At 33.6% G+C, this 57,671-nt stretch carries 54 protein-coding genes, 1 other RNA gene and 1 pseudogene (1 of these 56 cut by a window edge); 47 read left to right on the forward strand and 9 right to left on the reverse strand.

From position 1 onward, the window contains the following. From BG262_RS05820 to recU, 3 genes are all read right to left on the reverse strand, one after another. Nucleotides 1-1,488: the 5' portion of an ABC transporter substrate-binding protein/permease gene (locus tag BG262_RS05820; RefSeq protein WP_070787934.1), read on the reverse strand. It extends 669 nt beyond the left edge of the window; the window shows 1,488 of its 2,157 coding nt (coding positions 1-1,488); its start codon is at nt 1,486-1,488; its stop codon lies beyond the left edge, outside the window. 126 nt (nt 1,489-1,614) lie between these two features. Beyond that, entirely contained in the window at nt 1,615-3,609 is a 1,995-nt protein-coding gene (locus BG262_RS05825; protein ID WP_083312917.1) for a PBP1A family penicillin-binding protein, read from the reverse strand. Continuing rightward, nucleotides 3,596-4,204 carry a Holliday junction resolvase RecU gene (recU, locus tag BG262_RS05830; protein ID WP_233278825.1) on the reverse strand — a complete coding sequence of 203 codons (609 nt, stop codon included), beginning with the start codon at nt 4,202-4,204 and terminating at the stop codon, nt 3,596-3,598. The genes BG262_RS05825 and recU overlap by 14 nt, the downstream gene beginning before the upstream one ends. A gap of 102 nt (nt 4,205-4,306) precedes the next feature. On the opposite strand from recU, the gene BG262_RS05835 reads away from it, so the two are divergent. The 22 genes from BG262_RS05835 (at nt 4,307) to BG262_RS05940 (ending at nt 24,032) form a co-directional block, all read left to right on the forward strand. Continuing rightward, on the forward strand, nt 4,307-4,843 hold the full coding sequence (locus tag BG262_RS05835; RefSeq protein ID WP_070787935.1) for an SLOG family protein: 537 nt from the start codon (nt 4,307-4,309) through the stop codon (nt 4,841-4,843). Nucleotides 4,844-4,907: 64 nt separating this feature from the next. Beyond that, the gene (gpsB, locus tag BG262_RS05840; protein ID WP_070787936.1) at nt 4,908-5,309 is read left to right on the forward strand and encodes a cell division regulator GpsB; all 402 of its coding nucleotides are present in this window, start codon (nt 4,908-4,910) and stop codon (nt 5,307-5,309) included. 56 nt (nt 5,310-5,365) lie between these two features. Continuing rightward, nucleotides 5,366-5,715: RNase P RNA component class B (gene rnpB / locus BG262_RS05845), an RNA gene on the forward strand. 63 nt (nt 5,716-5,778) lie between these two features. Further along, on the forward strand, nt 5,779-6,927 hold the full coding sequence (locus tag BG262_RS05850) for a THUMP domain-containing class I SAM-dependent RNA methyltransferase (protein ID WP_070787937.1): 1,149 nt from the start codon (nt 5,779-5,781) through the stop codon (nt 6,925-6,927). Further along, nucleotides 6,924-8,495, forward strand: coding sequence for a cell division site-positioning protein MapZ family protein (locus tag BG262_RS05855; RefSeq protein ID WP_070787938.1), 1,572 nt, complete (start codon nt 6,924-6,926; stop codon nt 8,493-8,495). Before BG262_RS05850 ends, BG262_RS05855 begins: the two co-directional genes overlap by 4 nt. A gap of 148 nt (nt 8,496-8,643) precedes the next feature. Beyond that, entirely contained in the window at nt 8,644-9,936 is a 1,293-nt protein-coding gene (gene purB / locus BG262_RS05860; RefSeq protein WP_070787939.1) for an adenylosuccinate lyase, read from the forward strand. 90 nt (nt 9,937-10,026) lie between these two features. Further along, nucleotides 10,027-11,307 carry a homoserine dehydrogenase gene (locus BG262_RS05865; RefSeq protein WP_070787940.1) on the forward strand — a complete coding sequence of 427 codons (1,281 nt, stop codon included), beginning with the start codon at nt 10,027-10,029 and terminating at the stop codon, nt 11,305-11,307. Nucleotide 11,308: 1 nt separating this feature from the next. Then, nucleotides 11,309-12,172 (forward strand): homoserine kinase, encoded by an 864-nt coding sequence (gene thrB, locus BG262_RS05870; protein ID WP_070787941.1) that lies wholly within the window; start codon nt 11,309-11,311, stop codon nt 12,170-12,172. Further along, on the forward strand, nt 12,165-13,097 hold the full coding sequence (rarD, locus tag BG262_RS05875) for an EamA family transporter RarD (RefSeq protein WP_070787942.1): 933 nt from the start codon (nt 12,165-12,167) through the stop codon (nt 13,095-13,097). Before thrB ends, rarD begins: the two co-directional genes overlap by 8 nt. Next, on the forward strand, nt 13,090-14,547 hold the full coding sequence (locus BG262_RS05880; protein WP_070787943.1) for an amidase family protein: 1,458 nt from the start codon (nt 13,090-13,092) through the stop codon (nt 14,545-14,547). Before rarD ends, BG262_RS05880 begins: the two co-directional genes overlap by 8 nt. Nucleotides 14,548-14,666: 119 nt before the next feature. Beyond that, entirely contained in the window at nt 14,667-15,575 is a 909-nt protein-coding gene (gene murB, locus BG262_RS05885; protein WP_173861961.1) for a UDP-N-acetylmuramate dehydrogenase, read from the forward strand. Nucleotides 15,576-15,618: 43 nt separating this feature from the next. Beyond that, complete coding sequence (locus BG262_RS05890; protein ID WP_070787945.1) at nt 15,619-16,776, forward strand: ABC transporter ATP-binding protein; 1,158 nt, start codon at nt 15,619-15,621, stop codon at nt 16,774-16,776. Further along, nucleotides 16,760-17,560, forward strand: a complete 801-nt coding sequence (locus tag BG262_RS05895; protein ID WP_070787946.1) for an ABC transporter permease — start codon at nt 16,760-16,762, stop codon at nt 17,558-17,560. The genes BG262_RS05890 and BG262_RS05895 overlap by 17 nt, the downstream gene beginning before the upstream one ends. 1 nt (nt 17,561) lies before the next feature. Further along, a complete protein-coding gene (locus tag BG262_RS05900) occupies nt 17,562-18,332 on the forward strand; it encodes an ABC transporter permease (protein WP_070787947.1) in 771 nt (256 codons plus the stop codon). Further along, the gene (locus BG262_RS05905) at nt 18,325-19,215 is read left to right on the forward strand and encodes a TPM domain-containing protein (RefSeq protein ID WP_083312918.1); all 891 of its coding nucleotides are present in this window, start codon (nt 18,325-18,327) and stop codon (nt 19,213-19,215) included. The genes BG262_RS05900 and BG262_RS05905 overlap by 8 nt, the downstream gene beginning before the upstream one ends. A 52-nt stretch (nt 19,216-19,267) precedes the next feature. Beyond that, the gene (locus tag BG262_RS05910; protein ID WP_070787948.1) at nt 19,268-19,867 is read left to right on the forward strand and encodes a LemA family protein; all 600 of its coding nucleotides are present in this window, start codon (nt 19,268-19,270) and stop codon (nt 19,865-19,867) included. Nucleotides 19,868-19,869: 2 nt separating this feature from the next. After that, nucleotides 19,870-20,943 carry an ABC transporter substrate-binding protein gene (locus BG262_RS05915; protein ID WP_070787949.1) on the forward strand — a complete coding sequence of 358 codons (1,074 nt, stop codon included), beginning with the start codon at nt 19,870-19,872 and terminating at the stop codon, nt 20,941-20,943. 125 nt (nt 20,944-21,068) lie between these two features. Beyond that, a complete protein-coding gene (truA, locus tag BG262_RS05920; protein WP_070787950.1) occupies nt 21,069-21,839 on the forward strand; it encodes a tRNA pseudouridine(38-40) synthase TruA in 771 nt (256 codons plus the stop codon). Further along, on the forward strand, nt 21,829-22,593 hold the full coding sequence (locus BG262_RS05925; protein WP_070787951.1) for a bifunctional hydroxymethylpyrimidine kinase/phosphomethylpyrimidine kinase: 765 nt from the start codon (nt 21,829-21,831) through the stop codon (nt 22,591-22,593). Before truA ends, BG262_RS05925 begins: the two co-directional genes overlap by 11 nt. Next, on the forward strand, nt 22,583-23,044 hold the full coding sequence (locus BG262_RS05930) for an ECF transporter S component (RefSeq protein WP_070787952.1): 462 nt from the start codon (nt 22,583-22,585) through the stop codon (nt 23,042-23,044). The genes BG262_RS05925 and BG262_RS05930 overlap by 11 nt, the downstream gene beginning before the upstream one ends. Further along, complete coding sequence (locus BG262_RS05935; RefSeq protein ID WP_070787953.1) at nt 23,035-23,574, forward strand: TIGR01440 family protein; 540 nt, start codon at nt 23,035-23,037, stop codon at nt 23,572-23,574. The genes BG262_RS05930 and BG262_RS05935 overlap by 10 nt, the downstream gene beginning before the upstream one ends. Nucleotides 23,575-23,579: 5 nt before the next feature. Next, the gene (locus BG262_RS05940) at nt 23,580-24,032 is read left to right on the forward strand and encodes a GNAT family N-acetyltransferase (protein ID WP_070787954.1); all 453 of its coding nucleotides are present in this window, start codon (nt 23,580-23,582) and stop codon (nt 24,030-24,032) included. 57 nt (nt 24,033-24,089) lie between these two features. Here the strand turns inward: BG262_RS05940 and BG262_RS05945 are convergent, their stop codons facing one another. Further along, on the reverse strand, nt 24,090-24,335 hold the full coding sequence (locus BG262_RS05945; RefSeq protein WP_070787955.1) for a GlsB/YeaQ/YmgE family stress response membrane protein: 246 nt from the start codon (nt 24,333-24,335) through the stop codon (nt 24,090-24,092). 314 nt (nt 24,336-24,649) lie between these two features. Here BG262_RS05945 and pyrG point away from each other — a divergent pair, with 314 nt between their 5' ends. After that, nucleotides 24,650-26,260: a CTP synthase gene (gene pyrG, locus BG262_RS05950; RefSeq protein ID WP_070787956.1), complete on the forward strand. Its 1,611-nt coding sequence runs from the start codon at nt 24,650-24,652 to the stop codon at nt 26,258-26,260. A gap of 230 nt (nt 26,261-26,490) precedes the next feature. Continuing rightward, a complete protein-coding gene (locus tag BG262_RS05955) occupies nt 26,491-27,768 on the forward strand; it encodes an extracellular solute-binding protein (protein ID WP_070787957.1) in 1,278 nt (425 codons plus the stop codon). A 148-nt stretch (nt 27,769-27,916) separates the two neighbouring features. Here the strand turns inward: BG262_RS05955 and arr are convergent, their stop codons facing one another. Further along, entirely contained in the window at nt 27,917-28,357 is a 441-nt protein-coding gene (gene arr / locus BG262_RS05960; protein ID WP_070788088.1) for an NAD(+)--rifampin ADP-ribosyltransferase, read from the reverse strand. Between the two features lie 8 nt (nt 28,358-28,365). Continuing rightward, nucleotides 28,366-28,545, reverse strand: coding sequence for a YjzD family protein (locus BG262_RS05965; RefSeq protein WP_070787958.1), 180 nt, complete (start codon nt 28,543-28,545; stop codon nt 28,366-28,368). Nucleotides 28,546-29,020: 475 nt separating this feature from the next. Between BG262_RS05965 and BG262_RS05970 the strand changes: the two genes are divergently transcribed. The 6 genes from BG262_RS05970 (at nt 29,021) to BG262_RS05990 (ending at nt 36,616) form a co-directional block, all read left to right on the forward strand. After that, nucleotides 29,021-32,143, forward strand: a complete 3,123-nt coding sequence (locus BG262_RS05970) for a DNA polymerase III subunit alpha (protein WP_070787959.1) — start codon at nt 29,021-29,023, stop codon at nt 32,141-32,143. Nucleotides 32,144-32,224: 81 nt separating this feature from the next. Beyond that, nucleotides 32,225-33,187 (forward strand): 6-phosphofructokinase, encoded by a 963-nt coding sequence (gene pfkA / locus BG262_RS05975; RefSeq protein ID WP_070787960.1) that lies wholly within the window; start codon nt 32,225-32,227, stop codon nt 33,185-33,187. Nucleotides 33,188-33,253: 66 nt separating this feature from the next. Continuing rightward, nucleotides 33,254-34,756 (forward strand): pyruvate kinase, encoded by a 1,503-nt coding sequence (gene pyk, locus BG262_RS05980; protein ID WP_070787961.1) that lies wholly within the window; start codon nt 33,254-33,256, stop codon nt 34,754-34,756. 139 nt (nt 34,757-34,895) lie between these two features. Beyond that, nucleotides 34,896-36,146, forward strand: a complete 1,251-nt coding sequence (locus BG262_RS05985; protein WP_070787962.1) for a TPM domain-containing protein — start codon at nt 34,896-34,898, stop codon at nt 36,144-36,146. A 5-nt stretch (nt 36,147-36,151) separates the two neighbouring features. Further along, nucleotides 36,152-36,286 (forward strand): hypothetical protein, encoded by a 135-nt coding sequence (locus BG262_RS10960; RefSeq protein WP_267886991.1) that lies wholly within the window; start codon nt 36,152-36,154, stop codon nt 36,284-36,286. A 6-nt stretch (nt 36,287-36,292) separates the two neighbouring features. Further along, on the forward strand, nt 36,293-36,616 hold the full coding sequence (locus BG262_RS05990; RefSeq protein ID WP_233278827.1) for a DUF1801 domain-containing protein: 324 nt from the start codon (nt 36,293-36,295) through the stop codon (nt 36,614-36,616). A 26-nt stretch (nt 36,617-36,642) separates the two neighbouring features. On the opposite strand, the gene gatD is transcribed toward BG262_RS05990, so the two are convergent. Both gatD and murT read right to left on the reverse strand, forming a co-directional pair. Then, nucleotides 36,643-37,428 (reverse strand): lipid II isoglutaminyl synthase subunit GatD, encoded by a 786-nt coding sequence (gatD, locus tag BG262_RS05995; RefSeq protein ID WP_070787963.1) that lies wholly within the window; start codon nt 37,426-37,428, stop codon nt 36,643-36,645. Nucleotides 37,429-37,440: 12 nt separating this feature from the next. Continuing rightward, nucleotides 37,441-38,793 carry a lipid II isoglutaminyl synthase subunit MurT gene (gene murT, locus BG262_RS06000; protein ID WP_070787964.1) on the reverse strand — a complete coding sequence of 451 codons (1,353 nt, stop codon included), beginning with the start codon at nt 38,791-38,793 and terminating at the stop codon, nt 37,441-37,443. Between the two features lie 235 nt (nt 38,794-39,028). Between murT and BG262_RS06005 the strand changes: the two genes are divergently transcribed. The 5 genes from BG262_RS06005 (at nt 39,029) to BG262_RS06025 (ending at nt 47,525) form a co-directional block, all read left to right on the forward strand. Then, nucleotides 39,029-44,248 carry a S8 family serine peptidase gene (locus BG262_RS06005; protein WP_070787965.1) on the forward strand — a complete coding sequence of 1,740 codons (5,220 nt, stop codon included), beginning with the start codon at nt 39,029-39,031 and terminating at the stop codon, nt 44,246-44,248. Nucleotides 44,249-44,349: 101 nt separating this feature from the next. Beyond that, nucleotides 44,350-44,706 (forward strand): hypothetical protein, encoded by a 357-nt coding sequence (locus BG262_RS06010; RefSeq protein ID WP_070787966.1) that lies wholly within the window; start codon nt 44,350-44,352, stop codon nt 44,704-44,706. Further along, entirely contained in the window at nt 44,703-45,239 is a 537-nt protein-coding gene (locus BG262_RS06015; RefSeq protein ID WP_070787967.1) for a GNAT family N-acetyltransferase, read from the forward strand. The genes BG262_RS06010 and BG262_RS06015 overlap by 4 nt, the downstream gene beginning before the upstream one ends. A 93-nt stretch (nt 45,240-45,332) precedes the next feature. After that, complete coding sequence (lepA, locus tag BG262_RS06020; protein ID WP_070788089.1) at nt 45,333-47,156, forward strand: translation elongation factor 4; 1,824 nt, start codon at nt 45,333-45,335, stop codon at nt 47,154-47,156. 66 nt (nt 47,157-47,222) lie between these two features. Continuing rightward, a complete protein-coding gene (locus BG262_RS06025; RefSeq protein ID WP_070787968.1) occupies nt 47,223-47,525 on the forward strand; it encodes a hypothetical protein in 303 nt (100 codons plus the stop codon). Nucleotides 47,526-47,594: 69 nt separating this feature from the next. Here BG262_RS06025 and fabI read toward each other — a convergent pair whose 3' ends face one another. Then, nucleotides 47,595-48,350 (reverse strand): enoyl-ACP reductase FabI, encoded by a 756-nt coding sequence (gene fabI, locus BG262_RS06030; protein WP_070787969.1) that lies wholly within the window; start codon nt 48,348-48,350, stop codon nt 47,595-47,597. A 139-nt stretch (nt 48,351-48,489) separates the two neighbouring features. Between fabI and fabZ (BG262_RS06035) the strand changes: the two genes are divergently transcribed. From fabZ (BG262_RS06035) to BG262_RS06090, 12 genes and pseudogenes are all read left to right on the forward strand, one after another. After that, the gene (gene fabZ, locus BG262_RS06035) at nt 48,490-48,924 is read left to right on the forward strand and encodes a 3-hydroxyacyl-ACP dehydratase FabZ (RefSeq protein ID WP_070787970.1); all 435 of its coding nucleotides are present in this window, start codon (nt 48,490-48,492) and stop codon (nt 48,922-48,924) included. A gap of 81 nt (nt 48,925-49,005) precedes the next feature. After that, a complete protein-coding gene (locus tag BG262_RS06040; RefSeq protein ID WP_070787971.1) occupies nt 49,006-49,443 on the forward strand; it encodes a MarR family winged helix-turn-helix transcriptional regulator in 438 nt (145 codons plus the stop codon). Between the two features lie 3 nt (nt 49,444-49,446). Continuing rightward, on the forward strand, nt 49,447-50,415 hold the full coding sequence (locus BG262_RS06045) for a beta-ketoacyl-ACP synthase III (RefSeq protein ID WP_070787972.1): 969 nt from the start codon (nt 49,447-49,449) through the stop codon (nt 50,413-50,415). 21 nt (nt 50,416-50,436) lie between these two features. After that, entirely contained in the window at nt 50,437-50,661 is a 225-nt protein-coding gene (locus BG262_RS06050; protein WP_070787973.1) for an acyl carrier protein, read from the forward strand. A 5-nt stretch (nt 50,662-50,666) separates the two neighbouring features. After that, nucleotides 50,667-51,587 (forward strand): ACP S-malonyltransferase, encoded by a 921-nt coding sequence (gene fabD / locus BG262_RS06055; protein WP_070787974.1) that lies wholly within the window; start codon nt 50,667-50,669, stop codon nt 51,585-51,587. Nucleotides 51,588-51,594: 7 nt separating this feature from the next. Continuing rightward, entirely contained in the window at nt 51,595-52,332 is a 738-nt protein-coding gene (gene fabG / locus BG262_RS06060; RefSeq protein ID WP_070787975.1) for a 3-oxoacyl-[acyl-carrier-protein] reductase, read from the forward strand. An 11-nt stretch (nt 52,333-52,343) separates the two neighbouring features. Continuing rightward, on the forward strand, nt 52,344-53,582 hold the full coding sequence (gene fabF / locus BG262_RS06065; RefSeq protein WP_070787976.1) for a beta-ketoacyl-ACP synthase II: 1,239 nt from the start codon (nt 52,344-52,346) through the stop codon (nt 53,580-53,582). After that, nucleotides 53,579-54,082: an acetyl-CoA carboxylase biotin carboxyl carrier protein gene (accB, locus tag BG262_RS06070; protein ID WP_070787977.1), complete on the forward strand. Its 504-nt coding sequence runs from the start codon at nt 53,579-53,581 to the stop codon at nt 54,080-54,082. Before fabF ends, accB begins: the two co-directional genes overlap by 4 nt. A 2-nt stretch (nt 54,083-54,084) precedes the next feature. Then, nucleotides 54,085-54,513, forward strand: coding sequence for a 3-hydroxyacyl-ACP dehydratase FabZ (gene fabZ, locus BG262_RS06075; RefSeq protein ID WP_070787978.1), 429 nt, complete (start codon nt 54,085-54,087; stop codon nt 54,511-54,513). An 11-nt stretch (nt 54,514-54,524) separates the two neighbouring features. After that, nucleotides 54,525-55,883: pseudogene (locus BG262_RS06080) on the forward strand (acetyl-CoA carboxylase biotin carboxylase subunit). A gap of 18 nt (nt 55,884-55,901) precedes the next feature. Further along, on the forward strand, nt 55,902-56,777 hold the full coding sequence (gene accD / locus BG262_RS06085) for an acetyl-CoA carboxylase, carboxyltransferase subunit beta (RefSeq protein WP_070787979.1): 876 nt from the start codon (nt 55,902-55,904) through the stop codon (nt 56,775-56,777). Then, nucleotides 56,770-57,555, forward strand: coding sequence for an acetyl-CoA carboxylase carboxyl transferase subunit alpha (locus tag BG262_RS06090; RefSeq protein WP_070787980.1), 786 nt, complete (start codon nt 56,770-56,772; stop codon nt 57,553-57,555). The genes accD and BG262_RS06090 overlap by 8 nt, the downstream gene beginning before the upstream one ends. Nucleotides 57,556-57,671 lie beyond the last annotated feature (116 nt).

Below are 57,671 nucleotides of genomic sequence, written 5' to 3' on the forward strand. Positions count from 1 at the left end.
ATCTGCTTCATTATTAGAAGATTTATTATCTCCAACATATTTATCTACAATTTTATCATATTGACCATTATCTTTGAGTTCAGCTAAACCGTTATTGAACATTTCAATAAGTTCAGGATTAGATCCTTTTTTAACAGCAAAACCGTACTCACCAATTTTTTCAGGTTTAATAGGTGTTGAGAATTTTCTACCTTGTTTAATAGCGTATTTAACAACTGGCTCGTCATCCATGAATGCATCAATACTTGAAGTATTCAAACTTTCATACATAGTATCAGCAGTATCAAATACTTTTATTTTGTAACCATATTTATCTTTATTTTTTTCAAGAAAATCTTGAGAGGCAGTACCATTTTTTACTCCGACTGTTAGTCCTTTAAGATCCTCATATGATTTTACTTTATCATTTCCTTCTTTAACTACAATTGTTGAATTAGCAGTAAAGTAAGGTTCAGAGAAATCAAATACTTTTTTACGTTCATCAGTTATTGACATACCAGCAATCATTCCATCCGCCTGATTTGCAAGGGTTTGGTCAACTGCAGTTTGGAAACCAACAAAATTCATTTTAATATTGAAGCCTTGATCTTGAGAAATTGCATTCATCAAATCTACATCAATACCGACATATTTTTTACTAGAATCTTGGAATTCAAATGGTGCAAATAAACTATCGCTCGAAATGTTATATTGACTTTTCACAGGTGTAGCTTTTTGGCTTTCCTTTTTAGAATCCTTATTATCAGACTTACCAATATATTTTCCAACTATTTTATCATATTCACCATTTGATTTTAATTCAGCAAGTGAGTCGTTAAATTGTTTGATAAGTTCTGGATGAGTTCCTTTTTTAACAGCAAAACCGTATCCACCAATTGGCTCAGCAGGCATATTAATAGCGATATCTTTACCTTGAGTGGCAGTGTAGGCTAAAACTGGTTTTTCATCCATTACGGCATCAACATCACCTATTTTTAAACTATCTAACATTTGTGATGCTTCGTTGAATGTTTTGACTTTATAGCCATACTCTTTTTCATGTTTTAATATGAATTCTTGAGATATAGTACTGTTTTTTACACCAACAGTTTTACCTTTAAGTTCTTCATAAGATTTAATAGGTTTTTCCTTGGTAGTAGCGATTACAATCTCAGATTTATAGTATTGATCTGAAAAATCGAAAATCTTTTTACGTTCGTCGGTGATAGACATACCAGCAATCACTCCGTCAACTTGACCTGACAGAAGAGAATTAACTGCTGCATCAAAACCTGGATTAGTAAGATCTAGGTCCCAATTATTCATTTCAGCGACTTTATTAATTAAGTCGATGTCGATACCAACATACTTCTTATTTGAATCTTGAAATTCAAATGGTGCGTTGGTTGAGTCACTAGCGATTTTAACTTTTTTCTCATCAGCATTTGCTGTAAAAACTGAGAAAAATGAAAATAAAAACGTTAGAATAACTAAAAATTTTTTATTCATTTTTTCCTCCAAAAATTTTTATACTCTAAATTATACCAAAAAAAATTAAACGTGTCAGAAATTATCACATATAAAGACATATAAAAAGAATGATAACGTTTTAATTATCACTCTTTTGTTTAATATTTAATTAGAAACCGTAAGTTCACTACCGTTTCGATAGACACCTTCGGGCATTACCCAGTCCTCATTAGGAACATTTTGAGAAAGATAAGTCATCATTTCTCTATATACATCTAAAGATACAGCGAGTTTTGGACCATATAAAGGATTTAGTTTGTTTTTATAACCTGTCCATACAGCCATTGAATAGTGTGGAGTATAACCGACAAAGTTTTCATCAGGAGCCATCAAATTATCAAGCATTCCATATTCAGCAACTACTTGTTCGAACTGTTCATCAGTATAGTTACTTGTACCAGTTTTACCTGCTTGAATAAGTCCCGGAATATAACCATTCGTCATTGTACCTTGAGTAATGACATCTTTGAGCATATCAGTCATCATATATGCAGTTGTTTCTTTCATTGCACGGATTTTTTCGGGTTTTAAGTTTGTTTCTTTACCCTCATCATCAATAATTTTAGTTACATAATAAGGTTTTGTATATATACCACCACTTGCAAAAGCAGCATAAGCAGAAGCCATTTTTTCCGAACTTGCTCCCCATTCTCTTCCGCTCTCGTTTGTATTACTTGAAATACCATTCGGATAACCCATTGTCTGATACTTAATATTTAATTTATTTAAGAATTCTGCTGAATTATCAAGTCCAACACTTTCCAGAGTTTTCACTGCAGGTACATTTCTTGATTGAGTAATGGCACGTCTAACAGTGATCTGTCCCTGGTATTTATGATCCCAGTTATATAGAGGTATATCTGTACCTGGATAATTGTATGGATTATCTGATAAGTATTTTCCAGTTGAATCATATACTCCATATTCATATGCTGGAGCATAATCAGTAATTGGTTTCATTGTTGAACCCCAGTCGCGGTCTGTATTGACAGCTTGGTTATTACCAAAAATTGTTCCAGGATCTTGTTTCCTTGCTCCAATTTGTGCTGCAACGGCACCAGTGCTAACATCAACAACTGTTGAGGCAACTTGCATATCGTTATCTGGATAAGAAACATATTCATCGCTATTTACAATATCATATAAGTATTTTTGAGCATTTGTATCTAAAGTAGTATATACTTTTAATCCACCGGTAGTAACATCTTGTCCAGTATCATTTTTGACTTGTTCAATTACTTGTTTGAGAAAATTATCTGCGTATGCAGGAATAGTGATAGAAGGTGATAGTTTTTGAAGCCCTTCATCAATCGGGGCTGCAACTGCTTTATCATAATCATCTTTAGAAATTTTTTCATATTGTAACATAGATGAAAGTACTGTGTTACGTCTTGTCTTAGCAGCCTCTGGATTTGTATATGGATTATATCCATTAGGAGATTGTGGCATACCTGCTAGTAGTGCTAGTTGAGAAAGCGATAAATCTTTTAATTCTTTACCATAGTAGGCTTTTGCAGCAGTACGCATTCCATAATATCCATTTGCCATATATACCTTATTTATATAGAAGGTAAGTATTTCTTCTTTTGATGCTTTACGTTCTAACTGAACTGATAGCCATGCTTCTTGGGCTTTACGTTTGACATTTTGGTCACTCTTATTAGTAGAGAAATATGAAAGCTTGATAAGTTGCTGAGTTAAAGTTGAACCACCCTGTGTAGTGTCGCTTTTTGCGTTGTGAAGAACACTACCCATTATACGTACAGGATCGACACCGCGGTGATTGAAAAATCTATGATCTTCTATTGATGTAATTGCATCAACAAGAGTTAAAGGAATCTCATTTGTTGCAACCATTTCTCTTTTTTCTTGACCTAAATCTGCAATTATATTTCCATCTTTGTCATAAACAATAGACGAAGGCTTGCTTTCAAGCTTTGAAACATCGAGCTTTGGAGCAGTTGTAGCGTAATGAATAAATAATCCACTCCCTATTAAAAATGCTAAGATGAAAAGAGATAAAAATATTATTAATGAATACTTTATAATTTTACGCATAAGTTTATTCTGATTTTTTGATTTCCTATCAGAACTTGTCATTTTGGTGTCCCCCTAAATACAATTTATTAATTATTTCTAAATATGGAATTCTTGGAATTTGACTCATTTCGATGCTATATCCATTCTCTCTAATGTAGGATAGTGGAATGGACTTTTTTCCATCTCTTAAATCATAGTAACTGGTTAAGAATTTTGAGTCTAAATAATATGTTTCCTTAAGTTTTGAAAAATGGAATAGCACAAAGGATATACCACCTTGCTTTCTTACTTTTTCCATATGTCTAATTTGATGCTCATGGAAGTTTTTCAAAGGAAAGGTTGTCGTTTGATTGGTTTCTTTGGCTTCGAAATCTATATATTTTCCTTTGTATACACCTGAGTAATCGGTTGTAGATGCCTGTTTGAAGTATGCTTCAACAATTTTTGCACGACTTCTCCTAGGGTAATCTACTTTAACTATCTGAATTGGTGTAGGTTTTTTATGAATGACAGCAATATCATGAACTAAATAATATTCATTAGTTGCATTTATTTCTGTTTCAAAACTCATTCCGCGATTAGCAAAATTAACTTTATTGTTATTATTATCCTTATTTGAAGGAGTAGTTTTTTTAATACCATTTGGATATTTCACCTTAGTACTCCTTTGATAGTGATTGTTTACTATTGCCAAAATGCATTCGACATAGCTATAATGATTATAACATAAAAAAAATAATTGAGGCAGAGTATTTAAATGAAAAGTTTACTTATATGTGGTTATAAAGATTATGAATTAGCTATATTTAAGAGTAGTGATCCTAGAATTACAGTTATAAAAAAAGATATAAAAAAACATTTATTAAAATTTATTGATGAAGGATTAGAATGGTTAATATTTTCTGGAAATAAAGGTTTTGAGTTTTGGGCATATGAAGTAGCAAATGAATTAAAGGGTGATTATAATTTGCAGCTAGCAGTTATATTCAATTTCAAGACCCATGGAGAAAACTGGAATGAAGAAGGGAAAATGATTATTTCAGAATATCTTAAGGCAGATTTTGTACAGTATGCATATGATAAATATGAAAATCCTGGTCAATTTAAAGAATATAATAGATTCCTGTTAAATCATACTGATGGATGTTTTTATTTTTATGATCAAGAACATGAGACAAATTTTAAATATTTATTGAAGATGGTTCAAGAAAAAGAAGATTATGAAAGTTTTGGAATTGATTTTGAAGAACTTGAAGAATTTTCTAGAGAGCTAAATGATGACTATTCATCTTGAAAGCTAATAGTCTTTCTGATAGAATTGTTTTAGAAAAAGTATAACGAATATCAAGGAGATATTAATGGCGAATTTTAATTTTACCCCAAAAGATATATATGAGAAGCATTTTGATAAAAAAATGAGAGGATATGATCCAGAACAAGTTGATGTAGTACTTGATGAAATTATTAGAGACTATGAAACTTATGAAGACGAGATTCTTAGTTTAAGAGAAGAAAATGAATTTCTGCGTTCAAAAATATCAAAAATGCAGGAAAAACCTAATAATGCTGAAGATGGTGATACAAAGCGTATTGAACCTGCTCAAATTATTGCTGCGACTGAAAAAGCTAAACAAGTTTCACCAAGAAAGCAATATCAAGAAGGCTCAAACTTTGATGTTTTGAAAAGATTGTCACGTTTGGAATTGGCAGTATTTGGTGCACAAGACAAAAAACTTGAAGACACAAATGAAATTGTTTAAATATTAATTGAATTAGCTTTGATTTATATATAAATATTTGATATAATGGGAGAGCAATTTTCGGATAATCGCGCTATTTTATGGTGAGGAAAGTCCATGCTCGCACAGGCTGCGATGCCTGTAGTGATTGTGCTAGGTGAAACAATAAGCCTAGGGACGTAAGTTACGGCTGAAAAATTCGCTAAGTAGTTTTATATGCGGAGAGTATCTGTAAAAGTGCCAAAGAGACGAGTTTAGCTGGAAACGGTTAAAGTGGAACGTGGTAAACCCCTCAAGCGAGCAACCCAAACTTTGGTAGGGGCACTTGTCAAGCGGAATTGAACGTGAGACGAGGTCGATATGACAGACAGATGATTATCGAAGGTGTAAGGCCTGGTTACACTGGAACAAAACATGGCTTATAGAAAATTGTTTTACAGGATATGGCTGGGTTTTTGCTCAGCCGTTTTTTTAAAGAATAAGGATAAATATGACTGAAAATTATAAATTAGTAGCTACAAGTGCTGCAGGTATTGAATCATTGGTATCAAGAGAGTTAAAAGAATTAGGAATTGAAAATAAAATTGATGATAATTCACGTGTTTTATTTTCAGGTAACAATGAAACTATAGCATTAGCCAATCTTTGGCTTAGGACAGCAGATCGTGTAAAAATTATTGTGGGTGAATTTGAGGCAAATACTTTTGAAGAACTTTTTCAAGGTGTTTTAGCATTAAATTGGCAAGATTACTTACCACTTGGATATGCTTTCCCAGTTACAAAAGCAAAATCTGTGAAATCAACATTGCATAATGAACCAAGTATTCAAGCAATTACAAAGAAAGCAATTGTAAAAAAATTACAAACTCATTTTCACCGTCCAGATGGAGTTCCACTTATTGAAAACGGTCCTGTAGTACCTATTGAAGTAAGCATTCATAAAAATAAAGCAACGATATTGATTGATACAAGTGGTGAAAGTCTTTTCAAAAGAGGGTATCGTATTGATAAAGGCGGAGCACCTATTAAAGAAAATATGGCTGCATCTATCATTATGCTTACAAATTGGCGTGTGAATATGAAGCGACCATTCGTTGATCCTACATGTGGTAGTGGAACATTTCCAATTGAAGCAGCTATGATTGCAAGAAATATTGCACCAGGATTAAGACGTAATTTCATTTGTGAAGAATGGAACTGGTTTGGAAAAGATACATTCAATAAACTTAGAGCTGAAGCTAAAGGTAAAATAAATAAAGATATTGAATTAGATATTTCTGGATTTGATATTGATGGACGTATGGTTGAAATCGCTAAAGAGAATGCAAAAGTTGCGGGTGTTTATGATGATATCAACTTTAAACAAATGCGTTTACAAGATTTTCATACAGATAAAGAAGATGGTGTTATAGTATCAAACCCACCTTATGGAGAACGACTTCTTAAATTTGAAGACGTAAAAGTTCTATATAAGGAAATGGGAGAGGTCTTTAGACCACTTACAACATGGAGTAAATATATTCTAACAAGTGATTTGATGTTCGAAGAAAAATATGGTCAAAAGGCAACCAAGAAACGTAAACTATATAATGGTACATTGCGTGTTGACCTATATCAATATTTTGGGAAAAGAAAATGACAGAGAAAGATAAGATAAAAAAAGAAGAAGTTGAATCTACTGCAGACTCATCAACTACTAATAAAGAAACAAATAAAGATGATTCATTGGGAAGTAGAGATGTTTTAAAGGAAACATTGGAGACTGAGCAACTAAATGATGAAAATAAGGATTCTGATTCAGCAAATGAAAATAAATTAAATAATGATTTGGATGATTCTGAGGAAATTAGAATCCATAAAGAAGAAGTTTTAGATTTTGTAAAAGCTTCTGATTTAACTATAGAAGAAATCAGAGATATTGCTGAGGCCCAAGAGAATAAAAATAAAGAAAATGAATCAGTTTTAGATGCATATATTAGGCAACATCGTGGTGAGATTGAGGCAAGTAAGAAAATTCGTAAAGAAGATATAATTGACCATTTGAATGAATTAGCTGAAAAAAATCCCCAATTAATTTCTGAAGTTAATAAAACAGATGAAAAAATAGTTCCAGATAATGTTGTTAATTTAGTTATTAACAAAGATGAAACTAAAAAGGATGAAAATAATTCTACTGATGAAGATATTTTAAAAAAATCAGATGAAGATTCTGATTTAGAAAAATCAAAAACTAAGTCAAAAAAGACATGGGTTTATGTTCTTCTTGCTTTACTTGCTTTGTTTGCTGCCGGAGGCATTGCTGTTACACAAGCTAACAAAAAAGCAGCAATGGAACGTGAAGAACAAGCATTAAAAGCCGCCAATTTAAAGAAAAAAGAAGATAATTTTGAATCACTATTTAATACTTACTATACTGACGATAAACATACTGCAGTTAAAAACGATATGATTAACAGTTTAGATGAATTAAAAGATGCATTAGAAAAAACTAAAGACACAGACAAATACAATGAATTCAAGGGTGAAGTTGATAATCTTAAGAAACAAGTAGACTCATTAAATGTAATTAATTCAAAGTTTAATAAGCCTGTAATTGTGGATGGTAAACTTATTAAAGATGCTCACGCGAAACCGAATGTGGATTTTGTTGTAAATAAATCTGGACTTCCTGAACTTGATCAAACAATTGATGAAGCAGTTGCAATGGGTAAAAAACAACAAGCAGAAGATATAAAGAAGGCTGAAGAAGCAAAGAAAAAAGCTGAACAAGATAAGAAGAAAGCCGAAGAAGCAAAGAAAAAAGCTGAAGATGACAAAAAAGCTCAAGATGCAGCGGCACAAGCAGCTGCTCAGCAAGCTCAAGCTGCTCAAACAGAGCAACAACAGTCGGCAGCAAGCAATCAGACACAAGGAGGGATTGATAATCTCTCGCGAGTACCTATAAATCAAGCAGCAGTTGACGATACATCTAATCCTGCTTGGTTATGGAAAGACGGTGTACTTGATGGTATTGTAAATACATCAAGACAGCGTGGTTACTTCAAAGGGAATGAATATTATGTTACTCCTGTAAATATTATAAATGGCAATGGATACTATAATATGTATAAAACAGATGGAACATATTTATTTAGTATCAATTGTAAGACTGGTTATTACTTTGGTAATGGATCGTCTGGAAGTCCAGGAAAAAATTCCGATTTTTAATATTTAAGCATTATTTTCTTAACTATCTAATTGAATTATGACTTAAAGTTCGTAAATCGCCAATCATTTGGTGGTTTTTTCTTTTTGGACTTGACTAATTACGAAAATTACTTAATAATAGTAATATCAATATAATATAGGAGAAAAAATGTTAGAACGTTATACTCGCCCTGAAATGGGAGCAATTTGGACTGAGGAAAATAAATATCGCGCATGGCTTGAAGTTGAAATTTTAGCCGATGAGGCATGGGCAGAACTTGGTGAAATTCCAACTGAAGACGTTGCAAAAATTCGTGAAAATGCTGATTTTGACATTAATCGTATTTTAGAAATTGAAAAAGAAACTCGCCATGACGTTGTAGCATTCACAAGAGCGGTATCTGAAACTCTAGGTGATGAAAGAAAATGGGTTCATTATGGACTTACATCTACTGACGTTGTTGATACAGCATATGGTTATTTATATAAACAAGCAAATGACATTTTAAGACAAGATTTAAAAAACTTTTTAGAAATTATTGGTAATAAGGCTCGTGATCATAAGTACACCGTAATGATGGGACGTACGCATGGTGTGCATGCCGAACCAACAACATTCGGTCTTAAACTTGCTACTTGGTATTCAGAGATGAAACGTAATATTGAAAGATTTGAGGCAGCAGCAAAAGGTGTTGAAGCTGGTAAAATTTCAGGTGCCGTGGGTACTTTTGCAAATATTCCTCCATTCGTTGAGGAATATGTTTGTAACGAGTTAGGAATTCGAGCACAGGAGATTTCAACTCAAGTGTTACCAAGGGATTTACATGCTGAATACTTTTCAACTTTAGCTATTATTGCGACAAGTATTGAAAGAATGGCAACTGAAATTCGTGGTCTTCAAAAATCGGAACAACGAGAAGTTGAAGAATTCTTTGCTAAGGGTCAAAAAGGATCTTCAGCAATGCCTCATAAACGCAATCCTATTGGATCAGAAAATATGACAGGGCTTGCACGCGTTGTTCGCGGTCATGCTGTAACAGCATTTGAAGATATTGCACTTTGGCATGAACGTGATATTTCTCATTCATCAGCTGAAAGAATTATTGCACCTGATACAACTATTTTAGTTGATTATATGCTAAATCGTTTTGGAAATATTGTTAAGAACTTGACTGTTTTCCCTGAAAATATGCGTCGAAATATGGATGCTACTTTTGGTTTGATTTATAGTCAGCATGTAATGCTTAAATTAATTGAAAAAGGAATGGCTCGTGAAGCTGCATATGATTTAGTTCAACCACTAACAGCTAAATCTTGGGATGAGCAAGTGATGTTCCGACCTTTAGTTGAAGAAAATGAACAAATACGTCAATACTTAACTGATAAAGATATTGATGCAGCGTTTGACTATAATTATCATTTGAATCGCGTTGATGAAATCTTTGATAGAGTAGGATTGTAATTTATAATTATATAACTACTATTTTCTGAAAAAGTGAGAAAATCTCACTTTTTTTTGATACAATATATTAAAATCTTGTAGGAGAATGATATGACATTAAATATTGCATTATTAGGATTTGGTACAGTAGCACAGGGTGTACCATTTCTATTAAATGAAAATAAAGAAAAAATTGAACAAGCAGTAGGTACTAATGTTGAAATTAGTAAAATTCTAGTATTAGAAAGTTCAAAAGAGAGACTTGAAAAACAGTTTGACCATAACTTTGTAACTAGAATTGAAGATATAGTAGACGATTCAGAGATTGATATTGTAATAGAATTAATTGGTCGAATTGAACCTGCTAAAACATATATTACAAAAGCTTTGAAATCAGGTAAGCATGTAGTTACTGCTAACAAGGATTTACTAGCTACCCATGGTCAGGAATTAATTTCAATTGCTGAAACGAACGATGTTTCACTTTACTATGAAGCAGCAGTAGCTGGGGGAATTCCTATTCTTCGTACACTTGCAAATAGCTTAAATAGCGATAAAATTACAAAAGTTCTTGGTATTGTAAATGGTACTAGTAACTTTATGATGACTAAGATGGTCGATGAAGGATGGTCATATGAGGAAGCATTGAAGACTGCTCAAGAACTTGGATTTGCTGAGAGTGACCCAACAAACGATGTTGACGGTATTGATGCGGCATACAAGATGGTTATTCTGAGTCAATTTGCTTTTGGAATGAATATCGAAGTTGATCAAGTATCTAAGACTGGTATTCGAAATATTAGTCCTGAAGATGTTGAGATGGCTGCTAAACTGGGTTATGTTATCAAGCTAGTTGGTAGCATTGAAGAAGTAGAGAGCGGTCTCTTTGCTCAAGTTAGCCCGGTCTTTATTCCAAAAGGACATGCGCTTGCTAGTGTTAATAATGAAATGAATGCAGTGTACGTTGAAAGTATTGGTATTGGGGAAAGTATGTACTATGGTCCTGGTGCAGGTCAACGTCCAACAGCAACTAGTGTTGTAGCAGATATTATTAATATCGGAAAAGAAATTCAGGCTGAAATTCCAGCTCATCCTTTTAATCAATTTAAACGTGAAACTGTACTTGCTAACCCTGATGATATAAAAAGTAAATATTATTTCGCTCTTGAAGTTCCAGATAAGAATGGTCAAATTCTTAAACTTTCTGAAATTTATAATGATACGGAAATATCTTTTGCACAAGTTTTCCAACAAGGTTCAAATGGAAGTACAGCTCGTGTTGTAATTATCACACATGAAATGACTCAAAAACAACTTCATGAAGTTACTGAGAAAATTGAAAGTGTTCCTGAATTTAAGTTATTAAATAGTTTCAAGGTTTTAGGTGCGTAAAATGAAGATTCGAGTACCTGCAACTTCAGCAAATATCGGACCAGGATTCGATTCAGTTGGTGTAGCTTTAAATTTATATTTAGAAATTGAAGTTTTTGAAGAAAGTGACAATTGGCATATTGAGCATGACTTGGGTGATGAAATTGCAAGTGATGAAAAAAATCTACTGATATCAACTGCCTTAAAGATTTCTCCTGAGCTGAAAGCTCGCAAGATAGTTATGAAGAGTGATATTCCCTTGGCACGTGGTCTCGGTTCAAGCTCGTCAGTTATCGTTGCTGGAATTGAACTAGCAAATAAACTGGCTAATCTTAATCTTACTGATGAAGAAAAGTTGAAATTTGCTACAGAGATAGAAGGGCATCCTGACAATGTCGCCCCTGCAATTATGGGTGATTTAGTTATTGCATCCACTGTGGCTGATGAGACAACGGCAATTGAAGCCGAGTTTCCAAATGCAACATTCATAGCTTTTATTCCTAGCTATGAATTGCTAACTTCTGATAGCCGTGGTGTATTACCAGCTGAATTACCTTATAAGGAGGCAGTTGGAGCAAGCTCAATTGCTAATGTGGCAATTGCTGCCCTAATGGAAGGTGATTTGAACAAGGCTGGAAAAATGATTGAGTCAGATTTATTCCATGAAAAATATCGTAGAAGTCTAGTCAAGGAATTTGAAGCAATTAGACAGATTGGACATGATAAGGGTGCTTATGCCACTTATTTAAGTGGTGCAGGTCCAACTGTAATGGTGATTGCTCCAGAAACAGTAGAAAAAGAAATTGTTTCTAGCATAGAATCTTTGGATTTGGATGGTAAAGTATTGTCCTTGAAAGTTGATAAAGAAGGAGTGCTTTGTGTCTAGTTCTACTAACCAAAATTTAAAAGAAAATGAAAATAGCAGGAGGAATCTTGGGATTCTTCTTGCTGTTCTTTGTCATATTTGTTGGGGACTTCTGAGTCTATTTTGGAAGTTTTTAGGAAATATAAACTCGCTCGAAGTTTTTTCTTACCGTATTATTTCAACTCTTATCACTATGTTTGTATACTTCTTAGTAAGTGGACGACTTGGTAAATTGAAGACAGAGTTGAAAAGTTTATTCAATGATAAAAAGCAATTATTAAATATGGTTTTAGCGAGTATTTTTATTGCAGTAAACTGGCTAACTTATATTTATGCGATAGGAAGTGGACAGGCATCAGCTGCCAGTCTTGGATATTATATTAATCCCTTAGTATCAGTATTACTCGCTGTCATATTTTTCCATGAAAAACTTGATCGATTTACAAAACTCTCAATTTTATTGGCCTTTGTTGGAGTAGTGATACTAACTGTTCAAAATGGAAAATTACCATTAGTATCTATAATACTACCTTTTTCATTTGCATTTTATGGTATGGCAAAAAAGAATACTAGTTTATCAAGTGATGTCTCAATGTTTGTTGAGAGTTTATTCCTTTCACCATTTGTTATTACTTATTTAGCTTTATTTGCAAAAAGTGGACCATGGAACTATACGAGTACCGAAAATATCGCCTTAGCTCTATCTGGTGCCATAACTGCCATTCCATTATTATTGTTTGCAGAAGCTTTAAAGCGTGCACCGTTAAGCATTGTTGGATTTGTTCAATATGTCAGTCCTACAATTCAGCTTATTATCGCAGTATTTGTATTTAAAGAACCATTAAGTCGAGGAGACTTATCAGGATTCATGTTTATTTGGCTTTCAATTATTGTCTTTACAATAGGACAAGTGATAATTAATAAGAAGAGGAAATTAAATGCTTAAAGATGCAAGTTATTGGGCTGAACAAGTTAAAAATAAGGAAGTTTCACCCTTAGAACTTCTTGATACCACGTTGGAAAAATATAAATCAGATGACCTCAATGCAATTGTTGAGTACGATTATGAATTAGCTGAAAAATGTTTGAATGAATGGGAGTACCAAGGTCGTCTATTTGATGGTGTACCAATCCCACTTAAGTGCCTAGGACAAGATTATAAAGGAATGAGTGCTACAGGAGCAAGTAAACTTCTTGTCGGAAACAAGGCTCAAATTACTGATAACTTTGTTCAATCTGTTCTTCAAGCTGGCTTTATTCCTTTTGGAAAAACTAATAGTCCTGAATTTGGATTTAAAAATATAACTGATAGCGAGTTGTATGGAGATTGTCTTAATGCCTGGGATAAATCTAGATATTCAGGTGGTTCAAGTGGTGGTGCTGCTAGTGCTGTTGCCTCAGGACTTGCCCCACTTGCGGGAGCTAGTGATGGCGGTGGAAGTATTCGTATACCTGCCTCATGGTCTGGCTTAATTGGGCTTAAACCAACTCGCGGTAGAACTGCAAAAGGTCCAGGAGGTTATCGTGGCTGGCAAGGTGCTTCAATTGACTTTGCAGAAACAATCTCTGTAAGAGATACTGCTCGCTTTTTAGCAGCAACTCAAGTTCTTCAAGAAGAAAATCCATATCCAGCTCCCTTATTAGATGAAAAAGGTCTTTTGAACCTTACATCACCTCAAAAGAGGCTTAAAATTGCTTATTCGATTGGATCTCCAGTAGGTACAAAAATCTCGGAAGAAGCGCAGGATGCTGTTCTTCAAACAGTCAAGTATTTAGAAGAGTTAGGCCACTATGTTGAACAAGTCGATTATCCAATAAATGGCCGTGCACTTATTGAAGATTATTATTTGATGAATGCTTCAGAAACTTTTGCCATGTTTGAGGCTGGTGGAGCTAGTTCACAAATTATAAAAGAATATACTGAGCTTATGACATACACCCTTTACGAGTTTGGTCGAAATGTTCCAGTTTCTGATTATATTAATAGCCTTAATACCTGGGAGAAAGCAAATCATGAATTCAATATTAAGATTTTTAATAATTTTGATTTATTCTTAACTCCCACAACAGCAACAGTTGCTCCAAAAACAACAATGGAACGTGAAACAAGCGAAACTTGTCAAAAGATGGAAAACATCACAGAGTTTGATTTTACGGAGCAAAAGAAAATTGTTTCCGATATGTTTGAACGTAGCTTAGAATTATCACCATATCCATTTGTGGTAAATTTAACTGGACAAGCAGCAATAAGTTTGCCAACATATGTAAGTCCTGACGGATTACCATTAGGAGTTCAATTTATGGGACCAAAAAATAGCGAAATTTTACTATTATCAATAGCTAAGGAATTAGAAGATGCAGGTAAATTTATCTTACCTGATTACTATAAAAAATAATGTGATTTAGTAGCCACAAATGACTTGTAAATCTTTAGCAAATATCATATTTATGTTAGAATAAAAAGTACGACTGTGCTTTTTATTTTTTTGCATATAAAAGGAAGATATAAATAATGATTAATAAAATTGAAATAGAAAAAAACTTACCAGAAATTAATATTAAATTTAATGAAAAATTAAGTAACTACACATTCACTAAAGTTGGAGGGTCAGCTGATGTTTTGGCTTTTCCTAAAAATGAAGATGAACTACAAAAAATAGTGAAATTTGCTAACCAAATTGATGAACCATTCCTTGTTTTGGGAAATGCAAGTAATCTTATTATCAGAGATGGTGGTGTTAGAGGTTTTGTAATTTTACTTGAAGAGATGAATTCTATCGAAGTAGATGGATATTCGATTGAAGCAAGTGCAGGAGCAATTTTAAAAGATGTAACCTATGTTGCTCTTGAAAACTCTTTAACGGGATTTGAATTTGCTTGTGGGATTCCTGGAAGTATCGGTGGAGCTGTTTATATGAATGCTGGTGCCTACGGTGGTGAAATTGCAAACATTTTAAGTTCATGTAAAGTAATGACTCATGCTGGAGAAATTTTAACAATAGAAGCTGAAGATATGAAGTTTGGCTACCGTCATACTGTTCTTCAAGACCAAGATTATATTTGTTTATCAGCAAAGTTTGATTTATCTGCTGGAGATTACAAGGAAATTAAATCTGAAATGGAACGCTTAACTCATCTTAGAGAACTTAAACAACCTCTAGAATATCCTTCATGTGGTTCTGTATTTAAGCGACCAGAAGGACACTTTGCTGGTAAATTAATTCAAGATGCTGGAGTTCAAGGTCATCGTATTGGTGGAGTTGAAGTAAGTAATAAACATGCTGGTTTTATGGTAAATGTTGATAGTGGAACTGCAAGTGACTACGTAAATTTAATTGCCTATGTTCAAGAAAAAGTATTTGAATCAAGTGGTATTCACCTTGAAACAGAAGTTAAAATTTTAGGTGATGATATAAAATTATAAAAATAAATCTCATTTCCATGTGATTTGATAGAAAGAAAGTAAATTGACAAATAATATTATTGAATTTAAACATGTCAGCAAAGTATTTGAAGACACTGGCACTGTGGTTTTAAAAGATATAAATTTTGAACTGGAAGAGGGTAAGTTTTATACTCTTCTTGGTGCATCAGGTAGTGGGAAATCGACGATTTTAAACTTAATTGCTGGATTTTTAGATGCTACAACAGGTGATATAATTCTTGATGGTCAACGCATAAATGATGTACCGACCAATAAACGTGATGTGCACACTGTCTTTCAATCATATGCGCTTTTTCCAGATAAAAATGTTTTTGACAATGTTGCTTTTCCTTTGAAGATTAGAAAAGTTAGTAAGGAAGAAACGGAAGAACGGGTTATGGAAGCTTTGAAGATGGTACGTTTAACGGGATTTGAAAATCGACGTATTCAGAAGCTTTCTGGTGGACAAAGGCAACGTGTAGCGATTGCGCGTGCCATTGTAAACCAACCTCGTGTAGTCCTTTTGGATGAACCACTTTCTGCATTAGACTTAAAACTTAGAACAGAGATGCAATATGAACTTCGTGCCTTGCAACAAAGACTTGGAATAACTTTTATTTTCGTAACGCATGATCAAGAGGAAGCTCTGGCAATGAGTGACTGGATTTTTGTTATGAATGAGGGAGAAATCGTTCAATCTGGTACTCCAGTTGATATTTATGATGAACCAATCAACCACTTTGTAGCAACATTTATTGGAGAAAGTAATATTGTCCATGGCCGTATGATAGATGACTATCTTGTTGAATTTAATGGGAAGAAATTTGAAGCAGTAGATGGTGGTATGAAAAAAAATGAACCGGTTGAGGTTGTAATACGTCCAGAGGACTTACAACTTACTCTTCCAGATGAAGGTAAGTTCAATGTTCGTGTGACTACACAGGTCTTCCGTGGAGTTCATTATGAAATTCTTGCAGATGATGAGCTTAATAATGAGTGGATGATTCATTCAACACGTAAAGCAATTGTTGGCGAGACAATAGGTCTAGATTTCGAACCAGAAGACATCCATATCATGCGTTTCAACGAAACAGAAGAAGAATTTGATGCTCGTATTGAAGAATATGTTGAAGAAGATGAGTTGGAAGAAGGAATTGCAATCGGTCTAGAAGAGGAGGAAGAAAATGAGCAGAATGCGTAGATTTTTCGCCATTCCTTATATGATGTGGATTGTCCTCTTCGTAGTTGCTCCTTTACTTCTTCTTGTCTATCAATCATTCTTTGATATATCTGGTAATCTGACACTTGATAACTATAAGACATATTTTACAAGTGTAACCTATCTAAAGATGACAGCCAATTCCGTTTTATACGCTGGAATTATAACAATTGCGACTCTAATAATCTCATATCCGACAGCCTATATTTTGGCGCAGCTTAAAAATAAACAATTATGGTTGATGCTGATTATTTTACCAACCTGGGTAAATTTATTGCTTAAAGCATATGCTTTTATAGGGATCTTTGGTAAGTATGGTTCAGTAAATTCATTCTTACAGTTTGTAGGGATTGGTGCTAAGCAAATTCTCTTTACTGATTTCTCATTCATTTTTGTTGCAGCATATATTGAAATTCCATTTATGATTCTACCAATTTTTAATTCTTTGGAAGAAATAGACCGAAATTTAATAGATGCTTCCTATGATTTGGGTGCAACAAAGTTTCAAACTTTTATGCAAGTTATTTTACCTTTATCAGCAAATGGGATAAAGGCAGGATTTCAAGCAGTATTCATTCCAAGTTTGAGTCTCTTTATGTTAACTAGGTTAATTGGAGGAAATAGGGTAATTACTTTAGATACTGCAATTGAACAAAACTTCTTAGTTACACAAAACTGGGGAATGGGTGCAACAATTGGTATGGTCCTAATAATTACAATGCTTGCTATCATGTTCCTAACAAGAGATAAGGAGGCAAAAGAATAATATGAAAAATTTTTCTAAAATTTATTTAATTTTTGTTTTCTTAGTTCTATATATTCCAATATTTTATTTGATTTTCTATTCATTTAATGTAGGTGGAAATATGAACTCCTTTACAGGATTTACCCTTCAGCATTATCGTGATTTATTTTCTGATACTAGGTTGATAATAATTGTTTTACAAACATTCTTTTTAGCGTTTTTATCGGCAACTCTTTCTACAATAATTGGAGTTTTCGGAGCCTTATATATTGATAGTCTTAATAGAAAAAAACAAAATACTCTTCTAGGTCTTAATAATATCTTGATGGTGTCTCCTGATGTTATGATTGGTGCCAGTTTCTTGATTTTATTTACAATGATTGGGTTTAAACTTAGTTTTGTTTCAGTTCTTCTTAGTCATATTGCATTTTCAATTCCAATTGTTGTGTTAATGGTGCTACCAAGTCTAAAAGAGATGGATAATTCACTTGTTGAGGCAGCTTATGATTTGGGAGCAACACCATTTCAAGCATTGACTGAAGTAACTTTACCCTATCTGACTTCAAGTATTATTGCAGGATTCTTCATGGCATTTACATACTCACTTGATGATTTTGCAGTTACCTTCTTTATTACTGGTAATGGATTTACAACTCTATCAGTAGAAATATACTCACGTGCTCGCCAAGGTATAAGCCTTGAGATTAACGCATTAAGTACCCTTGTTTTTCTATTTTCTGTTATACTTGTGATAGGATATTACTTCATAAGTAAGGAGAAAAAGGATGCGTGATGTCACACCTAGGAGATCATCATTTAATAATAGACCTCCTAATAATCAAAGAAAAACTACAAATATAATAATTTTAATTGCATTAGCCATTTTTGGAATTCTTATCTTTGGAGCAATTGGATATATGGGTTCACCCAATTCAGGATCTTCTTCATCGCAAGTTTCATCCAAAGCTTCAAAAAAAGATTCAGGTATTAAAAAGGTAGTTTGGCAGGATAATACTTATGTTTATGATCAAGCAAATATGCTAAATGATCAAACTAAGCAAACAGTTAATAACCAGTCAAGAACACTTGATAAAAATATTGGTGATCAGATAATTGTGGTTACTGTACCTAGTTTAAATGGTATGGCAATTGAAGAGTATGCAAATCAACTATTCCGTAAATCTGGTTTTGGACAAAAAGGTGAAAGTAAGGCTTTACTATTGCTTATAGCCAAAGAAGAGAATAGAGTTCGAGTTGAAGTCGGTGATGGACTTGAAGGCCAAATAAACGACGGTAAAGCTGGAAGAATTCTTGATCAGTATTTTGTTCCATATCGAGAAAAAGGAGATTATGATACTGCTGTTGTAAAAACAGTAGATGCTCTGTCTCGTGATCTCAATGGCGAAACAGTTATACCAGATGATGATAGACAATCAAATACAAATAAAGATGATGAAGGTAGTATTACCGACTGGATAATTCTTATAATTACGATAATTGTCATAATTTATCTTTTTGGTGGCGGTGGTTCATCAGGACGAGGCGGAAGAGGTGGATATTGGTTTACCGGTGGTAGTGGCTTCGGTGGAGGATTCGGCGGCTCAAGTGGTGGCGGCGGTTTCTCAGGTGGCGGCTTCGGTGGAGGTTCATCAAGTGGTGGTGGAGCTTCAAGATAGCTACTTTCTATAAGCAAAAAACTAAAATAATTAATTTAAAAGGAGAAAAAAGATGAAATCAAAAGGACTTATTGGTATTTTAGCAGTACTTGCTTTACTTGTTATCGGATTCTTTACAATGAGTAACTCAATTGTACGTTCAGGTAATGAAGTAGATGCAAAATATGCTGACCTTGATACTCAATTACAAAGACGTAATGACTTAATTCCTAATCTTGTTGAAGTAACAAAAGGTTATGCTAAACATGAAGAAAAGATTTATACTGATATCGCAAATGCAAGAGCTAGTATGTTAAGTGCAAAAGAATCTGGAAATGTTGATGATTTATCTAAAGCTAATGATCAAATGACCGGAGCCTTAGGACGTTTACTTGCAATACAAGAAAATTACCCAGATCTTAAAGCAAATCAAAACTTTATTCAATTGTCAGATGAGTTAGCTGGAACTGAGAATCGTATAGCTGTTGCTAGAAAAGACTATAATGGTGCAGTTAAAGATTACAACAACACAATTTCTGTCTTCCCAACTAGCATTGTTGCTAGTATGCGTGGTGCTCATAAGAAGGAAATGTTTAAAGCATCTGAATCTGCTAAAGAAGCTCCAAAAGTTGATTTTAATACTGATTCAAATAGTACCGACGGTTCAAAATAATCATGAAGAAGCTTTTATCCTTCTTTGGTGGAATTATCATAATAATGATAGTATTGATAATTTGTTCATCAAGTTTACAAAGAAAAAGTGGTGGCAAAACGGCAGCCAATACTTTGACAATATATAATTGGGGTGATTACATTGATCCAGAATTGTTAAAGGATTTTGAAACAAAAACAGGTTACAAAGTTAACTATGAAACATATGACAGTAATGAAGCAATGTACACAAAAATTCAGCAGGGTGGAACATCTTACGATATAGCCATCCCTAGTGAATATATGATTGAAAAGCTTATTTCTGAAAATTTGATTGAAAAACTTGATCATTCAAAAATTAAAGGTCTTAATAATATTGAACCTCAATTTTTAAACTTAGATTTCGATAAAAACAATCAATACTCTATTCCATATTTTTGGGGTACCCTTGGAATCGTATATAATGACAAGCTAGTTGAAAAAGTGCCATCTCATTGGAGTGATCTCTGGGATAAAAAATATGCTAACAATTTAATGTTAGTTGATGGTGCCCGTGAAGTAATTGGAATGGGCCTTAACACGCTTGGATATAGTCTTAATTCAACTGATATTAATCAAATTGATGAGGCTACAGTTCATTTGAAGGATCTCACTCCTAATGTTAAAGCGATAGTTGCTGATGAAATTAAACAATATATGATTTCTGATGAAGCAGCAGTAGCAATGACATTCTCAGGCGCTGCAGCTTCAATGCTAGAAGAAAATGATCATTTGCACTATGTAGTTCCAACTGAGGGAAGTAACTTATGGTTTGATAATATGGTAATGCCTAAGACAGTTGGTAATAAAAAGGCTGCCTATGAATTTATTAATTTTATGCTCGAACCTGAAAATGCTAAGAAAAATGCAGAGTATGTTGGTTATGCAACACCTAATGCAAAGGCAAAAGAACTTTTACCAGATGATGTCAAAAATGATAAACAATTTTATCCAGAAGCTGACACAATGAAGAACCTTGAGGTATATAAAGACCTAGGTAAAGAATGGTTAGGCATTTATAACGATAAATATCTACAATTTAAAATGTATAGGAAATAATATTTCCATTTGAAAAGCAGATTAATAGTCTGCTTTTTTTATATAATTTGTGATCATTTAATATTTATATAAGCTCCTGATATTTTTAAAAGTTTGAACTTTAATATTCATGATATAATAACTTTATGACTAGATATAAAGCAATAATTTCCTACGATGGCACTAACTTTTCGGGTTTTCAAATACAAACCAAACAAAATGTTAGAAGCATTCAAGGAGAATTAGAAAAAGTATTAAAAAAATTAAATTCAGGTAATCCTGTTGGTGTTCAAGGAAGTGGCAGAACTGATGCACGTGTTCATGCAATTGCCCAGGTAATTCATTTTGATTTACCTCAAAAAAGAGATGAGGAAAAATTACGATTTGCTCTTGATACACAAGGTCCTGATGATATAGCTGTTCTTGAAGTAGAAGAAGTTTCTGATGATTTTCATGTACGTTATAATAAACATGAAAAAACTTATGAATACTTACTTGATACTTCAAAGGCTCGTGATCCTTTTAAAAGAAATTATGCAGGGCATTTTCGTTATGACTTGAATCTAAGTAGAATGCAAGAGGCAGCAAAGTATTTGATTGGAGAGCATGATTTTACAGGTTTTACTGCAAGTGGAACTAGTGTTGAAAATAAAGTTAGGACAATAACTCAAGCAGATATTGAGCAAATTGATGAGAATACGATAAAGTTCACGTTTTCTGGCAATGGCTTTTTGTACAAACAGATTAGAAATATGGTAGGTACACTTTTGAAAATCGGGAACAATAGGATGCCAGTAGAGCAAGTTGAAAAAATAATAGCATCTAAAGACCGTAATCTAGCTGGCCCTACAGCAGTACCAGAAGGACTCTATCTAAAAGAAGTTAGATATGTGGATGAGGAAGTGAATGGTTACTAAAAAGATTTTAACAATTGGTGGTAGTGATATATTAAGTGGTGGTGGGATTCAGGCGGACCTTGCAACTTACGCTCACTATAATCTATATGCTTTCATGGCTTTGACCAGCATTGTAACAGTAAAAGAAGATAATTTTTTCGTCAATCCAGTAGATACAAAAATTTTAAAAGATCAGTTGGATAGTCTTGAAAATATAGAAGTTTCGGCTATTAAAATAGGCTTGCTTCCGAACAAGCAAATTCTTGATTTGACGGCTGACTTTTTGAAAAATAAAAATGCACCGATTATCCTTGATCCCGTTATTGTCTTCAAGGAAAATAACGACTATGAAGTTTCGGAAATACGCGATCTGTTCATAGAAAAATTACTATCACAAGCCACAGTCATCACACCAAATATAATTGAAGCAGAAATTTTATCAAATCACAAAATAAAAAATATGAGTGATATGAAAGAAGTCGCAAAAATATTGTATTCATTTGGTCCAAAAAATATTGTTATAAAAGGTGGTAACAGACTGGAGCAAGATAAGGCAATTGATTTATTTTACGATGGTGAAGAATTTAAAATTCTTGAAAAAGCTATTCTTAGAAAGAATAACTATGGGGCAGGTTGTACTTTTGCTTCAAGCATAGCTTCTAATTTAGCAAAAGGAGTGGATGTTTATGACTCTGTCAGAAATGCAAAAGAATTTGTTTTTCAAGCAATAAAAAATTCAAATGAATACGGAGTAGTACAAAATTATGAATGTTAAAAAGTTAACCTTTCTTTCAATTTATACAGCACTTTTAGTAGTTTTTGCATATTTTTTAAAGATCCCAACACCTACTGGAGTTGTAACAATGCTTGATGCTGGTATATTTCTTGCTGCATTGAACTTTTCAAATCCTATCTATGTTGCTGGAGTGGCAGGTGGTTCAGCATTTATTTTTGATTTATTATCTGGTTACCCACAGTGGATGTTCTTCTCACTTATTATCCATGGATTACAAGGATACCTTGCATATAAAAAACCAACTTGGCTAGGATTTTCTCTTGCAACCATCGTGATGGTTGTTGGATATTTCATAGTTACCTTTTTCATGTATGGAATGGCTGGAGCAATTGAGGGAATAGTTCCTAATCTTCTTCAAAATATTGTAGGGATTGTGGTTGCATTATTAATTAATAAATTGATGGAAGGGTTGAAATTAAAATGGATTTAAAAGAAATTGAAAAGCAAACTCGAATTGACATAATTGACGTTATTGAAAAATCAAACATTAAGTCAGGACAAATTTTTGTCTTGGGTCTGAGTTCAAGTGAAGTAAATGGTGGTGTAATTGGTAAAAATTCAAGTGCTGAAATCGGTCAAGTAATAGTTGGAACAATTTATGATGAACTTACAAAGCGTAATATTTTCCTAGCTGTTCAAGCATGTGAACACTTAAATCGTGCACTATTAGTAGAGAGAGAAGTTGCTGAAAAATTTAATCTTGAAGAGGTTTCTGTAATACCCGCTCTCCATGCGGGAGGAAGTGGGCAAGTTGCCGCTTTGAAACTATTTAATGATCCAGTCGAAGTGGAGCATATTAAAGCATTCGCAGGAATTGATATTGGTGATACTTCAATAGGGATGCATGTTAAGCACGTGCAAATACCCTTAAGACCAGTTCTTAAGGAAATTGGAGCAGCACATGTTACAGCTCTTACCAGTCGACCAAAGCTTATAGGTGGTGAAAGGGCACAATACTAGAAATTATGAATAAGAAGATAAAAATTTCTGATACATTATTTTTACAATCATATGACTATGTAAGGAAAGAATCGCTGGTATGGTATTCTGATTTAGAGATTCAATGGTTGGTTAATGGAACTAGTATTCCTTTCAATTATTCTGATATTGAAAGAATGTATGAATGGCAAAATGAGCACGGTGAGTTATTTTATATTGAGTATCTTGAAAAAAATATATTTCAAACTATTGGTGATGTTTGTTTTAGCGACAAAGACTTTGCCATTGTTATTGATAAAAGATTTCAAGGAAGAGGAGTTGGCAAGAAGGTAGTAAAATATTTTGAAAATAAATTAAATAAAAATAAATCCTTTCGTGTTAAATCAGTCTATAAATATAATAAAGGCTCTCAAAGACTCTTTGAAAGCCTTGGTTTTGAAAAAATTGATAATGGTGATTACTATTCATATAAAAAATAAAAAGAAAGTTAAATATTCAGCAATTTGAATATTTAACTTCCTTTTTTCAATTTAAATTTATCTTCTATTATTTCCATCTGTAAAGTAACTTACAAGTATAATAACTATTACTGCACCAATTATTGAAGGTATGATGGCCATACCTGCTAAATGAGGTCCAAAGTTACTAAATAATCTTTCACCAATAAATGAACCAGCAAGACCAGCGAAAATTTTATAAATAAGTCCCATTGAATCTGAGCGTTTTGCTATTTTACCAGCAAAGAAGCCAATAAAGCCCCCTACTATTAATGTCCAAAGCATGATAATCTTCCTTTCAACCTATAATCTTTATATAATAATGATAGTATTTTTTTTAACATTTAACAATAACAAAGATATCATACTTATGACTGAATTTTGTTAATTTAATTCTTGTGAATTACTATACTTATGCCTAAGTGTTGATTTTTTTTCAAATTTAAGGTATTATAATTTTCGGGCACTTCGAAAGAAGTCAGACAGTTGCACCCTAGGGGTGCATTTTTTATTTTTATTCATAATTTTTATGGAAAATATTTTGTAAAAATATGAAAAGTTCATCCCCTTATTTATATATTCAAAGAAAGAGGAAATTAATGACAAAGTATATTTTCGTCACTGGTGGTGTAGTTTCATCAATTGGTAAAGGTATTGTAGCAGCGAGTCTTGGACGTTTGTTGAAGAATCGTGGTTTAAAGGTGACAATTCAAAAATTTGATCCTTATATCAATATTGACCCAGGTACAATGAGCCCATACCAACATGGTGAAGTTTATGTAACTGATGATGGAGCTGAAACTGACTTAGACCTTGGCCACTATGAACGTTTCATCGACATTAATCTAAACAAATACTCAAACGTTACTACTGGTAAAATTTATTCAGAAGTTTTACGTAAGGAACGTAAAGGGGAGTATTTAGGGGCAACAGTTCAAGTAATTCCACATATCACAGATGCACTTAAAGAAAAAATTAAACGTGCAGCGACTACAACTGATAGTGATGTTATCATTACTGAAGTTGGTGGTACTGTCGGTGATATTGAATCTCTTCCATTTTTAGAAGCACTTCGCCAAATGAAGGCTGATGTTGGTCGTGATAATGTTATGTACATTCATACAACTTTACTTCCATATCTAAAAGCTGCTGGTGAGATGAAAACTAAGCCAACTCAACACTCTGTTAAAGAGCTTCGTGGTTTAGGTATTCAACCTGATATGCTAGTTATTCGTACTGAAGAACCAGTTGAACAAGGCATTAAAAATAAATTAGCTCAATTCTGTGACGTTGCTCCAGAAGCAGTAATCGAATCAATGGACGTTGAGCACTTATATCAAATTCCATTAAACCTGCAAGCACAAAACATGGATCAAATCGTAGTTGATCACTTGAAACTTGATGTTCCAAAAGCAGATATGACTGACTGGACTAACATGGTTGACCATGTTATGAATCTTAAGAAGACTACAAAAATTGCTCTTGTTGGTAAATATGTAGAACTTCCTGATGCCTATCTATCAGTTGTTGAAGCATTGAAACATGCTGGTTATTCAAATGATACTGCTATTGATCTTGATTGGGTCAATGCAAATGATTTGACTAAGGAAAATGCACAAACATTACTTGGAGATGCTGATGGTATCATCGTTCCTGGTGGATTTGGAAGCCGTGGAACAGAAGGTAAGTTGGTTGCTATTGAATATGCTCGTGTAAATGATGTACCAATGTTAGGAATCTGTCTTGGTATGCAACTTACATGTGTGGAATTTGCTCGTAATGTTTTAGGACTTGAAGGAGCAAACTCTGCTGAATTAGATCCTGAAACTAATTATCCAATCATTGACTTGATGCGTGATCAAGTTGATGTTGAAGATATGGGTGGAACACTCCGTTTGGGACTTTATCCTGCTAAATTAAAAGCTAATAGTGTTACTGCAAAAGCTTATAATAATCAAGAAGTGGTTCAACGTCGTCACCGTCACCGTTATGAATTTAATAATAAGTTCCGTGAACAGTTTGAAGATGCAGGCTTTGTATTCTCAGGAGTTTCTCCAGACAACCGTTTGGTTGAAGTTGTGGAGTTATCTGACAAAAAATTCTTTGTAGCTTGTCAATATCATCCAGAACTTTCAAGTCGTCCAAATCGTTCAGAAGAACTTTATACGGCTTTTATTACTGCATCAGTGGAAAATGCTGAATCAAAATAAAAAATTTAACTCTATCAATTAAATTTTGATAGGGTTTTTTATATAGAAATATATTTTTATGAAAAGTGCACAGAAAGAGAAATAATTGTATGGAGATATTTTTTTATTAATGATATATTATAACGGTAAACGTTTACATAAATGATTTTAAAATTTACTGGTTAAATCTAAAAGTAGACCGTTTAAATTTTGTAAGGCAGAATAGAAAATTATTTTATAGGGAGAGTAAAATGAAATTCAAAAGATTGGTTGTACTTGCATTAGCAATAACTACAATTGCTAGTCTATCTGCATGTAGTGGAAAGAAGTCAAGTAGTAGTGATATTGTTACTGAGATTAAAGATAATACTACAGTTACTTTTTGGCATGCCATGAATGGTGAACAAGAGAAGGCGCTCACTAAAATTACGGAGGACTTTCAAAAGGAAAATCCAAAGATAAAGATTAAACTTCAAAATCAACAAGAATATAAGGATTTACAAGCAAAACTTAATTCAACAATGCAAACTCCTAAAAACTTACCGACGATCACACAAGGGCATCCTGGATGGTTTTATGATGCAGCAAAAAGTGGACAAATGGAGGATTTAACGCCTTATATTGAGAATGATAAGATTGGTTGGGGAGATCAGGAAAAAATAAGACAACCATTCTTAGATGGTGCAAAGATTGAAGATGTTCAGTACGGAATTCCCTTTAATAAGTCAACTGAGGCACTTTTCTATAATGAAGATATGTTTAAAGAGTATGGGGTAGAGGTTCCTAAAACTTTAGATGAACTTAAGGAAGTATCTAAGGCCATCTATCAAAAATCCAATGGTCAAGTAGTTGGTGCTGGCTTTGATGCTTTAGATATTTACTATTTCCTTGGAATGGAAAATAAGGGTATAGAGGTAAATAAAGATGTTCCATTTAATAGTAAAGAATCAAGAGAAGTAGTAAATTATTATGCTGATGGAGTGAAGGATGGCTATTTTCAGACAGCAGGGTCAGATAAGTATGTTTCAGTCCCATTTGGAAATAAAAAGGTTGCTATGTTCATAGGTAGCATTTCAGCAGAACCTTTTGTTGCCAAAAATGCAACAGCAGCTGGATATAAATATGGTATGGCCGTTCGTCCAGAAAATAAGAATATTCAACGTGGTACTGATATATATATGTTCAAAAATGCTAGTGGTTCCGAGAAAACGGCAGCATTTGAATATATGAAATATCTATCATCATCTAAGGTTCAATTGTATTGGGCACAAAAAAGTGGGTATATGCCAGTTGTTGAATCTGTACTCGAAAATAAAGAATATCTAGATTCTAAGAATACTCAAATTCCAGGTATATTATCTGAGTCTACAAAAGACTTGGTTTATTTCCCTGTTACTGAAAATTCAAATGCAGCACTTAATAATGAGGTGAAGTCTATAATGGAAAACATTCTTTCTAATCCTAAAGGGGATAGGGAAAAAATGATTCAAGATGGAACTAAACAACTCCAAGCCGCATGGAATCAATAAATATAGTAACTTAAAAATAGACTAATGCATCGTTGTGATTTATACTTATAAGTATTCTTATTCAAGTATAACCGACAAATGTTGAAGGGTATTTCTATTTTAATCAACTATAATGTAGAAAAAGAAGGTAGCGCAAGTCTACCTTCTTTTAGTTTATTATTTCACCTGGATTGCCACTTGCTATTTTTTCCCTAATTGATTGGACAAACTCAGTAGGGAATTCTTCCCATTCAGTGACTTCTCCAACAACTTTTAATGGTTCTTGACTCCTATATGATTTTGTAGGGTTTCCGGGAAACTTTTTATCAGTAACATTTGGATCATCCTCAAATTGACCGGTTGGCTCAACGATATAGACTCTAGGCTTTCCTTCACCTTGAGCAATATCAGCAGCAAGTCCTGCCCCCTTTGCTATCGCAGTAAAATATATGTGATTCATGACAACCTTGTCATCGTAATTTGATTTGAAACCAGCTGTTAATAAGTCACCAATTTGTAAATCTGCTTTTGTTCCATGATAGTATGGCCCTTTAATATTCAATATATTTCTCCTTTTTTTATATTGTAGGGGAAGAAAAAATCCACTAATCAAGTGGATTATTTAGCTTCTGCTTTAGGTTTTATAACATTTCCAAGGAAATATACAAATACTGCCATGTAAATTGAAATACCTGCAGCAATAAAATAATTATCTGGAGTTCCTTGTAGGGCACTTAGGATATAACCTAAAATCTGTCCCAAAATCATTGACCAAAAAAGTACTGTAAAAAATTTCATAATCGTCTCTTTTCTATAAATAAAACATTAGAAATACTGGAAAAGACTTTCAGCATTTTTCCTCAAAATCAGTATAATACTAACATAATGACTTATCAGTGTCAAACTTTATAATATGAATAAAATTTAATCAAAAATAGCTTTTAAATTAAATATATAAGTAAGTAAAACTACAGCTTTAGCAAGCTGTAGATATGATAGTAGCTCTCTTTTATTCTTTCTCTTTTTTTACCCTAATGCTAGCTCCTTATGAAAGAGCTTCCCTCCCATGAAATAATAAGTTAGAGCTATATTATAATGCAATAAAATAACAAAAAGGTCAAGAGTAAAGTTTGTGTAATCACTTTCTTTTGTATAAATCAGTCTATATAAAGGATGTTCTTGTTGATTCAAATGACTTATCTATGCTTAAATGGTAAAATATAACATAAAGAATTCTATTGAAAAAGTGATAGTTAGTTAAGGAGTATTACCAGTGTTCACACCATTAAATGTTAAAACATATTATAGCTTTCTTTCGAGTACCATAAGTCTTGAGGGGTATATTTCTGTTGCTAAAAATATGGGATATAAAAATATTGGTATTATGGACCAGGCTAATCTTCATGCAGCTTATTCCTTTATCAAATTAGCGAATAAGTCAGATCTCAATCCAATAATTGGACTTGAAGCAAGTTTGCTTTTGGATGGGGTACCAGCAACAGTTCACTTTATTGCAAAAAATACAGCAGGATATAAGAATTTACTCAAAATTTCAACAAAATATAATTATGGACATAGGAACATTGAGGATTTTCTTAATCATATGGATAATATAGCGATTGCTCTTCCTCAAGGATTTAGGATACACAATGACAAAAAAGGACTAGATATTTATACAGGGGTTGATTTAGATAGTAATTCTAATATGAAGTCGGACTACCCAATATTGCCTTTACCTGCTATCAGATATCTAAATAAGACAGATTCTGAAACTTTATACGTATTGCAAGCAGTACGTGACGGTTCGAAACTAGATGAGAGTTTGGTCTATGATAGTCGTGAGTACCTCCAGTCACCAGAGTCATTTGCATCGTATTTTGATGGAAGATTTCCTGGGAGTGTTAAGAATCTTGAAAATTTAGTATCTAATATTAAATACGATTTAGAAGAGAACTTATCTCTTCCAGTTTTCAATAAAAAAATTCCAGCAGTTGAAGAGCTCCGTGATCTAGCATTTGCTGGTTTGGAAAAACAAATTAGCAATTTAGATGAGATTTATGAAACGCGTCTAAATCATGAATTGTCAGTAATTCATGACATGGGATTTGATGACTACTTTTTAATTGTTGCTGATCTTTTAAGATATGCAAGAAGTGAAGATATTTATACTGGTATGGGAAGGGGCTCTGCAGCAGGTTCTTTGGTGGCTTATGCCCTTGAGATAACTCATGTCGATCCTGTTAAAAATAATTTACTTTTTGAACGTTTTTTAAATCCTGAACGTTACAGCATGCCCGATATTGATATTGATATTCCTAATGATAAAAGAGATGTGCTTTTAAACTACGTAAAAACTCGTTATGGCCAAAGCCACTCTGCTCAAATTTTGACTTATTCAACTTTTGGTATGAAGCAAAGCTTAAGGGATGTAGCTAAGGTATATGGAATGACTGATGTAGAAGCGACTAACCTTACAAAAATGATTCATGGAAGAACCAACCTTAAGGAAGAATATGCCAACAATAATCGTTTTAGATCTGAGATTCTTAAAGATTCTTTCTTAAAGCAAATTTATGAGACTGCAGTTAAAATTGAAGGTTTTCCACGTCAAACATCAATCCATGCTTCAGGAGTAGTACTTGCTGAAAATGAATTAACAAATTATACGCCACTGGCTCCTGGAGATAACTTAGCAATTACCCAATATGAAGCATATGCAATTGAAGATATTGGATTGCTTAAGATTGACTTTTTAGGATTAAGAAATCTTTCTTTGATTGAAAAGATGAAGCAGTTAGTATTGAAGAAATATGACAAGGAAATTGACTTTTTAGCTATTGACCTTGAAGACCAGAATGTATTAGAGATTTTTAGACAAGGCAATACAATGGGAATTTTTCAATTTGAAAATCCTCAGATGCTTAAAATGTTAAGAAGATTAAAACCTGACAAATTTGATGATATAGTTAATGCGACTTCAATTTTTAGACCAGGGCCATCTCAAAATATTGATTCTTTTATAAAGAGGCGTCATGGGCAAGAAGTTCCAGTTTATCCTGATGATTCTATTAAGGATATTTTAGAACCAACCTATGGAATAATGATTTATCAGGAGCAAATTATTCAGATTGCTAACCGATATGCTGGTTTTAGTTTAGGTAGAGCCGACTTACTCCGCCGTGCAATCTCAAAAAAGAATCTTAAGGAGATTGAAGCATTAAAACAGGAATTTGTGAGTGGTTCAGTTGCTAACGGTCATACTGAAAGCCAAGCAATATATATATATGAGTTGATTGAGAAATTTGCAAATTACGGTTTTAACAGATCACATGCCTATGCCTATGCAGCTCTTGCCTATCAACTAACTTTCTTTAAGGCTTACTATCCAGATGCTTTTTATGAAGCCCTTTTGACTGATGGGAAAAGAGAAATTTACTTGACAGATGCTCAAAAGAATGGCTTTGATTTTGCTAAGTTATCTATTAATTCAATGCCTTACCATGATAAAATTTCAGGAAATAAAATTAATCTAGGTTTGAGTCATGTCAAAGGATTGCCAAAAGACATGGCCCTACATATTATCAATGAAAGACCGTATAGTGATTTTTCGGACTTTATTAAAAAATTACCAGAAAACTTTCAAAAGCCAAATTATATTAATCCATTAATTGAGGTTGGTGCCTTTGAAATCTTTGATTCTAATCGAAGGAAATTGGTGGAGAATCTTCCAAAATTGATTGAATACAATCAAACAATTCAGCTTGATTTATTTGGTTTAAATTCCCTTAATTTTTCTTACCAAGATTTTGAGGATTATAGTCAAACTGAGAAATATAACAAAGAATTAGAACTTTTATCTGTTGCTCTTACTCCTCATCCTTTGACTGATATCACACTTTCATATACGGGAGAATATACATCAACAGATAAATTACAGGTAAATAAAAGGCAAACTATTTTAGTTGAGTTGATTCGAATTCGAGAACATAAGACTAAGACAGGTGAAAAAATGGCTTTCCTTACTGTTCAAGATACTCAAGGGACATTGGATATAACACTTTTTCCTGAAAGCTTCCGTCAATATCGTAATTTGCTCCAAGAGGGAGGAATTTACTTAATGATGGGTAAGGTATCTAGTCGTAATGATCGGCTGCAAATGGTAGCAGATAGGATTGTTTTAAGAGAGGATAATGGTGTAAAACTTTGGATTAATCTGGAAAACTCTTTAAACAATCAAAGAATTGCCAGTATTCTGCGAGATTTTCCAGGTTTTATACCTGTTATTTTGCACTTTCAAGACAGTGGTCAGACACGACAAATTGAGATTTCTGTTGAAGAAAACGGTTTATTATTAAGTAAGTTAGAGCCTTTTATCTTGAAAACGGTTTATAGATAATTTATTAACAATTTCTAAGACATAACAAGGAAATCGTGCTATAATATTAATGTTTAAAATATTGATGGAGGAAATGTATTAATGAAACGTATTGCTGTTTTAACCAGTGGTGGAGACGCACCTGGAATGAACGCTGCTATTCGTGCGGTTGTCCGTAAAGCTCTTCATGAAGACATGGAAGTTTTTGGAATTAACTACGGATACGCTGGTATGGTTGCTGGAGATATCTTCCCACTTACAGCTAAAGATGTATCTGATAAAGCATCTCAAGGCGGAACTTTCCTATATTCTGCCCGTTATCCAGAATTTAAAGAAAAAGAAGGTCAATTGGCTGGTATTGAGCAATTGAAGAAACATGGTATTGAAGGTGTTGTTGTTATTGGTGGGGATGGTTCTTACCATGGAGCAATGAGACTTACTGAACATGGTTTCCCAGCTGTTGGAGTTCCTGGAACTATTGATAATGATATTCCTGGTACTGATTATACAATTGGATTTGATACAGCTGTTAATACTGCAGTTGATGTAATTGATAAACTTCGTGATACATCTAAAAGTCACATTCGTACTTTCGTAATTGAGGTAATGGGTCGTGGTGCTGGAGATATTGCCTTAAACGCAGGTATTTCTGGTGGTGCTGATGAAATCATCATTCCTGAAGTAGACTTTGATTTCGATGAAATTGTTGGCCGTATTCAAGAAGGTTACAAGAGAGGTAAGAAACATAACCTTATTGTTGTAGCTGAAGGTGTTATGGGTGGAGAAGAATTCGCTCAAGAACTTAAAAAACATGGTGATGTAGGTGACTTACGTGTATCTATCTTAGGACATATGCAACGTGGTGGTGCACCAACTGCTCGTGACCGTGTTCTAGCTAGCCGTATGGGTGCATACGCTGTAGATTTACTTAAAGATAATAAGGGTGGTCTTGCAGTAGGTGTTGAAGGTGAAAAACTTGTAGCGCGTGATATTATTGATACATTAAAAAATCACAAGCATCAAACTGACTTAGATCTTTATAAACTTAGTCAAGAAATTTCATAATCATAAGAACTATATATAAGAAATTTATATAAACTATTATTTTAGAAAAGAAGGAGTATCCACAAAATGAAAAAACGTGTAAAAATCGTAGCAACCCTTGGACCAGCAGTTGAAATTCGCGGTGGTAAAAAATTTGGTGATGATGGCTATTGGGGAGAGTCACTTGATGTTGAAGCAAGTGCAAAAAACATTGCTAAATTAATCCAAGCTGGTGCTAACGTATTCCGTTTTAATTTCTCACATGGTGATCATGAAGAGCAAGGTGAACGTATGAAAACTGTTCGTCGTGCAGAAGAAATTGCAGGACAAAAAGTTGGTTATCTATTAGATACTAAAGGACCAGAAATTCGTACTGAACTTTTCGAAGGTGATGATAAAGAGTTTGAATACAAAACAGGTGAAACAATCCGTGTTATGACTACTCAAGGTCTTAAATCAACTCGTGATAAAATTGCTTTGAACGTTGCTGGTGGAATTGATATTTATCACCATGTTGCAGTTGGTCAAACAATTCTTATCGATGATGGTAAATTAGGTCTTACAGTTGTTGCTAAAGATCCTTCTAATCATGAATTTGAAGTAGAAGTTCAAAATGATGGTGTTATTGCTAAACAAAAAGGTGTAAATATTCCTAATACAAAAATTCCTTTCCCAGCTCTTGCTGACCGTGACAATGCGGATATCCGTTTTGGTCTTGAACAAGGAATTAACTTCATTGCAATTTCATTCGTTCGTTCTGCTAAAGATGTTAATGAAGTTCGTGCAATTCTTGAAGAAACAGGTAATACTCATGTTCAACTTCTTCCAAAAATCGAAAACCAACAAGGTATCGATAATTTAGATGAAATCATTGAAGTTTCTGATGGTATCATGATTGCTCGTGGAGATATGGGTATTGAAGTTCCATTTGAAATGGTTCCAGTTTATCAAAAACAAATTATCAGAAAAGTTAACAAGGCTGGTAAAGTTGTAATTACTGCAACTAACATGCTTGAAACAATGACTGAAAAACCACGTGCTACTCGTTCAGAAGTATCAGATGTATTTAATGCTGTTATTGATGGAACTGATGCTACTATGCTTTCAGGTGAATCAGCAAATGGTAAATATCCAGTTGAATCTGTAGCTGCGATGGCAAGAATTGACATGAATGCTCAATCTATGTTATCTGAATATGGACGTTTAAACGAAGAAGAATTTGATCGTTCAAGTGTAACAGAAGTTGTTGCTTCAGCAGTTAAAGATGCTACTAAGAATATGGATATCGCGTGTGTTGTTGCAATTACTGAATCAGGTAACACTGCTCGTTTAATTTCTAAATACCGTCCTGATACTGATATTCTTGCAATTACATTTGATGAATTTGTTCAAAAATCTCTAATGATTAATTGGGGTGTATTCCCAGTTCTTGAAGAACGTCCAGCTTCAACTGATGATATGTATGATGTTGCAGAAGAAGTTGCTCGTAAATATGGTTTTGTAAATTCAGGTGATAATATTGTTATCGTAGCTGGTGTTCCAGTTGGTGAAGGACGTACTAACACAATGAGAATCAGAACTGTAAAATAATAAATAAAATTTTATATAAAAATAATATTAAAATTAGTTAATGCTTAGTCATTAACTAATTTTTTTTGATATATATAATATTTTTCTGTAAACATCTATAGTATTTTGATAGAATTATCAGAAAGAGAGGTAAATAGAAATGACTTCGACAAAAGATTTTGAAAAATTTGGTAAAAAATTGAATAAGGCAGCTAATCCTAAATATGGATTAAAAAAGTTCAATAATTTTGAAGGAAAATTGGTTAGAAACGAGAAGTATTACTCTATTTTTAGAATAATATTTTCTATTTTAACAGTATTGTCAATTTCATATTTAGTATTTATTGCTCCTAGGAAAATAAATAATATCCAAAACAGGATTAATACAATTGAAAAAGAAAAAAAGGATATTTTAAATAATCCACCTCACCAAGATAGAGCAGACAATATGAAGGAGTATGTATTAGAGGAAAAAAATAATACTCCCTTAAAAATTGATGGTGATAATTATATCAATATTGATTCGAATAATATTTTTGTCTCTGATAATGCTAATATCATAGATAGTGATACAAGATCAAAAATCTATGATATGAATAAATATTTAGCTCGCTATACAGACGGTGCACAGTATATGGTTGTCACTATCAATAGATTACCAGAAAATGAAACTATTGAGTCTTATGCAAATAAAATATTTCGTAAGGTTGGAATTGGTGATTCTAAGCTTGATAACGGTGTACTTTATTTAATAAGTATAGATGATCGTAAGTTCCGTCTTGAAGTTGGATACGGAATGGAGGGAGTCTTAAACGACGGTAAAGCTGGTCGAATAATTAATGCTGATGACATCGTTGATGATTTTAAGGATAAACATTATAGTAAGGCAATTTTATCAGTTTCTAAAACAGTAACTGAGATTATGAATATCAAAGTAAATAATTTAAATGAACAGATTGACCAACTAAATGCACAAATTACCTATAGAGTATTAATTCCAATAATAATAATTCTAATTTCAGTGATTGGCATTTTTATTCTTTCATATTTGATTAAACAAAATCGTTTAGTAGCCAACGAATTAGGGATCATGTATACAAATTATAGTAAAACTAGTTCACTTAATCGTACAAAAACTGATTTTTACTATTTACTTTTGAGTGGAATTGGAACAATTACAAGTCTTAAGGCGCTACACGATAATATAGGTTATGGGAAAATAATTGAAAAAAATCCAAATGCTAAGATTGTGTCGAATGGGATTCTTGTTGGTAATCGTTTGTATGGTGGAGACGGATATATCATGACTAATGACTATTCTTCTTCAACTTACAACCCAGCTAATCATTCTGGTGGCGATAGCTTTGGTGGTGGATCTTCAGGCGGAGGAGGTGCCTCAGGAGGATGGTAAATTATATGTCAAATATTAATAAAAATAAAGATATTGAAAAATATATTTCAGTTATTGATGATAAATGGAAAGCTTCTTATGAAAAATTATTAGATGTTATAAATGAAAATATTCCATCGGGTTTTGAGTTGAATTTTTAATATTGTATGCCAACTTATGTTGTTCCTTTATCAATATTTCCCGAAGGATATTTAGGACAAAAAGATGAACCTTTACCTTTTGTCAGTCTTGCAAGTCAAAAAAATTATATTTCCTTATATCATATGGGATTGATGGGGAATCGTGCATTATTAACTTGGTTTGAAGATGAGTATGCTAAAGAAGTTCCAACAAAGCTGAACATTGGAAAATCTTGTATAAGGTTTTCCAATCCTAAGAATATTCCTTTTGAATTAATAGTAGAATTGATGAAAAAGATTTCTCTTAAAGATTATGTTAACAATTATGAAAGATATAGAGATAAAAAATAAGCCTTGACTATATAGTCAAAGCTTATTTACTTACTTTTTTCTGCCTTACGCTTTATATCATTTACAACTTGACCTTGCATTTCATTTGCAAGAACATCTTCAAATGCAGGTATTTCAATTTCACTTCCATATTTTTTTTCAAGAGCTGTCTTAATCAAGCGGTAAGCAAGATTTGTATTTCTTGAAAGAATTGGACCGTGGAAGTAGCTACAAAAAACATTTTTATAGTGAGCACCTTCAGTGCCATCTTCGCTATTATTTCCTTGACCAAAAACTACTTTACCAAGCGGTTTTTCTTTTTCAGATAAAAATGTTCTACCTTGATGATTTTCGAAACCATAATAGGTTTCATCAAATTCATCATTATGAATTTCAATATCACCGATGAAGCGGTTATCTTTTTGGTTAAGAGTATAGTGGTTCATAGCCGAAATACCCGGAATTTTTTGTCCGCTTGCATCCATATAGTATTGTCCTAAAAGTTGAAAACCACCACAGATTGCAAGCATTACACCGTCATTCTCAATGTACTCTTTAATACCATCTGCTTTTTTAGGCAAATCTTCACTTACAATTACTTGTTCGTAATCTTGACCACCACCAAAAAAAGCAAGATCAAATTTATCAGCCTTGAAATCATCTTCAAGACTAACAATATTGAAAGTCATATGTGCACCGAGCTTTTCACCAACGTATTTAAGCATGAGAACATTTCCGTTGTCCCCATATGTATTCATTAAGTCTCCATACAAATGAGCTGCATTAAGCGAATAAGGATAATTTTTTTCTTTTGATTCAATTGATTTATACATACTATCTCCTTATTATTTCATCTCACCAGAGATGATATTCTTATTTTTAAGTAGCTCACGCATTTCAAGCATAGCGGTATAAGTTGCTAGGATATATACATGATCAGTATCTTGATTTTGAATTTGTTCGAGTACGGCAGTGAGACTTTCAACTTCTGATAGATTATTTTCGTCAAAACCAGCAACACGTAGACGGCGTGCCATTTCAGAATGACGTACACCACCAGTTATAACGCTTGTTACATCCATATCAGTGATTGTTTCAAAATTTGCATCCCATATCCAACTTGTATCAATACCATCAGCATAATTAGCATTGAGAAGTGCTACTAAGGCAAAAGGATAAGGAGCCATTTTTATCATATCAAGAACTTGATTTGCACCTACTGGGTTTTTAATAAGAACAAGTGTGCATTTTTTATTACCAACATTAAAAGTTTCTTGACGACCAAAAACAGCACGACTATTATCAAAACCAGCTTTAATTTGATTACTAGATACACCAAGGTATTCAGCCACAGCTACAGCCGCAAGAGCATTGTAGATGTTATATAATCCACCCACATTGATTCTATAATCTTGACCGTCGATAATAAAATCACTTGATACATTATCTATACTTACAAGTTCAGTTAGCTTGTAATCAAGTTCAGGACGTTTAAAATCGCAGTTTGGGCAGAGGTAATCCCCCAAATTAGCGTATGTATTAGTCTTGTATTTAAGTATGTGATGACATCTTGGACAAAGTACACCCTCAGTATTATAGTGAGCTCGTTTTGGCTCACCTTTTTTTGTATCAAAGCCGTAGTAAAGAACCTTGTTATCTACTTCTTTTGAGCTGAAAAGTGGACTGTCGCCATTCATAAGAATCGTAGCTTCTGGACTATTTGCTGCGCCTTTAAGGATTAAATCGTAAGTTGTATAAATTTCTCCATAACGATCCATTTGATCACGAAAGATATTTGTAAAGACAAAAAGTGTTGGTTTAATATATTGGGTAATTTTAGGTAAGCTTGCTTCATCGATTTCAAGTACAGCAACTTTTTTACTACCATTTGTCCCCTTAGGAGCAGTCAGGAAGGTTGAAACAATCCCTGTTATCATATTTGCTCCGGTAGGATTAGTAGTCACAGAGCCAAAGGCTTGTTCTAAAATTCCAACAGTCAAAGCAGTAGTTAAAGTTTTTCCATTAGTACCTGTTACAACAATAATTTCATCGTAGTTATTAGCAAGTTCATCGAGTATATTTGGATCAAGTTGAAGGGCCAGCTTTCCTGGGAAAGTTGAGCCTCTCTTGAAAAAGTTTTTTAGTACAAAATGCGCTGATCTTCCGACTGAAGCAGCAAAAATCGATTGTATTTTCATAATAGATATTTTAGCATAAAAGTGACCATTTAAAAAGTGAGAGAAATAGATGAAATATTACCTAATGTATTTTATAATTAAAAATTTATAATACATAACAAAATATTTTTATCATGATTCTATTTAACATTATGTAATTATATGTTATAATTTCTGGAAACAATTATCTGATAATTGTATATATTTAAAATATTTAGTGAGTTGAAATAATTTTCAGAGGAATAGGAGAAATTTGTTGAAAAAAGAGTTTAAGAAGTCAGCAATTATTGCTGCAAGTTTTTTGCTATTATCAACCCCCATACTACAAGCTGCAACAGTTTATGCTGAGGATAGTAATAAAGAAAGTTCAGTATCATCTGAGAAAGATGAGAAAGCATTAAAAGAGTATCTTCAAAATCAGAGTCAATTAAAAAATGAAGATAATACCAAATCATTTTATGATGCAGTGAAGGAACAGCTGAAACTTGAAGGAATTATTAAAGAAGGTGGTTCCGAAACAGAAATTGATCAGAATCAAAAAATCCGTGTAATTGTTCAATTAGGGAAAAATGCTGCTATTGATAAGGTTGGAACAAGTAGTGGAAATAAAAGGTCTATTGAAAAAATTGAGAAAGAAATTGATTCTGTGAAAGGGAATCAAAAATCTGTTAAGAGTGAGGTTGAAAAAATTGCGGGTGCAAAAGCTCGTCGCTCATTTGGATATCTTGTAAATGGATTTTCAATTGATATTAAATTAGCGGATTATGATAAAATAAAAGATTTAAATGGAGTATTGGCAGTTACACCTGCACAAGTCTATTATCCGACTGATGCTGATGCAAATTCCCTTGGACAAGTTCAAAAAGTCTGGGAAGAACATCAACTTAAGGGTGAAGGAATGGTTGTTTCTATTATTGATACTGGTATAGACTCAAGCCATAAAGATTTGTACTTATCAGATAAAAGTAGTGGACGTTTGAATAAAGATTCAGCGGCTGCACTTGGGAAAGGTAAATATTTTACAGAAAAAGTACCTTTTGGTTATAACTATGCAGATGGAAGTACTGATATTGTCGATACAACAGGCAGTATGCATGGTCAACACGTTGCAGGTATTGCAGCATCAAACGGTAATGTTAAAGGTGTTGCGCCAGAGGCTCAACTATTAGCAATGAAAGTATTCTCAAATAACACAGACTATAAAGGATGTTTTAGTGATGATGTCATAGCTGCAATTGAAGATTCGGTGAAACTTGGAGCAGATGTTATCAATATGAGTTTAGGATCAGTCACAGCTAATACTGATATTGATGATCCTCAATCACAAGCAATCAAAAAAGCTAGTGATGCAGGAGTGATTTCTGTAATTTCTGCTGGAAATAGTGGAACAAGTGGTTCAACAGGGGATGGTAATCCAAAGAATCAATTTGATACACCAGAATTGAGTACAACAGGTAGTCCTGGTGTAACTCCAGAGGCTCTAACAGTTGCATCATCTGAAAATTCAAAGGTTAAGATTAAAACTATCAAGGAGATAAAAGGTTTAGTAAAATTTGATTCAGTACCTGATTTAAATGATGGTTCAACAACTGTATTCACTCAAGCAGAATCAGATTACAGTATTTTGAAATCTGGACATAAATTAATTGATTTAGGTTTAGGTACCGAAGATGATTACACCAAAGATAAGAAAGAAGAATTAAAAGGAAATATTGCCTTAATTTCACGTGGAGCTATTACATTTACTGAAAAGGTAAAACATGCCAAGGATAATGGTGCTGTTGCTGTCGTTATTTATAATAACGCTGATGGTTTAGTATCAATGAGTCTAGACGACAAGGAATTTCCAACACTAGGCTTTTCAAAAGTTGATGGAGAAAAATTAGTAGAGACTGCAAAATCAGGAAAAAAAGTTGCCTTTGATTTCAACATGGCAGCAATCAATAATGTTGAAGCAGGAAGGATGTCTGACTTTAGTTCGTGGGGACCAACACCAGAATTGAATTTTAAACCTGAAATTTCTGCGCCTGGCGGAAATATTTATTCGTTGGCTAATGATAATAAATATCAAAACATGAGTGGTACTTCGATGGCAGCTCCTTTTGTTGCTGGATCTGAGGCACTGATATTACAAGCAATCAAACAAAAAAATCTAAATCTAAGTGGATCAGAACTAGTTAAATTTGCTAAAAACTCGGCTTTATCTACATCTGTTCCAATAATTGATCTTGACCATACGAAAGAAATAATTTCTCCTAGAAGACAAGGAGCAGGACAAATTAATGTTGCTGCTGCGATTGAGAACAATGTTAGCTTAGTTAACAAAGCAGATGGAAATGGAACAATTACCCTTAGGGAAATTGGTCGCTCATCAACTTTTACTGTTACCTTGAAAAACAATGGTTCTAAGGATGAAACATATGCCTTCAATGATTATGGTGGAGTTTATACTCAAAAAACTGATGAAAATAAAGAAATTTACGATACAAAAATTGAAAAGGCAAGTATAAAGACTGATAGTAACAAGCTTACGATTAAAGCTGGTGAATCAAAAGACGTTACATTAACAGTTACTTTGCCGTATGATTTTGCTGAGAATCAATTTGTTGAAGGTTTTGTAGGCTTTGATGGTGTTAATGTTCCAAACCTTGTTATTCCATACATGGGATTTTTCGGTAAATATGATTCAGGCAAGATTATTGACCCATTAGTATACGAAGATGGACACTCAGCTCCAAGTCAGTCTGGCTACTTAATTTCCGATAATAACTATGTTTTAGGTATTGGAAAAGATAAAGATGGCAAATCTAATGTTGATCCAAAAAGAATTGCTATTTCACCTAATAATAAAGATAATGTTCAAGATTATGCAGTACCAGTTCTTTACTTTAATAAAAATTTCAATGAAGCAAAATATGAAATTGTAGACGATAAAGATAAGACAATTCGGGAACTTGCAATCGATAATAGTGGACACAAAGACTACTATTCAAGTGGTAAATGGAGTAACCATACAGTAACAGAGGCAACTTGGAGTGGCGAAGTATTTGATAAAAAGACTGGTAAAGATATTCAGGTAAAAGATGGGCAATATAAGTATAAAGTAACAGTAAGTCCAAGAACAGGAGGCGCAGATCAAACTACATATATTCCAATCATAGTTGACAATACTGCTCCAAAATTGGATAAACTAAGTGTTAATAAAAATGGTAACATTGTTTTCCAAGCTAGTGATGAACTTTCTGGATTGAATGAAGGAGTAGTAGCTATTTCCTTAAATGGTCAAAAAACAACAATTGAAGTTACCAAAAAAGGTGATACCTACGAATCAGTTCAATCATTTACTGATTACTTTGAAAAAGGGAAAAATAATATTGAACTTGCTATTAGTGATAATGCTGGAAATTCAACTTATGCCTCAACTATCTATGAAACTACCAAAGACAGTTTACTAGTCTATAATATCGCAGATGGTGATTCAATTAATCAAGCTACTGCTGGCTTTAATGAAGAAAATAAAACCTTCGAAATAACAGGTAGCTATAAAGAAAATACGACAATATTTGTAAATGGAGTTGAAACGAAAACTGATGGAAATGGACTATTTAAGGTTTCAATCCCTCTAACAAATTCTACAAAAGAAGTAATTTTTTCAGAAGATAAATCAGGTGAAAAAGAAATTTCTAAAATTGCTGTAAATGTAAATATTGTGGGACCAGAAGTTACAGTTAATGGATTAGGTGAAAATAGTCTAATTAATACAACAAGTGATAAATATACTATTTCTGGTAATGTTAAAGATGCTAGTGATGTAATTCTTTATAATCCAAATACAAAAGAACAAATCCCTGTTGAGGTTGATGAATCCGGTAATTTTAGTAAAGAGGTTAAACTCAATTATGGAGATAATTTATATTATGTAGTAGCTTCAAATGAAGTTGGAAATGAGACATATGTAGGTGTAACGATTAATTCATCAGGTAGCACATCATTAAGTTCAGATGTCTTAAGTTTTGATAATTTAGATTCAGGGTTAATGCTGATTAATACTGAAAGTAAACAATATGATAAATCAGCTAAGACTTTAAGTATTACAGGTAAGTTAGCATATCCTGTTAGTAACTTTACCCTTAATGGAGAACAAGTAAATTATGACCCAAACACTCTTCAATTTACTTACCAATTGAAGAATATATCTACTGGAACGTATAGACTTCAAGCATATGTTCAAGATGATAAATTAAATAATGGTCGTCCTCTTGTTAATTATTCATATCAAATATGGGTCGATGATAAGTTACCAAGTCTTCAACTTAAAGGTATGGAAGAGCACAATGGTAAATTAGCTGCTTATACAAACTCAAATCCTTACACTGTAAAAGCAACTATTACAGATAATTTATCTGGTTATAATTTTGCAATTAATAATAGCCACGTATATAGTGATAAGGCTTACGAAGTATTTAATGAAAAATTCTTTGCTGGAAAACCTGCAGTAGATGTAAATTATAATGTTGATATACTTGAAGAAGATACTTCTAAAATGACTGCACTTTTAGTTGATGAGCTTCGAAATAAAACACAACTCGATTTTACAGTAAGTCACCACAAGAAAAATATTGAGGCACCAAGTATTTCATCTAGTAATACTGAGTGGACTAACAAACCTCTTATTCTTTCATCAGGTAATTATCAAGCAGTAAAAGATGCTGCTGGTAATTTTGAAAAACCTGTTCTTTATTACTCAATTGATAATAAAACTTGGACAGAAGTGCCAAATGATCTATCTGTAGTAGAAAATGGAACTTACTACTTCCAATATAAAGATAAATATGGAAACGAATCATCAGTTTCTACTTTTGAAGTGAAGAATATCCGTACTGCGATTGCAGGAAATCCAACTGTTAATCTGATTGTTGATAAAGATAAGGAAAAAGTTACTGTTGAACTTGGTGTTGATTCAAAAGATGAAATAACAAAAGTAAAATATAGCTTAGATGATGGAAAAACTTGGCAAGTATATGATAAACCTTTTGAAATTAAGAAGGATACTGTGATTCGAGTTAAGACATTCGATAAGGCAGGAAATGAAAGTGAAGTAACCTCTACAAAAATTTCAATAAAATCAACTAATCAAAAACCAACACCAATTCCAAAACCTGGTGGTGGAAAAGCAAAACCAGTTCCTAAACCAGGTGAAAATGGGGAGTACAAAGATAATAAAGAAAAAGAAGAACCTGGCTCTCAGGAACCAATTGGTATTATCGGAAATAATGTAAGCGGTGGAAGTAACGGAAATTCTGGAAAGGGTGTAAACAAAAACAACTCATCTTTAAGAAAGAATTTACCAAGCACTGGTGAAGAAAAAGCACTTTGGGCAACAGTAGGAGCAGGTATAATAGCTTTAGCTGGTGGATTATTTTACTACAAACGCAAAAAAGACAAAGATGAATCTGATGATGATTCACAAAATTAAAAGATAATATTTAAAAACCCTCGGCACACTAGTCTGAGGGTTTTAGCATTTATATAGATATTTTTGATATAATTATTAAAAGAATATATAAGGTGAAAATTATGGAAAAGAAAAAGAATTCTTATAATGAACAGATAAAAAGAGGATTATTACCAGGGAAATATGGTGAATATGATTTTGGGAATTTTAATTTTGACGATCCTACCTATGATGAAAATTATGGATTTGAAGATTATAAAGAAGAAGCTCAAGCCTATATAGAAAATGATAGTGAAAAAACTATATCTGTAAAAGAAAGTAAATTTATCAAGGAAGATTTAAAAGCACCCAAAGAAGTTTTTTCAAACTTTCAAAGTAAAAGTGAAGAATTAAGTAAGGGTATAATTAAAAACTCAAATCGTATGTTTAAATTGTACAGACAAATTTTTGAGAAATTTTGGATATGGAATAAAAAATGAAAATTTTAGAGACCGAAAGACTAATATTAAGAGAATGGGAACTAGGAGATGAAAAATATTTAAAATTTTTTCTAGGGGATAATAGGGTCATGTATGCCTACGAAGGAGTATTTTCAGATGATCGTATTGCTTTGTGGTTAGAGTGGAATCTAGAATCATATAAGAAAAATGGATATGGTTTATGGGCAATTGAGCTAAAAAATGACGGAAAAGTTATAGGCGAATGTGGTCTTACTAATCAGGAAGTAGAAGGTGAGATTTATAAAGAAATTGGCTACCACTTGATTTTTGATGAGTGGCATAATGGATATGCTGTAGAAGCTGCGCGTGCTGTGAAAGAATATGCATTTAATGAATTGAAGGTTAGAGAAGTTGTATCTACTGTTAGAAATAATAATATTACCTCTATGAATGTCGCCATTAGAAATGGAATGACTGTCGATAGGATTTTTAATAAGTCCTACAAGGGAATTGATATGCCACATTTTTTGTTTAAGGTTGAAAATAGTAACTCTCATAATATGTCTGAATAATGATTTTAAGCACTAGTGATAGTGCTTTTTGATGGTAAATTATGGTATAATAAAACGATTATCAAAAAGTGATGAGGAAATTAAATGTCTAATATAAATATTAATGAATTAAAAGAGCGTCAGAAGAAGATTCGTAACTTCTCAATCATTGCGCATATTGACCATGGTAAATCGACTTTGGCTGACCGTATTTTGGAGCAAACTCAAACAGTTTCAAAGCGTGAAATGCAAAACCAATTGCTTGATTCAATGGATTTGGAACGTGAGCGTGGAATAACAATTAAGTTGAATGCTATTGAACTTAATTACACTGCAAAAGATGGTGAAACGTACATTTTCCACCTTATAGACACACCAGGGCACGTTGACTTTACTTATGAAGTATCGCGTTCTCTTGCTGCCTGTGAAGGTGCAGTTCTTGTTGTAGATGCTGCACAAGGGATTGAAGCTCAAACGATGGCTAATGTTTATTTAGCCTTAGATAATGATCTTGAAATTTTGCCAGTAATTAACAAGATTGACCTACCAGCTGCTGATCCAGAACGTGTACGTACTGAGATTGAAGATGTAATCGGTCTTGATGCTAGTGATGCCGTTCTTGCTAGTGCAAAAGCAGGAATCGGAATTGAAGAGATTCTTGAGCAAATCGTTGAAAAAGTTCCTGCACCAGAAGGTGATGTTGAAGCACCTCTTAAGGCTTTGATTTTTGACTCTGTTTATGATGCTTATCGTGGAGTTATCCTTAATATCCGTGTCATGGATGGTGTTGTTAAACCAGGAGATAAAATCCAAATGATGAGCAATGGAAAAACTTTTGATGTAACAGAAGTTGGAATTTTTACTCCTAAAGCAGTTGGACGCGATTATTTGATGGCTGGAGACGTTGGTTACGTCGCAGCTGCAATTAAGACAGTTGCTGACACTCGTGTAGGGGATACTGTAACTCTTGCTGATAACCCTGCTTCTGAGCCACTAGATGGATATAAGAAATTAAATCCAATGGTATTCTGTGGTCTTTATCCAATTGATAGCAATCGCTATAATGACCTTCGTGAAGCCCTTGAAAAACTTCAATTAAACGATGCAAGTTTAACTTTTGAGCCTGAAACATCTCAAGCCCTTGGTTTTGGTTTCCGTTGTGGATTCTTGGGTCTTCTTCATATGGACGTTATCCAAGAACGTTTGGAGCGTGAATTTAACCTTGACCTTATCATGACAGCACCAAGTGTTATCTATAAAGTCAATACAACAGATGGGGAAAATATCATAGTTTCTAACCCTAGTGAATTCCCTGACCCAACTAAAATTGAAAACATTGAAGAACCATTCGTGAAGGCACAAATCATGGTACCGTCAGACTACGTCGGAGCCGTTATGGACCTTGCTCAGCGTAAGCGTGGTGAGTTTGTAACAATGGATTATATTGACGACAACCGAGTTAACATAATCTATCAAATTCCACTATCAGAAATCGTTTATGATTTCTTCGATAAGCTAAAAAGTTCTACTAAAGGCTACGCAAGTTTTGACTACGAGATAAGCGAATACCGTCCAAGCCGCTTGGTTAAAATGGATATTCTATTGAATGGTGAGAAGGTTGATGCTCTGTCATTTATCGTGCATAAGGATTTTGCTTACGAGCGTGGAAAATTAATTGTAGAAAAACTGAAGAAAATCATTCCTCGTCAACAATTTGAAGTGCCAATTCAAGCAGCAATCGGGCATAAAATTGTGGCAAGATCTGATATTAAAGCTCTACGTAAAAACGTACTTGCTAAGTGTTATGGTGGTGACGTATCACGTAAGAGAAAACTGCTTGAAAAACAAAAAGCAGGTAAGAAACGTATGAAATCAATCGGAAGTGTAGAAGTACCGCAAGAAGCCTTCTTGAGCGTACTTAGCATGGATGAAGAATAAAATAAAAAATCACTTTTTCGGAAGTGATTTTTTAAAGAACTTATAAATAAATTGGAGAAGTGTATTATGGAAAATTTTGAAGGATCTGATAACTGGCTTATTGGTTCATGGTATTGTAAAGAATGGGAAACTAGCTATAGGTTTTCTAAGAATGATGATGAATGGATAATGACAGATGAGGACTTAGGGTTCAATAAAAATATAATTATCGAATCAGAAGATGAAAATCAAATAATATTTGCTTCGGTAAAGAATGGTACCAGATATATTATTGAAAAGGTATCAAACAAAGAAATGAAATTTCAACAAGTTGCTAAAAAAGGTATGCTTGGCATGACAAATATTGCAACTTTCACAAAGAAAAAATAGTCCCTTAAAAATAAGAGCTATTTTTTTGCGTTATAAAGTCTAATCAGTGTCTATTTTGAAAATTTATATTTATGAAAGATGCACTCCTTTATCAACAAATATTACTTCTCCAATAATACCGCTTGAAAGAGGGCTAATTAGGAAGGCACAGGCATTTCCAACCTCTTCAATGGTAACACCGACCTTGCTTGGTGTACGATCTTTTGAGACTTCAATTAGTTTTTGGTAGTCTTTTACACCAGAAACCGCTAGTGTTTTGATTGCACCAGCTGAAATTGCATTGACTCGAATATTTTGGGGTGATAAATCAGCAGCTAGATAGCGTACACTTGCTTCTAAGGCAGCTTTTGCAATCCCCATCATATTATAATTTGGAACCGCTCGTTCAGCTCCTAAATAAGTTAGAGTTACAATTCCTGCATTATCATTTAAGATAGGCTGAGCAGCCTTAGAGACAGCAATTAGAGAGTAGGCAGATATATCTTGAGCAAGTGAAAATCCATCGCGGCTGATATCAACGACTGAACCTGCTAGATCCTCTTTATTTGCGTATGCAATGGCATGAACTAGTCCATCAATATTTCCGTATTCTTCTTTGATTGTAGTAAAAGCAGTAGCTATGCTTTCATCTGAAGCCACATCACATTCTACTAAGAATGCTTCTGTTCCTAATAATTTTACAACTAATTTTTTCATTCGTTCATTTTGGTAGGTATAGATTACTTGAGCTCCTTGGTCCATAAGTGCCTTGGCACAACCCCAAGCAATACTCTTTTTGTTGGCTACACCCATAACTACTATTTTTTTTCCATCTAAGAATCCCATAAGATCTCCTAATTTCATTTTTAATTTTCTAAACATGAATATTATTAAATAAAATACTTTGATTGTCAAATTAAATTTTGCTTGATTTTTTTTTTAATCTATGATATTTTTGTATTCATAAAATTAAGGAGGACATTTTGTGAATGAAATATTAACCAGAAAAGATATTTTAGATACAATTCCAAATAGATATCCCATTTTGTATATTGATAGTGTAATGTCAATAGATGCTGGTAAAAAAATTGTTGCAAGAAAGAACGTAAGCAACAACGAGGATTTTTTCAAAAATTCTTTTGAAGATGCTTTTATGCCAGGTCTTTTGATAGTTGAAACACTTGCACAAGCAGGTTCAATATTAATATTGAAATCACCTGAGTTTTTGGGTAAGACTGCATATATTGGTGGTTTTAACAAAGTTGAATTTATTGACCAAGTAAGACCAAATGATATTATGGATTTACATTTTGAAATAATAAAAATAAAAGGTAGTGTTGGTACTGCAAATGCCTGGGCTACAGTGAATGGTGAAAATAAAGTAACATGTCAATTTACATTTATTGTCGGAGACAAATAAATTTTACTTGCATTTTTTTTATAAATAATTTATAGTTTGATTATCAAAGTAATTTGAATAAAAATTATGAAGGATAAAAAAATGTCACCTGAATTAAAACAAATAAATGAACTACTAGTTATCGTTTATAACGATATTATTGATTTAGAAGAGAAACAGCTCAAGGCTGAGAACTTCAGTGATTTATCAATAAAAGAAATTCATACTATCGATAAGATAGGTATGTATAAAAAGAAAACAGCAACTGATGTTGCAAAAGAACTTTCGGTAACCTTAGGAACACTCACTACGGCGATTGATAAGCTCGTTAAAAAAGGATACGTTGAAAGATTAAGAAGTGAGGATGACAAGCGAGTTGTAAAACTTGGTTTAACCAAAAAAGGTCGTCTTGTCTATCGTGCCCATGAATCATTTCACTATAAAATGATAAATCAAGTGATTGAAGGCATGAGTGATGATGAAGTTTCAGCCCTAACAAGTGGCTTAAAAAATCTTCATTCATTCTTAATCAAGGAGTAAATAATGGGACAATTTGCAAAAATAATTGCAACTGCATCCTACACGCCTGACAATGTTGTAACCAATGATGACCTTAGCCAAATACTTGATACAAATGATGAGTGGATATATTCACGAACAGGTATTAAGGAGCGACATATTTCAACAGGACAAGATACATCTGATTTGTGTATTGAAGTAGCTAAAAAATTGTTGGATGAATCAGGCTATGATGCAAGTGATATAGATTTTATAATCGTTGCAAGCATGACTCCAGATTATCAGAGTCCATCGACTGCTTGTATTGTCCAAGGTGCTATTGAAGCAAAAAATGCCTGGGCAATTGATGTCTCAGCAGCATGTTCTGGTTTCGTATATGCCTTAACAGTTGCTGAGAAAATGATTGGTGGCAGTAATAAAAGAGGCATGGTCATTGCAGGAGACGTGATGTCAAAGGCAGTTGATTGGTCAGATCGCTCGACAGCAGTTCTCTTTGGAGACGGTGCTGGAGGCGTCATACTGGAATCTAGTCAAAAACAGCACATCCTTTCAAGTAATCTTTATGCTCAGGGAAAAAAAGCAAATTGCTTACAGTCAGGTAAATCACCTGTCACTAATCCTTGGATTAAAAGTGATTCATTAAGTAAAGAAAATTCCTTTGAAAAGCTATCAATGAATGGAAGACAAATTTTTTCATTTGTAGTAGGTAATGTAAGCAAAACAATAAAAGATTATTCAGAGCAAATAGATTACTATTTGTTACACCAAGCAAATGCTAGGATTTTAGATCAAGTTTCCAAGAAAATTGGACAACCTAGAGAAAAATTCTTACAAAATATTGAAAAATACGGCAATACATCAAGTGCATCAGTAGCAATCTTGTTGGATGAAGCCATTAAAAATGAAATTTTAACCCTCGGAAGTGGCCAACAAATTCTTTTATCAGCTTTTGGTGGAGGACTGACTTGGGGAAACATACTTATAAAATTATAGAAATAAATAGGAGAAACTATTATGACATTCGAAAAAATTCAAGAAATTATTGCTGAAGAACTAGATAAAAATACTGAAGATATTACGCTTCAAACTAACTTTACTAAAGATTTAGATGCGGACTCTTTGGATATTTTCCAAGTAATTAATGAGATTGAAGATGAATTTGATATTGAAATTGATACAACTGAACCTATCAATACTGTTGAAGATTTAGTTGTTTACGTTGATAAGGCAATTAAGTAAATGCTATGAAAACAGCATTTCTATTTAGTGGACAGGGTTCGCAATATGCTGGTATGGGACTTGATCTCTATCAAAATGAATCTGAGTTCAGAAAAGTATTCGATCAGGCCAGTGATATTCTTGGCTATGATTTAAAAGAAATAGTTTTTACCGAAAATGACCTTTTAAATGAAACTGAATATACTCAACCTGCTGTATTTACCATTTCAAATGGTATATTAAGCATTTTAAGAAAGAACAAGATTGAGGCTGACTATGTTGCAGGACTAAGTCTTGGGGAATATTCTGCTCTTGTGGCATCTGGTGCTATTGACTTTTCTAATGGTCTAATGCTTGTTAAAAAAAGAAGTAACTTAATGTCTGCTGCCGTACCCAAAAACTTTGGGAAAATGGTAGCAGTTTTAAATACTCCAATTTCTATAATTGAACAGGCATGTGAACAAGTTGACGGACCTGTTTCAGTAGCAAATTATAATACTCCCAAACAGATTGTGGTCGGAGGTAAAAGTGAAGCAGTTGATGAATTTGTTGCTATCTTAAAAGAAGATGGTTATAAAAAGATAATTCCCTTGAACGTTAGTGGCCCCTTTCATACAAAAGTTTATGAGCCGGTATCAAGAGAACTTGCAAATATATTTTCCGAAATTAAATGGCAAGAAATGAGCACACCAATTATTGGTAACGTTCAAGCCAAAATTATGCAGAAAGATCAACTTGATGATTTACTTGCCAGACAGGTAATGTCTCCAGTTCGGTTCTATCAAACAATTGATGAAATGATAAATCTAGGAGTTGGACGCTTTGTTGAAATCGGACCTGGAAAGACTTTAACATCTTTTGTTAAAAAAATAGATAAAAATCTTGAAACTTATAATATTGAGAATCTTAAATCTTTGCAAAATTTCTTAGATTCTTATGAGAGGTAGAAATAATATGGATTTAAAAGATAAGACAGTTCTTGTTACAGGAAGTAGTAGAGGGATTGGACTTGCAGTTGCTAAAAAATTTGCCCAAGAAGGAGCAAATATTATTTTAAATGGTCGTTCTGAAATCTCAGAAGATTTGATAAATGAAATAGCAGCTAATGGCGTTAAATGTATTACTGCTACAGGAGATATTTCATCTTACGAAGATGTAGAAAATATGCTTAAAAAAGTCGAAGAGCAGCTAGGCACTATTGATATTTTGATTAATAATGCGGGCATTACAAAAGATTCTCTTTTTCTACGGATGAAGGCTAGTGATTTTAATGATGTAATCTCGACAAATCTGACGGGAACATTTAATGTAAGCCAACAAATATTTAAAAAAATGATGAAGCAGAGATATGGCGTCATCATTAACTTATCAAGTGTTTCGGCACAACTTGGTAATCTCGGTCAGGCAAATTATGCAGCAAGTAAGGCTGGTATTATTGGAATGTCTAAGAGCATGGCAAGAGAAGGCGCTAGTCGTAATGTTAGATCCAATACTATTGCACCAGGTTTCATTGAAACTGAAATGACAGATATTCTCTCAGATGATGTTAAGGAGCAAATAAAGGCAACAATTCCTCTGAATCGTTTTGGTAGTGTTGATGATGTTGCTGAACTTGCAGTATTCTTAGCCAAAAGTCCATATATTACAGGTCAAGTGATAAATGTTGACGGCGGAATGGTTATGAACGGATAGAAAGGTATACAATGCAAAGAGTTGTAGTTACAGGGTATGGCGTTGTATCGCCAATCGGAAATAATAAAGAAGACTTCCTTGAAAGTTTAAAAAAAGGAACAAATGGTATTGATAAAATTACTCGTTTTGATTCTACTAATACTGGTGTTAGCCTTGCTGGAGAGGTCAAAGACTTCCCGCTAGAAAAATACTTTACAAAAAAAGATGCCAAACGAATGGATTTATTTTCAATATATGGAATTCATGCCAGTCTTGATGCCCTTCAAATGGCAAATCTTGATAAAGAACTTGTTGACCAAGATCGCTTTGGTGTTATGGTTGGGTCAGGTATTGGAGGACTTCCAACAATTCAAGATCAGGTAAGTAGAATGAATGATAAAGGTGCAAGTCGTGTGTCACCATTATTTGTACCCATGTCCATTGTTAATATGGTTGCAGGAAATATTGCTTTACGAGTAGGAGCAAAAGGTATTTGTACCAGTACGGTTACAGCATGTGCGTCAGGTACACATTCAATCGGTGAAGCTTATCGAAACATTAAGCATGGATATTCAGACGTAATATTAGCAGGCGGGGCTGAATCTACAATCTGTGAAATTGGTATCGCAGGATTTGCATCACTTACGGCCTTAAGTAGACAAACTGACAAAGACAAAGGTTCAAGACCATTTGATAAGGAGCGTGATGGTTTCGTAATGGGTGAAGGTGCAGGGATTTTAGTTTTAGAATCTCTTGAACACGCACAAAAACGCGGAGCAAAAATAATTGCTGAAGTAGTAGGGTATGGTGCAAACTGTGATGCATATCATATGACTGCTCCAAATCCTGATGGGTCAGGTGCAGGTAAAGCCATTAAATTTGCGCTCAATGAAGCAGGGATTGAGCCAGAACAAGTTGATTATGTAAATGCACATGGAACTAGTACACCAGCTAATGATTCAAGTGAAGCAACAGCCATCCATTATGGTCTTGGTGAATATGGAAGCAAGGTTCCAGTTTCTTCTACAAAATCAATGACAGGTCATTTACTCGGTGCAGCAGGTGGTGTAGAGGCAGTCGTGCTTCTTGAAGCTTTAGAGCACCAATTTCTTCCACCTAGTATAAATATTGAAAATATGGACCCAGAAATCGACTTAAATATTGTAAAAAATCAAAGCCAAAATGCCAGTGTTAGATATGCCTTGAGTAATTCACTTGGTTTTGGTGGTCATAATGCTGTAATTTTGATGAAGGGATGGGATGAAGAGTGAAGATAAAATCTATAAAAGACTTAATCGAACAATTTGATCAAACTAGTCTAACAGAACTTCATTGGCAAGAAGGAGATTTTAATCTTCATCTGTCAAAACTAGATAATCCTCTTAACTTTTTACCTGTTAACCCTGAAAAAAGTAATTCTCTTTCAGGAAACAAAGGTGAAAATGTAGAGAATTTAACACAATCAGCTCAACAAGAGGTAGAAAAACCTCATCAGCTTGAAGAAAGTAAAAATGAAGAGTCTAAAGAAGATTTAGCAAGTATCACTTCACCATTGGTTGGAGTTGTTTATCTTCAAAAAACACCTGATACTCCAGTATTTAAGGAAATTGGAGATAGGGTGGAAGTTGGTGAAACGGTTTGTATTGTTGAAGCTATGAAGTTGATGAATGAAATCCAATCAGACATTTCAGGAATAATCACTGAAATTGCTGTTAAAAATGAAGAAGTAGTTGCCTTTAATCAGCCGCTATTTCGTGTTAAGAAAGGTTAGAAATGTCACTATTAACAATTCAAGAAATAAAAGAAATAATACCTCATCGCTATCCAATGCTTTTAATTGACCGTGTTGAAGAAATAGTTGGTCAAGAAAAAATTATAACTAAAAAGAATGTAACTATTAATGAACCTTTCTTCCAAGGACATTTCCCTCATGAACCAGTAATGCCTGGTGTTTTGATTATTGAATCAATAGCCCAAGCAGGCGCAGTTTTACTTCTATCAATGGACCAATTTAAGGGGAAAACAGCCTATTTTGCTTCAATTGATAAAGCTAAGTTTCGTCAAAAGGTCACACCAGGGGATACATTGATTATTGAGGTTGAACTTACAAAGCTTAAGGAAAATATTGGTGTTGGTAAGGGGATTGCTCGTGTTGATGGAAAGAAAGTTGCTGAGGCTGAATTAACTTTCGCAATTAACTAAGAGGTGTAGCTATGTTTAAAAAAGTATTAATTGCTAACCGTGGTGAAATAGCGGTAAGAATTATTCGAGCTTGTCGAGAAATGGGAATTGCAACAGTGGCTGTTTATTCAGAAGCTGATAGTGAAGCCCTTCATACTGAATTAGCTGACGAAGCAATCTGCATCGGTCCTGCAAGAGCGAGTGACTCATATCTCAATGAGCAGCAAATTTTATCAGCAGCCCTAGTTACAAATTCAGAAGCAATTCATCCAGGCTTTGGTTTCCTCTCTGAAAATTCTCGTTTTGCATTCATGTGTGAAGAATGTGGAATTAAGTTTATTGGTCCCAAAAGTAAAACGATTGATGAGATGGGAAATAAAGTCAATGCTCGTAAAATAATGCAAGCAGCTGGAGTTCCAGTAATTCCTGGAAGCGATGGTGCAATCTCTTCAGTTGATGAAGCTTTGAAACTAGCAGATGAGATTGGTTATCCCGTAATGTTAAAGGCTGCTGCTGGCGGTGGTGGAAAAGGAATTCGAAAGGTATTTTCCAAAGAATAATTACCTAAAGAATTTAACGCATCTCAGCAAGAAGCAAAAGCCGCATTTTCAAGTGATGAAATGTATATGGAAAAGATTATTTATCCAGCAAGACATATTGAAGTTCAAATTCTAGGAGATTCTTTTGGAAATGTTATTCAGCTTGGAGAAAGAGATTGCTCACTTCAAATAAATAATCAAAAATTAATTGAAGAAGCTCCATACGATGAACTTTCTGAAGATAACCGTGAGTATCTTGGAAAGATTGCTGTTCAGGCTGGAAAATCAGTTGATTATGAGAGTGCTGGTACCATAGAATTTTTGATGGATAAGTCAGGTAGTTTCTATTTCATGGAAATGAATACTAGAATTCAGGTTGAGCATGCAGTAACTGAAATGGTTACTGGAATTGACATTGTAAATGAACAATTGATAGTTGCATCAGGTGAGAAATTATCTGTTAGTCAAGATGATGTTAAATTATCAGGTCATGCCATTGAATGTCGTGTTAATGCTGAAAATCCAAAGCTGAATTTTGCACCTAGTCCAGGAAAAATTGAAAATCTTTTTCTACCAAGTGGTAACTTGGGGTTAAGGGTGGAGAGTGCAGTCTATGATGGTTACGAAATTCCACCATTTTATGACTCAATGATTGCTAAAATTATTGTGTATGGTAAGGACCGCAAGCAAGCTTTGATGAAGATGAATAGAGCACTTGATGAGGTTGTTACAGATGGGCTAGTGACTAATGTTGACTTTCAAAGGGCTCTGCTTAATCATAAAAAGGTTATCAGTGGGGACTATGATACAGCATTTGTTCAAGAGGAGTTTTTACCGACCTGGAAAATTTAGTTAAGATAAGGAGGAATTATGGGATTATTTAAAAAGAAAAAAGCAAAATATATTCGCCTAAATCCACCTATTTCTAGTCAAAAAGCAAGTGACAAGATTCCTGATGATATTTGGTGGTCATGTCCATCTTGTAAACAAATGATTTATCATTTAGAAGTGAAAAATAGTCAAGTTTGTCCCAACTGTGGTTATCATTTTCGAATGTCAGTTGAAAATCGTTTGAAATTAATTGCCGATGAAGGTTTTATAGAATGGGATAGTGAATTGGAAAGTAAAGATCCATTAAATTTCCCCGGATACAAAGAAAAACTAACAAAAGCGCAAAAGTCAACTGGATTAAGGGATGCAGTATGGACAGGCCAAGCATCAATAAAAGGATATAAGACTGCTTTAGGTATTATGGATGCCAATTTTATCATGGGGTCTATGGGAACAGTTGTTGGTGAGAAAATTACTCGTCTTTTTGAAAGAGCTCTTGCTGATAAACTACCTGTTGTCCTTTTCACAGCGTCTGGTGGTGCTAGGATGCAAGAAGGAATTTTGTCACTAATGCAGATGTCAAAAATATCTCAAGCAGTTAAGAGGCACTCAGATGCTGGACTTTTATATGTAACAGTACTTACAGATCCGACTACTGGAGGTGTTACAGCTAGTTTTGCCATGGAAGGGGATATTATCCTTGCTGAACCTCGAGCATTGATTGGTTTTGCAGGCCGTAGGGTAATTGAACAAACTGTTAAGCAAAAGTTGCCTGCGGACTTTCAAAGGTCTGAATTTTTAATGGAGCATGGATTCATTGATCAAATAGTTGGTCGTAACGAATTGAAGGCATATTTATCTCAATTATTGAGGATCCATTCATCAACAGAAGAAAAAGAGGTTGATCATGACTAAGAATGCTTATGAAATATTAAAATTAGCGCGTGAACAATCAAAACTAACTTCTTTAGATTTCATGAATCAAGTTTTTACAGATTTTATGGAGTTTCATGGTGATCGATATTATGGAGATGATAAGGCTATGGTTGGTGGTGTAGCTATGCTTGGTGATATTCCAGTATCTGTCATTGGAACGCAAAAAGGCCGTAGTTTAACCGAGAATATTGAACGTAACTTTGGTTCAGCAAGCCCTGAAGGATATAGAAAATCATTGCGTCTAATGAAACAAGCTGAAAAGTTTAATCGACCAATTATTAATTTTATCAATACTGCAGGGGCCTTCTGTGGTATAGAAGCTGAAGAAAGAGGAGAAGGTGAAGCGATAGCACGTAACCTACTTGAAATGTCCACCTTAAAGGTTCCCATTCTTTCTATTATAATTGGTGAAGGTGGAAGTGGTGGAGCACTCGCACTTGCTCAGGCTGACCAAATTTGGATGCTTGAAAATTCTATCTACTCTATTTTATCGCCTGAAGGATTTGCATCTATTTTATGGAAGGATAGTTCACGCGCCAAAGAGGCTGCTGACATTATGAAGATGACTCCAGATGAACTTATGGAACTTTCGATTATTGATAAGATAATTCCAGAAACCAAAAATGGAATGAGAATAAGTGAATATGTCCTTATCAAAAACGTTAGAGAAGAGCTAATTAATGCAATAAGTCAACTTCGATCTTTATCAAGCACAGAACTTCTTGAACAAAGGTATGAACGTTTTAGGAAATATTAAATATTAATTTAATAACCAAGATAGTAATTATATAACTTGTATTGTAATTACTATTTTGGTTTTTTCTTGTTTATTAATTGATTTAATCACATTATTCTATGACATTTAGAAATAAT

Source organism: Floricoccus penangensis (assembly GCF_001832885.1).
GTDB classification, from domain to species: domain Bacteria; phylum Bacillota; class Bacilli; order Lactobacillales; family Streptococcaceae; genus Floricoccus; species Floricoccus penangensis.

Coding starts and splice junctions, on each gene's coding strand:
- BG262_RS05825 (WP_083312917.1), bottom strand. CDS start 3,609: ATGACAAGTTCTGATAGGAAATCAAAAAATCAGAATAAACTTATGCGT.
- BG262_RS05835 (WP_070787935.1), top strand. CDS start 4,307: ATGAAAAGTTTACTTATATGTGGTTATAAAGATTATGAATTAGCTATA.
- gpsB (WP_070787936.1), top strand. CDS start 4,908: ATGGCGAATTTTAATTTTACCCCAAAAGATATATATGAGAAGCATTTT.
- BG262_RS05850 (WP_070787937.1), top strand. CDS start 5,779: ATGACTGAAAATTATAAATTAGTAGCTACAAGTGCTGCAGGTATTGAA.
- BG262_RS05855 (WP_070787938.1), top strand. CDS start 6,924: ATGACAGAGAAAGATAAGATAAAAAAAGAAGAAGTTGAATCTACTGCA.
- purB (WP_070787939.1), top strand. CDS start 8,644: ATGTTAGAACGTTATACTCGCCCTGAAATGGGAGCAATTTGGACTGAG.
- BG262_RS05865 (WP_070787940.1), top strand. CDS start 10,027: ATGACATTAAATATTGCATTATTAGGATTTGGTACAGTAGCACAGGGT.
- thrB (WP_070787941.1), top strand. CDS start 11,309: ATGAAGATTCGAGTACCTGCAACTTCAGCAAATATCGGACCAGGATTC.
- BG262_RS05880 (WP_070787943.1), top strand. CDS start 13,090: ATGCTTAAAGATGCAAGTTATTGGGCTGAACAAGTTAAAAATAAGGAA.
- BG262_RS05895 (WP_070787946.1), top strand. CDS start 16,760: ATGAGCAGAATGCGTAGATTTTTCGCCATTCCTTATATGATGTGGATT.
- BG262_RS05900 (WP_070787947.1), top strand. CDS start 17,562: ATGAAAAATTTTTCTAAAATTTATTTAATTTTTGTTTTCTTAGTTCTA.
- BG262_RS05905 (WP_083312918.1), top strand. CDS start 18,325: ATGCGTGATGTCACACCTAGGAGATCATCATTTAATAATAGACCTCCT.
- BG262_RS05910 (WP_070787948.1), top strand. CDS start 19,268: ATGAAATCAAAAGGACTTATTGGTATTTTAGCAGTACTTGCTTTACTT.
- BG262_RS05915 (WP_070787949.1), top strand. CDS start 19,870: ATGAAGAAGCTTTTATCCTTCTTTGGTGGAATTATCATAATAATGATA.
- truA (WP_070787950.1), top strand. CDS start 21,069: ATGACTAGATATAAAGCAATAATTTCCTACGATGGCACTAACTTTTCG.
- BG262_RS05925 (WP_070787951.1), top strand. CDS start 21,829: ATGGTTACTAAAAAGATTTTAACAATTGGTGGTAGTGATATATTAAGT.
- BG262_RS05930 (WP_070787952.1), top strand. CDS start 22,583: ATGAATGTTAAAAAGTTAACCTTTCTTTCAATTTATACAGCACTTTTA.
- BG262_RS05935 (WP_070787953.1), top strand. CDS start 23,035: ATGGATTTAAAAGAAATTGAAAAGCAAACTCGAATTGACATAATTGAC.
- BG262_RS05940 (WP_070787954.1), top strand. CDS start 23,580: ATGAATAAGAAGATAAAAATTTCTGATACATTATTTTTACAATCATAT.
- BG262_RS05945 (WP_070787955.1), bottom strand. CDS start 24,335: ATGCTTTGGACATTAATAGTAGGGGGCTTTATTGGCTTCTTTGCTGGT.
- pyrG (WP_070787956.1), top strand. CDS start 24,650: ATGACAAAGTATATTTTCGTCACTGGTGGTGTAGTTTCATCAATTGGT.
- BG262_RS05955 (WP_070787957.1), top strand. CDS start 26,491: ATGAAATTCAAAAGATTGGTTGTACTTGCATTAGCAATAACTACAATT.
- BG262_RS05965 (WP_070787958.1), bottom strand. CDS start 28,545: ATGAAATTTTTTACAGTACTTTTTTGGTCAATGATTTTGGGACAGATT.
- pfkA (WP_070787960.1), top strand. CDS start 32,225: ATGAAACGTATTGCTGTTTTAACCAGTGGTGGAGACGCACCTGGAATG.
- pyk (WP_070787961.1), top strand. CDS start 33,254: ATGAAAAAACGTGTAAAAATCGTAGCAACCCTTGGACCAGCAGTTGAA.
- BG262_RS05985 (WP_070787962.1), top strand. CDS start 34,896: ATGACTTCGACAAAAGATTTTGAAAAATTTGGTAAAAAATTGAATAAG.
- BG262_RS10960 (WP_267886991.1), top strand. CDS start 36,152: ATGTCAAATATTAATAAAAATAAAGATATTGAAAAATATATTTCAGTT.
- BG262_RS05990 (WP_233278827.1), top strand. CDS start 36,293: ATGCCAACTTATGTTGTTCCTTTATCAATATTTCCCGAAGGATATTTA.
- gatD (WP_070787963.1), bottom strand. CDS start 37,428: ATGTATAAATCAATTGAATCAAAAGAAAAAAATTATCCTTATTCGCTT.
- murT (WP_070787964.1), bottom strand. CDS start 38,793: ATGAAAATACAATCGATTTTTGCTGCTTCAGTCGGAAGATCAGCGCAT.
- BG262_RS06010 (WP_070787966.1), top strand. CDS start 44,350: ATGGAAAAGAAAAAGAATTCTTATAATGAACAGATAAAAAGAGGATTA.
- BG262_RS06015 (WP_070787967.1), top strand. CDS start 44,703: ATGAAAATTTTAGAGACCGAAAGACTAATATTAAGAGAATGGGAACTA.
- BG262_RS06025 (WP_070787968.1), top strand. CDS start 47,223: ATGGAAAATTTTGAAGGATCTGATAACTGGCTTATTGGTTCATGGTAT.
- fabI (WP_070787969.1), bottom strand. CDS start 48,350: ATGGGATTCTTAGATGGAAAAAAAATAGTAGTTATGGGTGTAGCCAAC.
- BG262_RS06040 (WP_070787971.1), top strand. CDS start 49,006: ATGTCACCTGAATTAAAACAAATAAATGAACTACTAGTTATCGTTTAT.
- BG262_RS06045 (WP_070787972.1), top strand. CDS start 49,447: ATGGGACAATTTGCAAAAATAATTGCAACTGCATCCTACACGCCTGAC.
- BG262_RS06050 (WP_070787973.1), top strand. CDS start 50,437: ATGACATTCGAAAAAATTCAAGAAATTATTGCTGAAGAACTAGATAAA.
- fabD (WP_070787974.1), top strand. CDS start 50,667: ATGAAAACAGCATTTCTATTTAGTGGACAGGGTTCGCAATATGCTGGT.
- fabG (WP_070787975.1), top strand. CDS start 51,595: ATGGATTTAAAAGATAAGACAGTTCTTGTTACAGGAAGTAGTAGAGGG.
- fabF (WP_070787976.1), top strand. CDS start 52,344: ATGCAAAGAGTTGTAGTTACAGGGTATGGCGTTGTATCGCCAATCGGA.
- fabZ (WP_070787978.1), top strand. CDS start 54,085: ATGTCACTATTAACAATTCAAGAAATAAAAGAAATAATACCTCATCGC.
- accD (WP_070787979.1), top strand. CDS start 55,902: ATGGGATTATTTAAAAAGAAAAAAGCAAAATATATTCGCCTAAATCCA.
- BG262_RS06090 (WP_070787980.1), top strand. CDS start 56,770: ATGACTAAGAATGCTTATGAAATATTAAAATTAGCGCGTGAACAATCA.